At 68.5% G+C, this 56,721-nt stretch carries 49 protein-coding genes and 1 pseudogene (2 of these 50 running past the window's edge); 23 read left to right on the forward strand and 27 right to left on the reverse strand.

The genetic code is table 11. The annotated features are described in order from the left end of the window. The 4 genes in view from AC2DFQ_RS09140 to AC2DFQ_RS09155 are tightly spaced (at most 50 nt apart) and all read right to left on the reverse strand, a layout consistent with a single transcriptional unit that may run on beyond the window. On the reverse strand, nt 1-135 hold the 5' end (the start) of the coding sequence (locus tag AC2DFQ_RS09140; RefSeq protein ID WP_484510425.1) for a cell wall protein. 396 nt of this gene lie to the left of the window's left edge; 135 of the gene's 531 nt are visible here — the first part of the coding sequence; it begins with the start codon at nt 133-135; its stop codon lies off the left edge, out of view. A 50-nt stretch (nt 136-185) separates the two neighbouring features. Beyond that, nucleotides 186-1,967: a DUF4012 domain-containing protein gene (locus AC2DFQ_RS09145; RefSeq protein WP_484533661.1), complete on the reverse strand. Its 1,782-nt coding sequence runs from the start codon at nt 1,965-1,967 to the stop codon at nt 186-188. A 19-nt stretch (nt 1,968-1,986) separates the two neighbouring features. After that, nucleotides 1,987-3,114: a diguanylate cyclase domain-containing protein gene (locus AC2DFQ_RS09150; protein WP_484533662.1), complete on the reverse strand. Its 1,128-nt coding sequence runs from the start codon at nt 3,112-3,114 to the stop codon at nt 1,987-1,989. Further along, on the reverse strand, nt 3,111-4,775 hold the full coding sequence (locus AC2DFQ_RS09155) for a sensor histidine kinase (protein WP_484533663.1): 1,665 nt from the start codon (nt 4,773-4,775) through the stop codon (nt 3,111-3,113). The genes AC2DFQ_RS09150 and AC2DFQ_RS09155 overlap by 4 nt, the downstream gene beginning before the upstream one ends. Nucleotides 4,776-5,035: 260 nt before the next feature. Here AC2DFQ_RS09155 and AC2DFQ_RS09160 point away from each other — a divergent pair. Continuing rightward, nucleotides 5,036-5,734: pseudogene (locus AC2DFQ_RS09160) on the forward strand (glycosyltransferase); the annotation flags it as partial. Between the two features lie 328 nt (nt 5,735-6,062). Here the strand turns inward: AC2DFQ_RS09160 and AC2DFQ_RS09165 are convergent. Beyond that, nucleotides 6,063-6,974 (reverse strand): response regulator transcription factor, encoded by a 912-nt coding sequence (locus AC2DFQ_RS09165; protein ID WP_484510430.1) that lies wholly within the window; start codon nt 6,972-6,974, stop codon nt 6,063-6,065. A gap of 370 nt (nt 6,975-7,344) precedes the next feature. Here AC2DFQ_RS09165 and AC2DFQ_RS09170 point away from each other — a divergent pair, with 370 nt between their 5' ends. From AC2DFQ_RS09170 to AC2DFQ_RS09185, 4 genes are all read left to right on the forward strand, one after another. Next, a complete protein-coding gene (locus AC2DFQ_RS09170) occupies nt 7,345-7,710 on the forward strand; it encodes a DUF7882 family protein (protein ID WP_484533664.1) in 366 nt (121 codons plus the stop codon). 194 nt (nt 7,711-7,904) lie between these two features. Continuing rightward, a complete protein-coding gene (locus AC2DFQ_RS09175) occupies nt 7,905-8,054 on the forward strand; it encodes a hypothetical protein (protein WP_484533665.1) in 150 nt (49 codons plus the stop codon). 239 nt (nt 8,055-8,293) lie between these two features. Beyond that, complete coding sequence (locus tag AC2DFQ_RS09180) at nt 8,294-9,025, forward strand: SGNH/GDSL hydrolase family protein (protein WP_484533666.1); 732 nt, start codon at nt 8,294-8,296, stop codon at nt 9,023-9,025. Nucleotides 9,026-9,062: 37 nt separating this feature from the next. Beyond that, a complete protein-coding gene (locus AC2DFQ_RS09185; RefSeq protein WP_484510434.1) occupies nt 9,063-9,440 on the forward strand; it encodes a DoxX family protein in 378 nt (125 codons plus the stop codon). On the opposite strand, the gene AC2DFQ_RS09190 is transcribed toward AC2DFQ_RS09185, so the two are convergent. Both AC2DFQ_RS09190 and AC2DFQ_RS09195 read right to left on the reverse strand, forming a co-directional pair. Beyond that, on the reverse strand, nt 9,437-10,228 hold the full coding sequence (locus AC2DFQ_RS09190) for an endo alpha-1,4 polygalactosaminidase (RefSeq protein WP_484533667.1): 792 nt from the start codon (nt 10,226-10,228) through the stop codon (nt 9,437-9,439). The genes AC2DFQ_RS09185 and AC2DFQ_RS09190 overlap by 4 nt on opposite strands. A gap of 14 nt (nt 10,229-10,242) precedes the next feature. Then, nucleotides 10,243-11,241: a TerC/Alx family metal homeostasis membrane protein gene (locus AC2DFQ_RS09195; RefSeq protein ID WP_484533668.1), complete on the reverse strand. Its 999-nt coding sequence runs from the start codon at nt 11,239-11,241 to the stop codon at nt 10,243-10,245. 271 nt (nt 11,242-11,512) lie between these two features. Between AC2DFQ_RS09195 and AC2DFQ_RS09200 the strand changes: the two genes are divergently transcribed. After that, entirely contained in the window at nt 11,513-11,659 is a 147-nt protein-coding gene (locus AC2DFQ_RS09200; protein ID WP_484510437.1) for a hypothetical protein, read from the forward strand. 43 nt (nt 11,660-11,702) lie between these two features. Here the strand turns inward: AC2DFQ_RS09200 and AC2DFQ_RS09205 are convergent, their stop codons facing one another. Continuing rightward, on the reverse strand, nt 11,703-12,686 hold the full coding sequence (locus AC2DFQ_RS09205) for an LLM class F420-dependent oxidoreductase (protein ID WP_484533669.1): 984 nt from the start codon (nt 12,684-12,686) through the stop codon (nt 11,703-11,705). 72 nt (nt 12,687-12,758) lie between these two features. Here AC2DFQ_RS09205 and AC2DFQ_RS09210 point away from each other — a divergent pair, with 72 nt between their 5' ends. Further along, nucleotides 12,759-13,757 (forward strand): magnesium and cobalt transport protein CorA, encoded by a 999-nt coding sequence (locus AC2DFQ_RS09210; RefSeq protein ID WP_484533670.1) that lies wholly within the window; start codon nt 12,759-12,761, stop codon nt 13,755-13,757. A gap of 15 nt (nt 13,758-13,772) precedes the next feature. On the opposite strand, the gene AC2DFQ_RS09215 is transcribed toward AC2DFQ_RS09210, so the two are convergent. Continuing rightward, nucleotides 13,773-14,705, reverse strand: coding sequence for an aldo/keto reductase (locus AC2DFQ_RS09215; protein ID WP_484533671.1), 933 nt, complete (start codon nt 14,703-14,705; stop codon nt 13,773-13,775). A gap of 47 nt (nt 14,706-14,752) precedes the next feature. Here AC2DFQ_RS09215 and AC2DFQ_RS09220 point away from each other — a divergent pair, with 47 nt between their 5' ends. The 3 genes from AC2DFQ_RS09220 to AC2DFQ_RS09230 all read left to right on the forward strand — a co-directional run bounded on the left by AC2DFQ_RS09220 (nt 14,753) and on the right by AC2DFQ_RS09230 (nt 18,341). Next, on the forward strand, nt 14,753-15,292 hold the full coding sequence (locus AC2DFQ_RS09220; protein WP_484510441.1) for a YbhB/YbcL family Raf kinase inhibitor-like protein: 540 nt from the start codon (nt 14,753-14,755) through the stop codon (nt 15,290-15,292). Between the two features lie 14 nt (nt 15,293-15,306). Further along, complete coding sequence (locus AC2DFQ_RS09225) at nt 15,307-16,140, forward strand: TIGR03620 family F420-dependent LLM class oxidoreductase (protein ID WP_484533672.1); 834 nt, start codon at nt 15,307-15,309, stop codon at nt 16,138-16,140. Nucleotides 16,141-16,529: 389 nt separating this feature from the next. Further along, the gene (locus AC2DFQ_RS09230; RefSeq protein ID WP_484533673.1) at nt 16,530-18,341 is read left to right on the forward strand and encodes a sigma-70 family RNA polymerase sigma factor; all 1,812 of its coding nucleotides are present in this window, start codon (nt 16,530-16,532) and stop codon (nt 18,339-18,341) included. A gap of 398 nt (nt 18,342-18,739) precedes the next feature. On the opposite strand, the gene AC2DFQ_RS09235 is transcribed toward AC2DFQ_RS09230, so the two are convergent. Together AC2DFQ_RS09235 and AC2DFQ_RS09240 are read right to left on the reverse strand one after the other, a co-directional pair. After that, on the reverse strand, nt 18,740-20,182 hold the full coding sequence (locus AC2DFQ_RS09235; protein ID WP_484533674.1) for an HNH endonuclease: 1,443 nt from the start codon (nt 20,180-20,182) through the stop codon (nt 18,740-18,742). Between the two features lie 259 nt (nt 20,183-20,441). Then, nucleotides 20,442-21,752, reverse strand: coding sequence for a UDP-glucose dehydrogenase family protein (locus AC2DFQ_RS09240; RefSeq protein WP_484533675.1), 1,311 nt, complete (start codon nt 21,750-21,752; stop codon nt 20,442-20,444). A 318-nt stretch (nt 21,753-22,070) separates the two neighbouring features. On the opposite strand from AC2DFQ_RS09240, the gene AC2DFQ_RS09245 reads away from it, so the two are divergent. Next, a complete protein-coding gene (locus AC2DFQ_RS09245) occupies nt 22,071-23,231 on the forward strand; it encodes an acyltransferase family protein (RefSeq protein WP_484533676.1) in 1,161 nt (386 codons plus the stop codon). A 401-nt stretch (nt 23,232-23,632) separates the two neighbouring features. Continuing rightward, nucleotides 23,633-24,801, forward strand: a protein-coding gene (locus AC2DFQ_RS09250) for an IS3 family transposase (protein ID WP_484533677.1) whose coding sequence is annotated in 2 segments (ribosomal slippage) — nt 23,633-23,917 and nt 23,920-24,801 — 1,167 coding nt in all. Because the reading frame shifts where the segments join, the coding sequence is not laid out codon by codon here. 52 nt (nt 24,802-24,853) lie between these two features. On the opposite strand, the gene AC2DFQ_RS09255 is transcribed toward AC2DFQ_RS09250, so the two are convergent. The 10 genes from AC2DFQ_RS09255 to AC2DFQ_RS09300 all read right to left on the reverse strand — a co-directional run bounded on the left by AC2DFQ_RS09255 (nt 24,854) and on the right by AC2DFQ_RS09300 (nt 36,829). Continuing rightward, nucleotides 24,854-26,194 (reverse strand): O-antigen ligase family protein, encoded by a 1,341-nt coding sequence (locus tag AC2DFQ_RS09255; RefSeq protein WP_484533678.1) that lies wholly within the window; start codon nt 26,192-26,194, stop codon nt 24,854-24,856. Nucleotides 26,195-26,297: 103 nt separating this feature from the next. Beyond that, nucleotides 26,298-27,266, reverse strand: a complete 969-nt coding sequence (locus AC2DFQ_RS09260) for a glycosyltransferase (protein ID WP_484533679.1) — start codon at nt 27,264-27,266, stop codon at nt 26,298-26,300. Between the two features lie 69 nt (nt 27,267-27,335). Further along, the gene (locus AC2DFQ_RS09265; protein ID WP_484533680.1) at nt 27,336-28,301 is read right to left on the reverse strand and encodes an MATE family efflux transporter; all 966 of its coding nucleotides are present in this window, start codon (nt 28,299-28,301) and stop codon (nt 27,336-27,338) included. Between the two features lie 246 nt (nt 28,302-28,547). After that, nucleotides 28,548-29,831, reverse strand: coding sequence for a rhamnosyltransferase WsaF family glycosyltransferase (locus AC2DFQ_RS09270; protein WP_484533681.1), 1,284 nt, complete (start codon nt 29,829-29,831; stop codon nt 28,548-28,550). Beyond that, nucleotides 29,828-30,598 (reverse strand): glycosyltransferase, encoded by a 771-nt coding sequence (locus AC2DFQ_RS09275; protein WP_484533842.1) that lies wholly within the window; start codon nt 30,596-30,598, stop codon nt 29,828-29,830. Before AC2DFQ_RS09275 ends, AC2DFQ_RS09270 begins: the two co-directional genes overlap by 4 nt. A 379-nt stretch (nt 30,599-30,977) precedes the next feature. After that, the gene (locus AC2DFQ_RS09280; RefSeq protein ID WP_484533682.1) at nt 30,978-31,751 is read right to left on the reverse strand and encodes a glycosyltransferase domain-containing protein; all 774 of its coding nucleotides are present in this window, start codon (nt 31,749-31,751) and stop codon (nt 30,978-30,980) included. A gap of 220 nt (nt 31,752-31,971) precedes the next feature. Then, the gene (locus AC2DFQ_RS09285; protein ID WP_484533683.1) at nt 31,972-33,420 is read right to left on the reverse strand and encodes a sugar transferase; all 1,449 of its coding nucleotides are present in this window, start codon (nt 33,418-33,420) and stop codon (nt 31,972-31,974) included. Nucleotides 33,421-33,683: 263 nt separating this feature from the next. Continuing rightward, on the reverse strand, nt 33,684-34,601 hold the full coding sequence (locus tag AC2DFQ_RS09290; protein WP_484533684.1) for a hypothetical protein: 918 nt from the start codon (nt 34,599-34,601) through the stop codon (nt 33,684-33,686). A gap of 12 nt (nt 34,602-34,613) precedes the next feature. Then, on the reverse strand, nt 34,614-36,092 hold the full coding sequence (locus AC2DFQ_RS09295) for a tyrosine-protein kinase domain-containing protein (RefSeq protein ID WP_484533685.1): 1,479 nt from the start codon (nt 36,090-36,092) through the stop codon (nt 34,614-34,616). Nucleotides 36,093-36,175: 83 nt separating this feature from the next. After that, a complete protein-coding gene (locus tag AC2DFQ_RS09300; RefSeq protein WP_484533686.1) occupies nt 36,176-36,829 on the reverse strand; it encodes an arsenate reductase/protein-tyrosine-phosphatase family protein in 654 nt (217 codons plus the stop codon). A 115-nt stretch (nt 36,830-36,944) separates the two neighbouring features. Here AC2DFQ_RS09300 and AC2DFQ_RS09305 point away from each other — a divergent pair, with 115 nt between their 5' ends. After that, a complete protein-coding gene (locus AC2DFQ_RS09305; RefSeq protein WP_484533687.1) occupies nt 36,945-37,799 on the forward strand; it encodes a CPBP family intramembrane glutamic endopeptidase in 855 nt (284 codons plus the stop codon). A gap of 59 nt (nt 37,800-37,858) precedes the next feature. On the opposite strand, the gene AC2DFQ_RS09310 is transcribed toward AC2DFQ_RS09305, so the two are convergent. After that, on the reverse strand, nt 37,859-38,293 hold the full coding sequence (locus tag AC2DFQ_RS09310) for a VanZ family protein (protein WP_484533688.1): 435 nt from the start codon (nt 38,291-38,293) through the stop codon (nt 37,859-37,861). A gap of 331 nt (nt 38,294-38,624) precedes the next feature. Here AC2DFQ_RS09310 and rplM point away from each other — a divergent pair, with 331 nt between their 5' ends. The 5 genes from rplM (at nt 38,625) to AC2DFQ_RS09335 (ending at nt 42,226) form a co-directional block, all read left to right on the forward strand. Next, entirely contained in the window at nt 38,625-39,071 is a 447-nt protein-coding gene (rplM, locus tag AC2DFQ_RS09315) for a 50S ribosomal protein L13 (RefSeq protein WP_484510460.1), read from the forward strand. A gap of 20 nt (nt 39,072-39,091) precedes the next feature. Then, on the forward strand, nt 39,092-39,556 hold the full coding sequence (gene rpsI, locus AC2DFQ_RS09320) for a 30S ribosomal protein S9 (RefSeq protein WP_484510461.1): 465 nt from the start codon (nt 39,092-39,094) through the stop codon (nt 39,554-39,556). Nucleotides 39,557-39,570: 14 nt separating this feature from the next. Next, on the forward strand, nt 39,571-40,929 hold the full coding sequence (gene glmM / locus AC2DFQ_RS09325; protein WP_484510462.1) for a phosphoglucosamine mutase: 1,359 nt from the start codon (nt 39,571-39,573) through the stop codon (nt 40,927-40,929). A 245-nt stretch (nt 40,930-41,174) separates the two neighbouring features. Then, a complete protein-coding gene (locus AC2DFQ_RS09330) occupies nt 41,175-41,735 on the forward strand; it encodes an NADPH-dependent FMN reductase (RefSeq protein WP_484510463.1) in 561 nt (186 codons plus the stop codon). Further along, entirely contained in the window at nt 41,732-42,226 is a 495-nt protein-coding gene (locus AC2DFQ_RS09335) for a flavin reductase family protein (protein WP_484510464.1), read from the forward strand. Before AC2DFQ_RS09330 ends, AC2DFQ_RS09335 begins: the two co-directional genes overlap by 4 nt. A gap of 91 nt (nt 42,227-42,317) precedes the next feature. On the opposite strand, the gene AC2DFQ_RS09340 is transcribed toward AC2DFQ_RS09335, so the two are convergent. The 3 genes from AC2DFQ_RS09340 to AC2DFQ_RS09350 form a co-directional block, all read right to left on the reverse strand. Next, the gene (locus AC2DFQ_RS09340) at nt 42,318-43,247 is read right to left on the reverse strand and encodes a Ppx/GppA phosphatase family protein (protein ID WP_484533689.1); all 930 of its coding nucleotides are present in this window, start codon (nt 43,245-43,247) and stop codon (nt 42,318-42,320) included. Between the two features lie 304 nt (nt 43,248-43,551). Next, nucleotides 43,552-44,757, reverse strand: coding sequence for an MFS transporter (locus AC2DFQ_RS09345; RefSeq protein WP_484533690.1), 1,206 nt, complete (start codon nt 44,755-44,757; stop codon nt 43,552-43,554). Then, on the reverse strand, nt 44,757-45,638 hold the full coding sequence (locus AC2DFQ_RS09350; protein WP_484533691.1) for a TIGR03620 family F420-dependent LLM class oxidoreductase: 882 nt from the start codon (nt 45,636-45,638) through the stop codon (nt 44,757-44,759). The genes AC2DFQ_RS09345 and AC2DFQ_RS09350 overlap by 1 nt, the downstream gene beginning before the upstream one ends. 200 nt (nt 45,639-45,838) lie before the next feature. On the opposite strand from AC2DFQ_RS09350, the gene coaA reads away from it, so the two are divergent. Continuing rightward, a complete protein-coding gene (coaA, locus tag AC2DFQ_RS09355) occupies nt 45,839-46,792 on the forward strand; it encodes a type I pantothenate kinase (protein WP_484533692.1) in 954 nt (317 codons plus the stop codon). Nucleotides 46,793-46,812: 20 nt separating this feature from the next. Here coaA and AC2DFQ_RS09360 read toward each other — a convergent pair whose 3' ends face one another. Further along, entirely contained in the window at nt 46,813-47,394 is a 582-nt protein-coding gene (locus AC2DFQ_RS09360; RefSeq protein WP_484533693.1) for a TetR/AcrR family transcriptional regulator, read from the reverse strand. Between the two features lie 86 nt (nt 47,395-47,480). On the opposite strand from AC2DFQ_RS09360, the gene AC2DFQ_RS09365 reads away from it, so the two are divergent. Together AC2DFQ_RS09365 and AC2DFQ_RS09370 are read left to right on the forward strand one after the other, a co-directional pair. Further along, nucleotides 47,481-48,494 (forward strand): NADP-dependent oxidoreductase, encoded by a 1,014-nt coding sequence (locus tag AC2DFQ_RS09365; RefSeq protein WP_484533694.1) that lies wholly within the window; start codon nt 47,481-47,483, stop codon nt 48,492-48,494. Beyond that, nucleotides 48,491-48,961, forward strand: coding sequence for a nuclear transport factor 2 family protein (locus AC2DFQ_RS09370; RefSeq protein ID WP_484533695.1), 471 nt, complete (start codon nt 48,491-48,493; stop codon nt 48,959-48,961). The genes AC2DFQ_RS09365 and AC2DFQ_RS09370 overlap by 4 nt, the downstream gene beginning before the upstream one ends. A gap of 45 nt (nt 48,962-49,006) precedes the next feature. Here AC2DFQ_RS09370 and AC2DFQ_RS09375 read toward each other — a convergent pair whose 3' ends face one another. Next, a complete protein-coding gene (locus tag AC2DFQ_RS09375; RefSeq protein WP_484533696.1) occupies nt 49,007-49,612 on the reverse strand; it encodes an acyltransferase in 606 nt (201 codons plus the stop codon). A gap of 212 nt (nt 49,613-49,824) precedes the next feature. Between AC2DFQ_RS09375 and AC2DFQ_RS09380 the strand changes: the two genes are divergently transcribed. Both AC2DFQ_RS09380 and AC2DFQ_RS09385 read left to right on the forward strand, forming a co-directional pair. Next, nucleotides 49,825-55,644 carry a DUF4082 domain-containing protein gene (locus AC2DFQ_RS09380; protein WP_484533697.1) on the forward strand — a complete coding sequence of 1,940 codons (5,820 nt, stop codon included), beginning with the start codon at nt 49,825-49,827 and terminating at the stop codon, nt 55,642-55,644. Between the two features lie 49 nt (nt 55,645-55,693). Next, nucleotides 55,694-56,721: the 5' portion of a Gfo/Idh/MocA family protein gene (locus tag AC2DFQ_RS09385; protein ID WP_484533698.1), read on the forward strand. Its footprint extends 28 nt past the window's final position; the window shows 1,028 of its 1,056 coding nt (coding positions 1-1,028); its start codon is at nt 55,694-55,696; its stop codon lies off the right edge, out of view.

The following is a 56,721-nucleotide window of genomic DNA, read 5'->3' on the forward strand; positions in this document are numbered from 1 at the left end:
GCCGCCCGGCTCGACGACGGCACTGGAGATGCTCGCCGCATCCTGGGCGGGGTACGCGGCGGCGGCAGCCGGAACGGCGAACACGGCGCCGGCCGCGAGGGCAGCGATCACGGCGGCACGGGGGAGGGACTTCATCATCGAACCGCTTCCGGGAACTGGTGGACCTCTGCGGGGGCGAGCTCAGTCTAGCCGCGCGACGCGGGGCACGCCGCGGACATCTCGGCGGATTCGATGGGCCCGATCGTCGGTGTGACCAGGGCTTCCAGCGCCGGCGTCGTCGCCGGCATGCGGACCCGCACCGTGGCGGTGGCCTCCTCGCCCGGTTGGAGCCTCGTTCCCCACGACAGGACGCGGAGACCGTCATGGATGCCGCCCCCGAACCCGGGGTCGGGCTCCGCGGCGGTCGGGGTCGCCACGGCCGCGACGATCTCCGCCCCATCCGGCAGGTACAGGTACGCCACCGTGTCGGTGAGGCCCGGCGGCGTACCGAAGGCGCCGCCACCGGTGATGTAGGCCGGGAGCGCTGCGGCATCGGCCGGGGCGTCGCTGCGCAGCCGCACCGTCAACTCCGCCTCCGCGGTCCCTTCGGTGTCGGTGCACCAGCCGGTCGCGGCCGCCGCGGTCATGTAATAGTCCATCTTCGAGCCGGTGCCGTCGCTGAGGTAGACGCCGAAGCGGGTCGTCTCCGCGTCCGACACCGGCAGCCGGCCCTGCAGGCTCGTGCCGTCGAGCACGGCCTGATCGGCCGCATCCGCGCTCCACAGGTAGAGGCGCCGTTCCTCGCCCGCCCGCGCGAGCGCAGCGACCAGCTTGGCGGGATCGACCGCCCCCGACGACAGCGTTCCGAACACGGCCGCCGTCGCGGCGGCGAAGAACGCGTCCTGATCGGCGGGCCGCTCATACCTCTGGTACACCTCGTTGAGCAGCAGGGGAACGGCCGTCTCGGCGGAGAGCACGTCGCCGGTGGGAAGCGTGACCGGGCCCGTCGCCTCCAGGAGGTACGACAGTGTCACGGGGTCCACGGCGATCACCCCGTTCACCTCGGTGCCGAATTCGCGTTTCCACATCTCGCGGGCGAGCGGCGCGCCGACGGTGAAGTCGGGCACCTGCGTGACGTTCTGCACGAACACGGCCGGCCGCTCGTCGTAGACGGCTTCGACGTCGGGAGCAAGCGGAAGCACGGGCTCGGGGTACCGCTGGAAGTCGCGGGTGGAGCCCTGCGCGCTCAGCGACATGACGCCGTCCTCGGTGTGCATCACCGCCATCGCGCCGGCGATGCCGCCCAGTGGTCGCCACTCGGCGTTGTTCTGGAACAGCACCAGGTAGTCCCGTGGTCCGTTCGCGCCCAGCATCGCCGGCATCAGCGCCGTCGCCCGCCGCAGCGCGTCGGCCCCGGTCGTGACATCCGCGAACAGGGTCTGCACGTCACCCACCGCCGTACGCAGGGGCGGGAGGAGCGCCTCGGAGGGGATGGCGGCGACCTCGGCGGATGCTTCGGCGAGGCGGGCGGCGCTGCGGGTGGCCGGCTCGTTCAGCGCGGCCAGAGTGGCAACGTCGAATCGGCCGTTCTGCGGACGCAGCGAATCGACCGAGAACGACGTCGCGACCTCCGCCAGCGGCGCGATCGCGTCGGTGGCGACGTCGTCGGCGGCGTGCGTGATCGTGGAGATCGCGCTGAGCTGCGGGCCGATCCACGGCAGCCCCTCGGCCAGCGCCCAGATCGGGTCGCTCGTGAGGGCGCGTGCCGCGGAGGTGTCGTCGGAGAGGCGCTCGATCACCCCGGCGGCCTGGGCGGGGTCGGACAGGGCCGCCTGGGCATCGGCGGCCGAGGCGCGAGCATCGTCGAGGTGCCCGTAGGCGAGAGCTCCGCGCGCGCCGATCCACACCGCGCCGAGCACGAGAACCGCGAGGATCGCGGCCAGGGTCCACGCGACGACGCGGCCCGCGATGCGACGAGGCGTGCTCACGGGGTACTCAGTCACCCGATCACGCGCCGATCCGCTGCCACCGGTCGCCGCCGCGTTCGCCGGCCTCGTCGCACGCGCGCTGCGCCGCGGACAGGAGCGACGCGAAGTCGTAGCCGACGATATCGGCCGGCGCCCAGCCGACGCTCGCGGACAGTTGCACCGAGATCGGCTGCGCCGCATCCATCTCGGTGATCTCCCGCAGGAGCGTGCGGACATGCTCGCGCAGCACCGGCCCCGGCCGGGCGATGAGGACGACCATGTGCCCGCGCCCCTCGCGGCCGATGTCGGCTTCGGCGGGGAAACTGCGGCGGACCGTGCTCTCGAAGCGCTCGAGGATGCCGCTGAAGGAGGAGTCGCCCGCCGCCGCGCGGATCTCCTCGGGGTCGTCGAGGCGTACGGCCAGGAGAGCCCACGAGGTCTCGCCCGCCGCGTGCGCGCGCTCGAGACGGTCGGTGGCGGTGACGGTGAACTGCGGCCAGGATGCGGCGGTGTGCACCCCGGTCGCGGAGACCGAGGTGAAGAAGAGGAGCGTCACCGTGCCGCACACGAGGTAGATGAGCATGCCGAGCGAGTTGAGGGTGCGCAGGAAAGTGAGGTCGTCGCCGCCGCCGAAGAGGAACAGCCCCGCGAGGAGGACGAATGTGCCGAGGACGAGGAAGGCCGCCGATGCCAGCGCGAGGGGCAGCACCAAGCGGTCGTACCGGTCGGCGGATCGGCGGATCTCCAGCAGCGTCAGGCCGGCGAACACGGCTGCCCCGAAGAACAGGGCGCGGAAGATCAGGCTGTAGACGTCGGTGTACCCGCCCAGGACCAGCCCCACGCCCGAGACCATTGACTGCACGACCGCGATCCAGGGCAGCGCCCGCGCGCGGCGCCGCGCCCGGAACCCCGACCAGATGAGAGCGGGCGCACCGAGCATGAGCCCGAGGCCCAGTCGTCGCACCGGCTCGTTGCCCAGTGCCTCTCCTGCCACGCTCACCCAGGTGCTCACCATCGCCAGGATGAACGCGAGAGACCACAGCAGCGATGCGCGCGACGGACGCTGGATGAAGCCGAGTCCGATGATCATCACCGTGCCGAGAGCGGCGACGGTGGCCTGTGCGATTCCGAGGTCGGCGACGGAGATCGACCCCATGGGCCCGGTCATGCGTCGACACCGGCGGGCAGGCTGATGGTGACGGTGGTTCCCGTGCCCTGCTCGCTCTCGACGTGAACCGTGCCGCGGTGCTCCTGGATGATCGTCTGCACGATGCCCATGCCGAGCCCGGTGCCGGGGGTCGGGCTCTCCCGCGCGGCGCGCGCACGGAAGTAGGGGTCGAAGATGCGGGGGACGTCTTCGGGGGCGATGCCGATCCCGGTGTCGGCGAAGTCGACGACCACGTGACCGTCGCGCTGTGCGGCGGCGATGCGCACAGACCCGCCCCCGGGGGTGTACTTGATGGCGTTGCTGAGGACGTTGTCGATCGCCTGACGCAGGCGGAACGCATCCCCCCGCACGGGCAGCGAGCTGGGGGCGTCGATGGTCACCTGCACGCGCCGCCCGTCGGCGGCCGGCCGGAAGGATTCCAGCGACGCGTCGAGGATGCGGCGGGCGTCGGCGGAGGAATCCGCCTTGTTCTCGCGTGCGTCGGCGCGCGACCCCGCGAGGATCTCGGAGATCAGCGTCTGCATGCGAACCGCGGCGTTCTCGATGACCTGCAGCTGCTCGCGCGTCTTGGGCGGAAGCCCCACGCCGTCCAGGGCGAGTTCGGCGTGACCCATGATCGCCGTCAGCGGGTTGCGCAGCTCATGGGAGACGACCGCGGCCAGCCGCTCGCGGGCGCGCTCGGCCTCGATGAGGGCGGTGATGTCGTGCACGATGAGGAGAATGCTGTCGGGCTCGTCGGTGGACGGCGTGAGACGCCGCGTCGAGGCGGACAGCGCGTGCCATTCGCCCTCGGTGTCGAACAGCCAGACCCGCTCGTCCTCGAAGAGCTCGCCGCGCGCCGCACGCGCGAAGGGGCGTTCGGACTCAGGGAGGGGGTCGCCGCGGAGCGCGGCGTACTCCACCGATCCGCCCGGCCGTTTCGGGTCGTCGCGATCGACGGCGTACAGCGACAAGTAGGTCTCGTTCAGCGCGAGCACCTCCCCGCCGCGGGAGAGGCGCGCGATGCCGGTGTCGAGCCCGTTGAGCATCTGGGAGACCCGCCGCTCCTGCCCGCTCACCCGTGACAGGGTGCCCTGCAGCCGGGCCGCCTGGCGCCGGAGCAGGTGCTTGAACGCGCGACTCTGCCGGGCGGCGAGATACGTGGTGAGGCCGATGAAGGTGAGGGCCAGGAGCACCACCATGAGCCGCACGATGGTGTCCGAACCCGGGCCGGTGAGGGCCGCGTCCAGGATGATGACGATGGCCACGATGACCAGCGCCGTGACCAGGGCCGCCAGGGTGAAGTGCGTGGCGATCCACGTGATGGGGAACACCCAGAAGAACCCGAACCGCAGTTCGCTGTCGAAGGCGAGGAAGCTCACACCGACCAGGTCGCCGAAGGGCACGAGGAGAACGAGACTGCGTGGCACCCGCGCCCACGGGACGATGAGCGCCGTTGCCGTCAGCGCGATGATGACGGCAACGCCCGTGGAGAAGGTCCATACCGCGAACAGCCCGGGCTCCATCGCCTGGACGACGAGGACGGTGACCACGACGCTCGCCGCGAGGACGAGCTGCAGCAGCCAGATCGACCGGGTGCGGCTCTCGGGCGAGTCGCTTTCGTCTTCGAGGACGAGGTCTTCGGCAGGCGACGTCGCCGGGAGGGCGTTCGCGGCTGCCATAGGTGAAGTCTAGTGACCGGAATGCGCCGATCTATCCGAACGGGACCGCGAATCGACGCGTCGCGCGGGGAACCGGTTCGGGGCGCTGGCGGAGGAACCATGACGGAAACCGACGCGGTCCCGGCCCGACATTCGATTCGGACTTTCTTGCGGAAACGTTGCGGCGGCACTGGTTGGACGTGGGGCGTTCCTCGCGGCGGGTCGACGAATGTGGTCAGTGCCGGCCCCGCAGCCGGCGCCGCCACACAGGAAGCAGAACCGTGAACGAACCGCGCAACGCACTCGCCCCCGCGGCGGATGCACGTCGTTCCGCGCAGGTCGACCGGTCGACCATCGGCTGCATCATCCCCGCGTACAACGAGGAGGAGTCCATCGCCGCGGTGCTCCTGGCGATGCTGAGCCAGAGCCGGGTGCCCGACGTCATCCACGTGGTGGTCAACAACACCTCCGACGAGACGGTCACCGTCGCCTCGCCGTACAGCGGCCCGCACCTGATGCTGACCGACGCGGGCGAGCAGTTCACCGAGGTCTTCATCCACGACATCGGGACGAACCCCGACAAGCGGGTCGGTGCTCTCAACTACGGCTACTCGCTCGTCGAGGGCTATGACTATCTGCTCGGCGTCGACGGCGACACCATCGCCGACCCGAAGGCCGTCGAGTACCTCGAGTGCGAGGCCGTCTCCGACTCCCGCATCGGCGGCATCTCGGCCATCTCGGTCGAGCGCGGGCCGGTCACGGGCGCCATGGCGTGGTTCGCCACTCTGCTGCACGGCCGCACCATGGCGGTTCTGGGCGGCCCGTTCTCCATCCTCGCGATGAACGCCCTGCGCGACGTCATGAAGCAGAACCGCCGGCGCTCGCCGTGGGTGCGTGGTCGCGAGGACGCGGACTCGCTGCTGTCGCTGCAGGTCAACCGGGCCGGCTACCACACCAAGATCAGCCCGTCTGCCCGCGCGAGGCGCTTCCTGTCACGCACGAACACCGGCACGCGCCGGGTCGCGCTGCAGAGCCTCCTCGGGAGTGGAAAGTTCATCCGTCGCTCACACGGATACAGGATCTGATGCGACCCGAACGCATCAGAAACAGGGATGCTCCGATCCTGGGGAGGGTCGGAGCATCCGGAAGAAACCTCTGCTGTTTGGGGCAGGAGAGGCTGGGGAAGGCCATGGGGGTGGCCTAGGGGGAACGTCGGGGAGGGAGAGTGCACGGGGAGGCCGGAAGTCGTCCTCCGGAGTGCACCTCCCTCCCGACGCGCATCCCGTGGGGGAGGGGTGCGCGACGCGGTTACGGCGCGAGGTGCTCGGAGGTGAGGCGATAGCCCACGCCGCGCACGGTTTCGATGTACCGGGGGGTCGTGGGGTTGTCGCCGAGCTTGCGGCGGAGGTTGGTCATGTGCGCCTCGATCGCCCGCTTGTCGGCGTCGCCGACGAAGTAGCTGGTGACGTAGGACTCGCCGCGCAGGACCAGGGTGAGGTCGGCCTTGCTGCGCACGCGTCGCTTCGATTCCAGCAGCGTTGCCAGCAGGTCGAACTCGGTGCGGGTGAGGTCCAGCTCTTCCCCGCCGAGCAGCACGATGCGGCTGTCGGGGTCGAGCTGCAGGTCGCGGTGGATGAGCCAGCTGGCATCGACCGGCACGAGTTCGCCGGTCATGGTCACAGCCAGCTCCACGCCCAGCGCCGCCGTCTCCGGCTGGGCGTCGGGCGGGACGGGGAAGATCATCGGCTGCGTCGCCGGCGGGCGGTCCTCCTGGACGGCCGGCGCGGACAGCGGGGTGGGGGCGGGCTCTCCCGGCCCGGCGACCGCCGGGGCGCCGCCGCGGGGCCGGCGCAGGAGCGCCTCGATGCGCGCACGCAGTTCGCGGGGGCGGAAGGGCTTCACGACGTATTCGTCGGCACCTGCACCGAGGCCGAGGACGACGTCGGCTTCATCCTCGAGTCCGGTCAGCATGATGATGTAGGTATCGGACTGGGCGCGGATGCGGCGGGCCGCTTCGAAGCCGTCGATACCCGGCATGTTGACGTCGAGCGTGGTGACGAGGGGCTGATATGCGATGACGGCGCGCACGCCGTCGATGCCGTTGCCGACGGACACCGTGGAGAAACCGGCGGACTCGAGAACTTCAACGAGAAGATGCCGGATATCCGGATCGTCCTCGACGATCACGGCGGTCTTCTGCGCGTCCGCGGAGTCGCTCATCCTTGTGTCCGCCTCATTCGATCCACCCCTGGGTCGTGCGCAATCCTCGCATACTTCGGCGCGCCGACGATACGCGTGAATACAGGCGCGCCGGAGCGGATGTCAACGCGCCTGTCGAATGGACTGGACGGCCACCTCAGGCCGCTCCGACACGTAAGAAAAGCCCCCGGCGGCGGACCGAAGTCGACGCCGTCAGGGGCCTCAGCGGCCGGTGCCGGGCCGCCTGTTGAAGTGTACGCGCTCTGTCCCCCATATGGGGGACAGAATTCCGGGGCTTGCGCGCGCCTTCATTCACTTGCTGAATAGCTAGTCTGCCTAGTAACGTGTCGAGCGACAGACCAATCGCTTTGCAGCGAGAGAGGACGACGCCATGGGGTACCTGTTCTACGGCAACGCCGCCCAGCCCATTGAGATCCCCGACCGACTGCTGGCGCACATCAAGGTGGTGACGGCGACGAAGCTGCGCCGGAGCGAGAGTTTCACCTTGTCATGGCGCCACCCCGACGACATCCCGGGAGGTCGGTCGACGATCTGGCTCCAGCCGTCGATCCCGCTGCGCTTCGTGTTCACCTCGGCCGAGCCGGAGACACTCAACCCCGCCTTCCTGAAGGACCTCGCCAACGCGGCGAATTCGTCGGGCGGGCTCACGGTCGACTTCGCGACCCCGGTTCCGGCTAACGACGAGGCCCCCGCTCAGGCCACTCGCGTTCCGGTCGGCGCACGCGCCGCCGCCTGATCTCCGCCCGGCGCTGACGCGCCGGTTACGTCGAAGGGCTCTTCGGAGTTCCCACGGGAACCCGAAGAGCCCTTTGCCGTGTCGCTGGACGAGGCGGCTAGCTTCGACCCCCCTGCGTGTCAACCCCGTCGCGTGCGTCGGCGCCGGTGCCGATGGTGGGGTGCTGGGGGGAGAACCAGAAAACGGAGCACCTCATGTATTACTCGAAAGAGCCGTGGCGCCGGCCGATCGAGATCCCGCATTTACCGCCGTTGGCGTGCGGGGGACGAGCGACCGTCGCGCAGTCGACCGTCAAGGAGGAGGACAAGACCCCGCCGCCGCCGAACCGTTCGGTCCTCGCCTGACCAGAGGCGGGCGGCGGTCGCCGAGCGGGGGGGATGCCGGTCGACGACCACGCGCCCTTCCCGTCGGAGCGTGGCACCTGCTCCACGACGGGAACCTGGGGGCCCATCGTTGTCGCTGAAGCAACGATGTGACGATTGTGTCCGTCTCCGATGTGTCTGTCGGGGGGTTGACGAGACGGGCGTCGCGAGTTTCAATACCGCGCGCCACTTGCCCACGAGACCGGGGTAGGGTCGCCGGAGTGACGACGCCCGAGGATTCTCCACGCAGGATGCGGCTCGTGTGGCCGTTGCTCGGCGTGGTCGTCGCCGCCGTGGCCGTCGTCGTCGTGCTGATGCTGGCTCTTGCTCAGGGGGGCGTCCAGTCTGCGGGCGTATCGACGCCACCGGCCACCGGGAACTCTGCGGGCCCGGCCACGCCGACCACGCCAGCGCCGGACCCGGCCGTACGGATGGCCGTCGTGGGTGACTCGATCAGCCACGGCGACAGCGCGGATTTCCCCGGCGGTGCGCTCGGAGACTTCTCGTGGGTGCGCTGGGCGGTGGACGAGCGGCTCGCCTTCGCCGGCGGGTGGGCGGTGCCCGGCGCCGTGACCGAGACGATGGCCGAGAACGTGCGGCCGTATGAGGCGGACGTCCTGGTGATCCTCGCCGGTACGAACGACCTCGCCTTCGGCATTCCGCCCCGCGAGACCGCGGAGAACCTTGCACGCATAGCCGCGACGGCCGGAGTGCCCCGAGTGGTGCTCGTCGGCATTCCGCCCAACGACGTCGTTGCCGAGGCGGTGACCGGGTACAACGCCGCGCTGCGGCGCCTCGCCGATGAACGCGGGTGGGAGTTCGCCGATGCGACGTCGCCTCTGCGCACCGAGCGCAACACGTACCGCGAGGGCATGTCGTGGGACGGTGTACACCCGACCGTCGACGGCGCGCGCCTCCTCGGGGAGGGGATCCGCGCGCATGTACTGGGCTGACCGCGACCGTTCCGGGCAGAGTGACGAAGGAGACGAGATGCGCACATTCGCTCGATGGCTGCTGGGCGGCACCATGCTGCTCGCCGGACTCAGCCACCTGTTCTGGGCTCGCCGCGACTTCCAGGCGCAGGTGCCGGACTGGGCGGTGGAGGCAGGTCCCCTCGACAAGGACGCCGTGGTGGTGGCCTCGGGCGTCGTGGAGATGGCGTTCGGGGCGGCACTGATCGCCCTGCCGCGCGAGCGTCGGCGGGTCGGCGCGGCGCTCGCCGCCTTCTTCGTCGCGGTCTTCCCCGGGAACATCGACCAGTGGCGCAAGGGCCGGTCGGCGTTCGGCCTCGACACCGACCGCAAGCGTCTGGTGCGGCTCTTCTTCCAGCCCGCGCTCGTCGCGTGGGCGTGGTGGTCCACGCGCTAACAGCGTTCGAAGACGTACCCCGCCTCGGAGGGGGCGGACAGGGCGCGATCGCGCAGGACGAGGGAGTCCGGCACCGCCGGATCGGCGCACACCTCGGCGAACGGGAGGGGGAGGGCGTCGGTGTACTCGATGTCGAGCACGTGCGGCCCGTACGCGTCGGTGTAGGCCCCGCACTCGTCGAACACCGCGCACTCCTCGGTGATGGCGAAGTCGAAGCCCGCCTGCCGCGAGAACCTTCCCGCGAACTCGGCGGCGTTCTTCTGCGCGGCGGCGAGGCCCACGCGATGGGCGACGTCGACGAGCTCGGTGGCGAGGGCGACGTTGTCGTCGGCCGTCAACGCGCCGCCGGACCGGGTGAAGGTGTCGAGGTTGTCGAATTCGACCGCGTCGAACCCGGCGTCGGCGCATCCTCGGATCCATCCGGTCACGGTGGCGGCGATCGCGGATCGGCGCTCCGCCGTGGAGGTGTCGAGGAGGATCTCATCCGGCCAGTCGGGGTCGATGACCGGTTCGCCGTCGCGGACGAGCAGGGTGTCGCGCGGCCACGCGTCCTCCTCACCGGGCTGGGTCTGGAAGCCGTTGACGTAACAGATCGAATAGGCCTCCTCGACCGGCGGCGCAGACCGATCCCGCACGACCACCTCGACGCCGTCGGGCGGGGGATAGGCGCCGCCCAGCTGGTAGTCGAATGCGGCGCCGGCGGGAGGGAGGACGGGCCGCTCCTCGTCGGATGCGGCGCATCCGGCCAGCAGCGCCGCTGCGCACCCGAAAAGCACGAGGAGCGGCAAGCGGCGCCCCCCGGTCACCGTGTCGTCGACGAGCTGGAGTCTTCCCGCTCCTTGAGCGTCCGGGTGCGCAGCAGGCTCGCCACCGTCGCCACGGTGACCGTCACCGCGATGAACGTCAGCGAGAACCAGATCGGGATCTCCGGCGCCCACGCGACGGCCTCGCCCCCGTTGACGAACGGGAGTTCGTTCTCGTGCAGAGCGTGGAAGACGAGTCTCACGCCGATGAAGGCGAGGATCACCGCGAGGCCCTGAGCGAGGTACACGAGCCGCTGGAGCAGCCCGCCGATGAGGAAGAAGAGCTGGCGGAGCCCCATGAGCGCGAACGCGTTGGCGACGAAGACGATGTACGCCTGCTCGGTGAGGCCGTACACGGCGGGGATGGAGTCGACCGCGAAGATCAGGTCGACGAAGCCGATCGCGATGATGGTCAGCAGCAGTGGGGTGGCGTACCGGCGGCCGTCTCTCTTCAGTGTCAGGCGCGCGCCGTCGTACTCCTCGGTGACCGGGAGATGGCGGCGGACGAACCGCATGCCGCGGCCATCGGTGGGATTGCTGTCATGGTGCACGAACGCCTGACGGTAGGCCAGAACCAGCAGCAGCGCCCCGAAGAGGTAGAAGATCCACGAGAAATTCTCGATGAGGGTCGCCCCGATCGCGATGAAGGCGCCGCGCAGGATGAGCGCGATCACGATGCCGACCATCAGCACTTTCTGCTGGTAGATCCTCGGCACCGCGAACCCGGTCATCACGATGAGGAACACGAAGAGGTTGTCGATCGACAGCGCCTTCTCGGTGAGGTAACCGGCGTAGTACTCCCCGCCGTACTGCCAGCCCCACACCGTGCCGACGACGATGCCGAACAGCAGCGCGAGTCCGATGTAGAACGCCGACCACCGCGCGGATTCGCCGATGCTGGGCGCATGGGCCCTGCGGACGTGAGCGAAGAACTCGTAGATGAAGAACGCGATCGTGACGGCGATCGTGATCACCCAGACGAGGAAAGAAACATGCATCGGGACTCCAAGGAGTGGTCGGCGTTAATGACGCCAAGGTCTCCTCCACCCGGAAAACCGGGCCGACGGGCCGGGACGCTACGTAGAGTCCGTATTGACGATTCCGCCGCGACGGGAGTACTCCCCTTGCTGCAACGACCATAGCCCATTCCCCGACGGCGAGGGCGGTGGATGTGGAAGCCCCTGCCGCGAAAGGATCAGCGGCCGTCGGTCTTCGAACTGGCGGCAACATGTAACCACCGCGACACCGCCGTGGAGTACCGTCTGACCCATGGCTAGCCGCAAGGGAAAATCGCGCTCGCGAGTGCACATCCGTTCGCCCTATCGCCAGCCCATCTGGCTCATCGTCGGGGTGTGCATCATCGCGCTCGGCACGATCGTGCTGGTCGTCGCCGCGTTCCTCACCTTCGGCCGCTGACTGCCCGGCCTTCGGGCCGAACGGTCAGTGGCGCGGGTGGAGATCACAGGGCGCGGAGCTTCTCCAGAAGCGGCTCGGCGACCTCGGAGACGAAGCGGTCCTGCTCCTCGTCGCCCACCTGGATGATCGCGATGTCGGTGAACCCGGCGTCGACGTAGGGGCGGACGCTCTCGGCGAGTTCGTCGAGGTCGGGCCCGGTCGCGATGGATTCGGCGACGTCTTCCGGCCGCACGAACTGGGAGGCGGCGGCAAAGCCCGCCGGGGTCGGCAGGTCGGCGTTGACGGCCCAGCCTCCGCCGAACCACCGGAACTGCTCGTGCGCGCGCTCGATGGCCTTCTCCCGGTCGGGGTCCCAGCTGATCGGGATCTGCCCGATCTTGCGCGACTCGCCCGACTCGGAGCCTCCCAGCGGAGACACCGCGTTCCACTTCTCGACCAGTTCGGCGTCGGGTTCGACGGCGATCATGTGCTCGGCGAGGTCGACGAAGCTGTCGATCGACTTGTCGCCGGAGACGGCCACCCCGATCGGCACGCCCCCGTCGGGGCAGTCCCAAATGCGTGCGGAGTCGACGCGGAAGTAGTTGCCGTCGTAGGTCACGAGGTCTCCGCTGTGCAGCTCGCGGATGATCTCGAGGGCTTCCACCAGCATGTCCTGGCGCACCGAGACCGCGGGCCAGCCTTCGCCCACGACGTGCTCGTTGAGGTTCTCGCCCGAGCCGACCCCGAGGGTGAACCGGCCCTCCGACAACAGCTGCAGGGTCGCGGCCTTCTGCGCCACGACGGCGGGGTGGTACCGGATGGTGGGGCAGGTCACGTAGGTCATGAGGCCGATGTCGCTGGTGGCGTAGGCGACCGCGCCCAGGACGCTCCAGGCGTAGGCCGAGTGACCCTGCGACGTGAGCCACGGCGAGTAGTGGTCGCTGGACACCAGGAAGTCGAAGCCGGCCTCCTCGGCCTTCACGGCGTAGTCCACGAGCTGACGGGGGCCGCTCTGCTCGGTCATGAGGGTGTATCCGAATCGCGTCATGAGTGCACGTTACGAAGAACCGCCCGCCGTCTGCAGGGGCTTGACGGCGTCGCGAGGGGCCAGACTTGTGGGATGCCCATCATTGACAACGCCGTGTACGTCGACGGCCGTCGCATCGAGAACCCGGTGAGCCTCGAGCAGACCTTCGAGCACATGCGCGCGAACCACGGGATGGCCTGGATCGGTCTGTTCCGCCCCACCCGCGAGGAGATCGAGAAGGTCGCCGCCGAGTTCTCGCTGCATCCGCTCGCCGTCGAAGACGCGCTCTCGGGGCATCAGCGGGCGAAGCTCGAGCGCTACGGCGAGATCCTCTTCACCGTGCTGCGCCCGGCCCGCTACATCGACGAGACCGAGACGATCGAGTTCGGTGAACTGCACGTGTTCGTGGGGCCCGACTTCGTCGTGACCGTGCGCCACGCCGAAGTGCCCGACCTCGCGCGGGTGCGGCGCCGCCTGGAGAGCCAGCACGAGCTGCTGAAAGCGGGGCCGGAGGCGGTGCTCTACGCGATCCTGGACGAGGTGGTCGACGAGTACGCGCCGGTGACCGCAGGCCTCCTCAACGACGTCGACGAGATCGAAGACCAGCTCTTCTCCAACAGCAGTTCTGCCCTCTCGCGCCGCATCTACGAGCTCTCCCGCGAGGTCATCCTCTTCCAGCGCGCCACCGAGCCCCTCAAGGAGATGCTCGAGTCGCTCCTGCGCGGTGCGGAGAAGTACGGCGTCGACCTGGAACTGCAGCGGTCGTTGCGCGACGTGCTGGACCACGCGCTGCGGACCACCGACAAGCTCGGGTCGCTGCGGGCGATCCTGCAGAACGCCCTGACGGTGAACGCGACGCTCGAGTCGCAGCGCCAGACAGAGACGGCGCTCACCCAGAACGAGCAGGTGAAGAAGATCTCGGGGTGGGCGGCGATCCTCTTCGGACCGACCCTGGTGGGCACCGTCTACGGCATGAACTTCACCCACATGCCCGAACTGGACTGGGTGTGGGGGTATCCCATGGCCCTTGGACTCATGGCGGCGACCTCCGTGACGCTGTGGAAAGTGTTCCGCAAGCGCCACTGGCTCTGAGCCGGCGCTCGCCGCCTACGGGATGCGGTAGCCCGCGGCGCGGGTGAGGGCGTACCACTCCGGCCGGGTGAGCGGCAGATCCGATCCGAGCGCGGCTCCCGCCACGCGCTCGGGCGTGGTGGTGCCGAGGACGACCTGGATGCCGGCGGGGTGGCGCGTGATCCAGGCCGTGGCGATCGCGATCGGCGGGACGTCGTACTTCGCGGCGAGTTCGTCGATCACGGCGTTCAGGTCGACGTAGTCGGGGGATCCCAGAAAGACGCCCTCGAAGAATCCGGCCTGGAACGGCGACCACGCCTGGACGGTGATGCGGTTGAGGCGGCAGTAGTCGAGGATGCCGCCGGCGTCGCGCGTGACCGACTGGTCGATGTCCATGTTCGCGGCCAGCCCCTGCGTTACGGTCGGCGCGTGCGCGATCGACAGCTGCAGCTGGTTCGCGACGATCGGCTGCTGCACCGCCGAGCGCAGCAGGTCGATCTGCCGCGGCGTGTGGTTGGAGACGCCGAAGGCGCGCACCTTGCCGGCGGCCTCGAGCTCGTCGAACGCGCGCGCGACCTCCTCCGGCTCCACCAGGGCGTCGGGCCGGTGCAGCAGCAGGATGTCGATGTAGTCGGTGCGCAGCGCCTGCAGCGACCCTTCCACCGAGCGCACGAGGTGCTCGTAGGAGAAGTCGAAGTACGGCCCGTCCTTGACGATGCCGGCCTTGGTCTGGATGGTGATCTCGCCGCGCTCGGCCGGCGACAGCTGCAGCGCCTCGGCGAAGCGCCGCTCGCACTGGTGGGTGTCGGTGCCGTAGATGTCGGCGTGGTCGAAGAAGTCGATGCCGGCGTCGCGGGCCGTGGACACGAGCGTCCGGATCTCGTCGTCGGTCTTGTCGGCGATGCGCATCATGCCGGCCACGACGTTGGGTGCGCGCAGGTCGCCTGGGCCGAGGGGAACGGTTCTCATTGCCCCACGCTATCGCCGCCGCGCCCGCGGGTCACTAGGTTCGGGGTATGACCGATCTGACGCGTCCGCAGACTCCCGATCCGTATCCGCTCCTTCCCGCGGTGCCGTCGTTCTCGCTGACGAGCGACGACGTCGTGGACGGTCAGCCGCTGGATCTCGCGCAGGTCGCGGGCTCTTCCACAGGCTCAGGGACCGGTGTCTCGCCGCACCTGCGGTGGTCGGGAGCGCCGGAGGGCACGAAGTCGTTCGTCGTGACGTGCTTCGATCCGGACGCGCCGACTCCGAGCGGCTTCTGGCACTGGGTGCTCGTCGACCTCCCCGCATCCGTCACCGAGCTGCCCGCCGGCGCTGCCTCCGCGCCGCTTCCCGGTGGCGCCTTCCACGTGCGCAACGACGGGGGCGACGCCGGGTTCGCCGGTGCCGCGCCGCCGGAGGGCGACCAGGTGCACCGCTACTTCTTCGTCGTGCACGCCGTCGGGTCGGAGACGCTCGGCGTCACCCCCGACGTCACCCCGGCGGTCGTGTCGTTCACCCTCGTCTTCCAGACGCTCGGGCGCGCGATCATCCACGGCACCTACCAGCACTGAAGAAACGAGCGGACATGACCTGGACCGAACGACTCGGCGCCCTGGGCGTCTGGATGCGGGGGAGCGACCTCGAGCCGTCGCTGGCCCTCGACCTGGAACGCCGCGGCTACGGCACGCTCTGGCTGGGCAGCTCGCCTCCCGCCGACCTGCGGCACGCAGAGGAGCTGCTGGATGCCACGGAGTCGGTGGTCGTTGCCACCGGCATCGTGAACATCTGGAAGTCGGATGCGGGAGACCTCGCCGACGCATACCACCGCATCGTGGCGAAGCATCCCGGCCGTCTGCTGTTGGGGGTCGGGACGGGGCACCCCGAGGCGACGCCGCATCGGGCCCGCCCGTTGCAGGCGATGTCGGACTACCTCGACGTGCTCGATGAGCGCGGCGTGCCGATCGATGATCGCGTGATCTCGGCGCTGGGCCCCCGGATGCTGCAGATTGCTGCCGCCCGGAGCGGGGGGACGCACCCCTACCTGACGGTGCCGAGTCAGTCGCGCGACGCACGGGAGGCGCTCGGCGACGGCAAGCTCGTGGCGCCGGAGCAGACGGTGGTGCTCGACACCGACGTCGAGGGCGCGCGGCGTTCGGCACGCGCGTTCCTGCGGAACTATCTGCGGCTGGTGAACTACACCGGCAACATGCTCCGCGCCGGTTTCACCGAGGCCGACATCGCCGGCGAGGGAAGCGACGAGCTCGTCGACCGCATCGTCGTCCACGGAGCCGCCGATGACCTGGTGGCCGCGGTGCGGGCGCACCTGGATGCCGGCGCCGACCACGTGTGCGTGCAGGTGCAGCCTGCCTCGGATGCGCCGCGGGCCCTGCCGGAGATCGCTGCCGCGTTCGCGTCGTAGCCGCGCCGGTTCCACGCTGCCGAAGGGCGCGGAACATGCCGGGGCCTGGACTCCCTCCGGCAGGGAGTCCAGGCCCCGTCATCGACGTTCCGTCACTTGCGTGACCCCCAGATTTGGAACGTCGCAGTTCCCCAGCTCCCACCCCCAGGCGGGAGCCCCGCATTCCGCCCCAGACGGAGGCGCAGGTGTCCCGTGTGATGAGACGGAGACGGCGCCCTTCTATTACGCGATTCGAAGGAAATCCTCCGGGGAATGCGACCCACCTGTCGGTGCGGCACAATTGGGAGCGCTGCGTGCCGGCGACCGGGGGTCGCTGTGCGGGCGCCGCGACATCTCGCATGTTCGGGGGAGCATGCTCAGGGGGAGAAATGACGCAGGATCATGCCGCCATGGGGGCTGCTCGCGATGCGCCGTCGGACGCGGATCTCATCGACCGTTCCCGGACCGGGGACACCGGTGCGTTCGCGGAGCTGTGGAGCCGGCACTACGTCTCCGGCCTGGCCGTCGCCCGGTCGATCACGTCGACCTTCGACGCCGACGATCTCGTGCAGGAGGCGTTCTCCCGCATCTTCCAGTCGGTGCAGCGCGGAGGCGGACCGACCGGGTCGTTTCGCGCGTACCTGTTCACCAGCATCCGCAACACCGCTGTCGACTGGGGGCGTTCGCGCCTGGACACGGCGACGGATGACGTCGAGGAGGTGGCCGACCCGGACGCGGCGAGCCACGTCACCGATGAGGCGCTCGATCGCGCCCTCACGCACGAGGCGTTCCGGAGCCTGCCCCCGCGCTGGCAGGAGGTGCTCTGGTACACCGAGATCGAGGGGATGAAGCCGGGCGAAGTGGCGCCCCTTCTCGGGATGAAGGCGTCGGCCGTGGCGCAGCTGGCCTTCCGCGCGCGGGAGGGTCTGCGCGAGGCGTGGATCCAGGCGCACCTGCAGGACGTGCGCGACGACGCCGAGTGCCAGTGGGCCGGCGAGCGCCTCGGTGCCTACACGCGTGGAAACCTCGGCGCGCGTGACCTCGGCCGCATGAAGAAGCACCTGGCTGGATGCGACCGCTGCTCGGGGGCTGCCTCCGAGGCCACGGAGGTCTCCCGGCGTCTGGCGCTCGTGCTGCTGCCGCTCATCGTGGGGTCGGGCGCCACCGTCGCCACGCTCGCCGCGCTCCGCGCGGGAGCCGGCTCGGCGGTCGCGGCTGCGGCGATGCCCTCGATGGTGGTGGGTGCGTCCGCGGCATCCGCCTCTGTCGGTGCGAGCGGTGCGCCGGTGGTCGTCAGCGGCGCCGCATCCGCCGCGGCAAGTGGCGCGGCCGCGACTGCCGGCGCGACGGGCGGCGCGCTCGCCGGTGTCGGGACGTCGGTGGCCCTGCTGGCGGCGGGGGTCGCTGTGGTCGCCGGGGTGTCGCTGACGGTGGCGCAGAGCATGTCACGGCCGCCGGCGGATCCGCTCGTCGCCGTCTCCGAGGCGGAGTCGGCGCGGGATGCGGCCGCATCGCCGTCGCCTCGCCCCGTTCCGGCGTCGTCGACGCCCCCTCCCGGGTCGCTGTTCGCTCAGCCCTCACCGACCGGTGGGCCGACTCCCGCCTCTTCTGCGCGACCCACGCCGGCGGACACGCTGCCGCGGAACGGTCCGCCGCCGGCCGCGGACCCCGTGCCGAGCGGTGAGCCTGCGCCGAGCCAACCCCCGGCTCCCGAACCTGCGCCGGTACCTGCGCCTGTGCCCGCACCTGCGCCGGCGGCGGAACCTGAGCCGAGCCCCGAGCCGGCGCCCGTGCCGGACCCGAGCCCCGAGGCGGCGCCAGAACCTCAGCCGAGTCCTGAGCCGCTGCCGCTGCCGGAGCCGGCTCCCGATCCGGCGCCCGAGCCCACGCCGGCTCCCGACCCCGCTCCGGCGCCGGAGCCGGGGCCGGTTCTGCCGGAGGGTGCTCCGTCGATCTCGAGCACCGACACCACGTTCGTCGATGGCGTGCGCGTGGAGGTGCGGATCTCGGTCTCCGGCCAGCCGGGCGCGACGGTGCAGGTCCTGTTCGATGACGTGGTGCAGCGGAGCACGACGCTGGATGAATCCGGCGTCGGGTGGGTGGCGGTGCGTCCGAGCCTGGAGGAGATCGCCCGCGATGTGTCGGTCGGGCTCCGCTACGTCGTGGATGCGCAGACGGGCGAGCTGGCGAGCACCCGCCTGAGCCACCTCGTCGGGCTGTAAGTCCGCGCCCGCGGGTGGGCGGGGGTGTTGCGAGGCGGCCGGGAACTCGCGGAGCGTCAGAACGGTGGTGGCTCTCCCCTCCGTGACCCACACCGCGTCGACGCGGTCGCGTCACCCTCCGGGCGAGCGCCTTCGAGATTTCGCCGATGTCGTCATCGACGACGGCGTCCCGCGGGAGGTGCCGCCGTTGACCTCGGAGATGGCGTCGTCGGGGGAGGGGTCTCGAACCTGGCCGGTATCTGCGCCGTGCAGATGCTCACCGAGGGCATCGCGCGGACGCTGATGGAGGCGGGGGAGGCGCCTCCGGTCTACCGCTCGGTCAAAGTTTGCGACGGGGATGGCGCAACGCGCGGGGCATCGCCGCGTTCGGGGAAGCGGGTGTGGTGGGCCGGTGGTGCTTAGAACGGTGGCGGATCGCCGTCGGGGACGAACATCACCCGGGGCGGGGGCTCGTCGGTGTAGAGGTTTCCGAGTGGGCTGGTGAACTCGAGCGTGCCGTTGTCGAGTTGCCGGACGGTCCAGTCGGTTTCGCTCTTGAGCGTGTGATGTCGCGTGCAGAGGTGCGCGAGGTTGCCGACCGCCGTGGGACCGCCCTCGTGGTGCTCGTGGTTGTGGTCGAGTTGGCAGCGGTGCGCGGGCTGGCGGCATCCGAAGCCCCGGCAGTGCTGGTCGCGGGCGCGGAGAAACCGTTGCTGGTCGGCACCCGCGGTGTAGCGATCAACTTCGAGGACCGTGCCGGTGATCGGGTCGCACATGACCCGATCCCACCCGGGAGCGTCTCCGGCGAGGCGCCGGGCCGTGTCGGGGTCGATGGGGATCTGGCCGTGGAGGCTCGCTCCCGCGTCGGTCTTGCCGGCGAGGGTGAGGACCGGCACGACCACCTGCACGTGCGCGCGGATCGCGCCGAGGCCGCCCGGGCTCCGATCGCCGATCGGGTCGATGGCTGGGGCGCCGGTGAGCAGCATGTCTGCCACCAGGTCGGCTGAGATCTGCGGGCTGGTGCGTCGGTCGTCGACCTGCGGCTCCGCAGCATCCCCCGCGGAACTCGTGTCGGCGATGTCCGGCTCCGCAGCATCCATGGCGGTGCGCGTGTCGGCCTCCGGCTCCGCAGCATCCACGACGGCGTCCGTCTCGGCGGCGTCGCCCTTCTCCGCTGCCCGGCGTGCCCGCTCGGCGTTCGCCGCGTTGCGGATGATGCGCGCCTGCTGGCGGATGCGGTCTCGGATGCCGTAGGCGAGGGCGGCGGGGAGCCGCACCTGCAGGAGCGCCATCCCGTCGTCCAGGTCGACGATGCTCACACCCCGTGTCTCGCTCGCCTTCGCATGGCGTTCGGACATTCCGATGGGGTTGACCGCCTCGGCGAGTTCGCGGGCGAAGGCGCGAGTGCGCCCGGGGGTCTCGCGGGCCGCGCGGTCCAAGACGGTGTGCTCCCACGCCTCCCGCACGTCGTCGTTGTCGATGGATGCTCCGACCTCGAGGATCACGTCGGCGTGCCGCTTGGAGATCACGGCATCCTCGAGCGCGGTCACTGTCGCCGGAAACCGGGTGACGAGTTCGTGGGCGTCGTTGAGTTCCTTCTGCGCGGTCAGATCGTGCACGTGGGTGGCGAACGCGATCTCCGCCGAGACCGAGCGCATGGGCATCTCGCGCTCACGCGAGGCCCGTGAGGTCATCCGCGCGATCTGCTCCAGCGCGACCGCGGCGAGCTCCGCCTGATGGCGGATGAGAGCCGCCTGCGCCCTCGCCAGCGCCGCCTTCTGCTCCAGCACACCGTGGAGACCCGCGCGCATCCGCGTGGCGTCATCCGGCGAGGTTTCCCCAGGCCCGGGGCTGGTTTCCATACTTCGAAACTACTCGGGGCCACCGACATTCCTTGGCTGGCTGACGGGCCCTGGGCGACCCTGTGGATAAGTGGTGGTTTCCACGATTGAGGGGCTCCCCATGCCGTTGCCGACACCGATGGCGGCGAGGTGTGACGGCGACCCCGCCCGACGGAGGGCCACCACTCCTCGGCTGGCTGCGGACGCTCGTCGTGGGACGGTGGGGCCCGAGCAGAGCGTGTGCAGCCCGGCACGCCGCGGTGTACCGCCCCCGGCTAGATCAGGGGCGCCCCATGCCGTAGTACGTCCACCCAGCCGCACGCCAGGCGGCTGAGTCGAGGCAGTTGCGTCCATCCACGACGACCTTGCCGTTTACGAGCGATCCGGCATGCTCGGGGGAGAGTTCCCGTCGGTATTCGTCCCACTCCGTGACGACGATCACGGCGTCCGCTCCGCGCAGCGCCTCGTCGCGGTCTTCGACGTAGTTGAGTTGGGGGTGGATGCGGCGCGCGTTCTCGATCGCCGCGGGGTCGGTGATCGTGACCCACGCCCCGAGCCCATGGAGACGTACGGCGACGTCAAGGGCGGGCGAGTCGCGGATGTCGTCGCTGTGCGGCTTAAAAGCGGCACCGAGGACAGTGACGTTCTTCTTGAAGGCTGAGCCGCCTAGGGCATTCACGACGAGGTCGACGGCGCGGTCGCGGCGGCGGAGGTTGATCGCGTCCACCTCACGGAGGAAGGCCACCGATTCTCCGCGGCCGAGCTCTTCGGCGCGAGCCGAGAACGCGCGGATATCTTTCGGCAGGCAACCGCCGCCGAACCCGATCCCGGCGCCGAGGAAGCGCCGACCGATACGCGCGTCGTGGCCGATCGCGTCGGCGAGGGTGGTGACGTCGGCGCCGGTGACCTCGGCGATCTCGGCCATCGCGTTGATGAAGGAGATCTTGGTGGCGAGGAACGCGTTGGCCGCCACTTTCACCAGTTCAGCCGTGGCGTAGTCGGTGACGATGAAGGGCGTGTTCTTCGCGATAGAGGGGTGGTAGACCGCTCGGAGGATCTCAGCCGCCCGTTCGCCCTCTTCCCCGGCCGGGACGCCCGCCACGAGACGATCAGGGTCGATGGTATCTTGAACGGCCCATCCCTCGCGCAGGAACTCTGGGTTCCACACCAGCGTCGCGCCCGTCGGGGTGACGCGTTCCGCGAGAGCGGCCGCCGTGCCCACAGGTACGGTGGACTTACCAGCGACGAGGTCGCCCGGGGAGAGATAGGGCAGCAGTCCATCGACCGCCGCGTTGACGTACGTCATGTCGGCGGCGTAACCGTTCCTGACTTGCGGCGTTCCCACTCCGACGAAGTGGACGCTGGCTCCCCGCGCCTCGGACATATCGGTCGTGAAACGCAGCCGCCCGGACTGGATCCCCTCTCCCAGAATCTCCTGCAGTCCCGGCTCGAAGAAGGGTGCCTCGCCCTTAGACAGCGCCGCGATCTTACCGGCATCGATGTCGATACCGATCACTTCGTGCCCGACCGAGGCCATGGACGCGGCGTGCACCGCGCCTAAATAGCCGCACCCGATGACTGATAGACGCATGGGACTCCCTCTTTATGGCGTGATCGCCTTCCGGGCTCTCCGTCGAGCATGTCTATTCATATCAACCCGGTGTGACCGGCGAGTGTTGACGGCGTGGGATGACGGCTGAAGCAGCTAGTTGATGCCGATGAATGTCGTGGGCAACCGTGCCCCGCCGGAACACGGCGGCCGCGGTCGATCTCTGTGTGCCGTTGCTTCCGGCAACCTGTTCGCTCCCCGCATCGCCCATCTCTTCCCACACGGGAATCGTCTCACCTTGGTAACACGGCGTTCGTTGGGCAGCGCTACTATCTTGGGGGAGACGGGCGGGGGCATGGTTTGAGTCGTGCGGCGCATAGAGGTCACATCGCTGGGCTCGATGGGGTGCGTGCGCTTGCGGTACTCCTCGTCATCGCGGCGCATGCTCACCTACCCTTTTTTCATGGCGGCGGCATTGGCGTTGATATTTTCTTCGGCTTAAGTGGGTTTCTTATCACCTACCTGCTGCTACAGGAGCACCGTCGGTTCGGCCGCATTGATATCAGTCGGTTTTGGCTTCGACGTGTGCTCCGGTTATTGCCCGCGCTGATCCTGGTGGTTGCTGCAGTAGACCTATTGGCCGTCGCGTCTCTCTTGCTGTCGCAGAGCGACACGCTCGTACAGTCCCTTGTCGCAACCCCGGGCGTATTGCTCTACTTCGGCAACTGGATGATCGTTCTCACGAATAGCCCCGCGCTGGGCTGGTTCGGTCCGATGTGGTCCCTGGCTGTGGAGGAGCAGTTCTATCTCGTGTGGCCCATCATCGTGATCTCGACGCTCCGCGCGCGCCGAGGACTTTACTGGCTGGCAGCGATCGCCTTGGTCACGGCTATTGCATCCGCGGCAACTCGCTTCCTCGTGTTCGACGGCACAAATATGTATCGGACGTTCGGGACCGACTTTCGCGTCGACATGCTTGTGTTCGGTGCCCTGCTCGCCATGGTCGTCTTCGCGGGTTACGAGAACCTGGTTGAGCGCGCGAGCCGGATGCTGATTATCCCCGCGGTATTGGGGGTGGTATCGGTCGTGATCGCGATGCCTGACTTCAACGCCAGTGAGGGGGCGATGTTTCAGAAATGGTATTACTGGGTCGGGCTGCCGCTCGTCGGTCTGTCAACGGCCACAGTTATCGGTTATCTGTTCACACGCCAGCAAAGCGGCTTGGCCCGCTTGCTCAGTTGGCGACCCATCGCATATACGGGTGAGATCTCGTACGGGCTGTACCTGTGGCATTATCCCGTGCTGATGGCGATCGCTACGGTGATCAAGGGCATAGACCCGTTGCTTTGGTTCGTGCTCGGCCTCGCCGGCACATACGCAGCCGCGGCTTTGAGCTTTAAGTTCGTCGAACGTCCGCTTACCGCGCGGTTCGCCTCGCGTCTGCGACCGGGACTAGGCGACACCGCAGCTGAGCCTGGCCGCACCCTGGCAGTCGAGTCACCGCACACCCCCCAGGCGTAGAGTCATCCACCACGACGTGAACCGCGGCTCCTCGCGCCGCTGTCGACCAGCGCGATATTCCCTAAACGCGCGGCGGTAAGGTGCGGGTTGCGCCCTCAGGCCGCCCGATACCGTGGCGCCATCGGCGTGATATCGCAACTGGTGCCGCCGCGATTGTCGAAGACACGTTGCGGTACCGGCTGAGCTGTCATCGAAGTCGATCGCTCACCGTCACTAGCCCTTCTATGCGTAGAAGGCTTCGACGTCGTCTATAGCCGTGCGCACCACGCCTCGTTCCGACCGTACCAATCGATCGTCGCGGCAAGGCCCGCCTCACAGTCACGGTGTCGGGGGGGAGGGCTGCACGGATAGGTGACATCTGATCTGGCTTGCCCGGGAGGGCGGCTTGGAAGGATGTTGCTGTGCCTAGTCCCTACCCGAGCGAGTTCCGTGACGACGTCGTGCGCGTCGCGAGGAACCGCGAGCCCGGAGTGACGATCGAGCAGATCGCGAAAGACTTCGGTATCCACCCGATGACGTTGCAGAAGTGGCTCCACCGCGCCAAGGTCGACGAAGGGACCGCGCCGGGCCCGTCCCGGGCGGAGTCCGCGGAAAACCGTGAGTTGCGTCAGCGGGTCCGGCTGCTGGAGCAGGAGAACGAGGTCCTGCGCCGGGCGGCGGCGTATCTGTCGCAGGCGAACCTGCCGGGAAAAGGCTCTACCCGCTCGTGAAGGAGCTCGCCGGCTCGGGGATTCCCGTGACGGTGACGTGCCGGGTGCTCAAGCTCTCTCGTCAGCCCTACTACCGGTGGCTTGCGGCTCCCGTCACGCCCAGCGAGGTGGTGGAGGCGTATCGCGCGAACGCGCTGTTCGACGCTCACAAGGACGACCCCGAGTTCGGCCATCGGCTGCTCGCTGACGAGGCGCGCGACGCCGGCGAGGCGATGGCGGATCGGACTGCGTGGCGGATCGCCGCGTCGAATGGGTGGTGGTCCGCGTTCGGGAAGAAGAAGGGCCGCGGGAGCGGGAAGAAGGCCGGTCCGCCCGTCCACGACGATCTCGTCGGCCGCAACTTCACGGCAGACGAGCCGAACCAGCTCTGGCTGACCGACATCACCGAGCACCGAACCGGAGAGGGCAAGCTCTACCTCTGCGCGGTCAAGGACGTCTTCTCAAACAAGATCGTGGGGTACTCGATCGACTCCCGGATGAAGTCGGTACTGGCCGTCCGGGCACTCGAGAACGCCGCTCTGATGCGCGGCAACGTCACCGGCTGCGTGGTTCACAGCGATCGAGGATCGCAATTTCGTAGCAGGAAGTTCCTCCGCGCGCTCAGCCGCCACCGAATGGTCGGATCGATGGGCCGGGTCGGCGCCGCCGGCGACAACGCCGCCATGGAGAGCTTCTTCGCACCGCTTCAGAAGAACGTCCTCAACCGCCGCACCTGGACCACCCGCGACGAACTGCGCATCGCGATCGTGACCTGGATCGAGCGGACCTACCACCGACGCAGACGCCAGCTCCGCCTCGGCCGTTTGACGCCCGTCGAGTTCGAAGTCATCATGAACACGCCAGCCGCACTGGCTGCGTGACAAACCGACCGTCACCTACTCGTGCAGCACTCCCTCTGGTACCAGCGCGAGGTTACGACCTGGTGCCGTGTCGGGACCGTGTCGTGGATCGTGCGCGGGTCACTTGCCCTTGGCGCGCGGAGGCTTTGCTATGGAGTCCGCGATCGTCCTCGATCGGGAGTGCGTCGTCCATCCGGCTGGCCGCGACGCCGAAGTAGAAGAGCAATGCCGGCGTCAAGTACTGCAAAAAGTCGAACCCGAATCCCATCACCGCAAATGATGCGAGCACGCCCCTCGAAAAAGTGCCACCCCTCCACGCAACCAGGACAAAAATTGAGAGGAAGAGCAGCAGGCCGAGGAGCCCGAACATGGCGGCCATAGCAACAAACTGATTGTCAAAGAACACCACGCCATACTCGGCCCCCGCGACGAGCCGCTGGGCGAAGATCTCCTCGCGATTGCCGCCCCACCCAAAAAAGAGAGGGAGCGGTGCCTGCTGCAATATCTGCCCTGCGCTCGCAAGGACCGAGGTTCGATACAGGAACGAGTTGGACTCCTCGAACCCCGCACCGAGCCCGAGTGCACTTAGAAAACTCCCGAGATTCGCGACTGCTACCGCGCCCCCCAGGAGTAGGAAGAGGCTGAGTGTCACCTTAAGCGCACTACTAACCCGTTGGCTCGTGACCAGGGCCACGCCAATTCCTGCGATGAAGGCGATCACGGCGCTACGCGTGCCGCTGAGGAGTATGAGCGCAAACGCGGCGATGGCGCCGACCCAATAGATGTTGCGATGGCGAAGGGCGATGTGCAGATTGAGGATTCCCACCGCCAAGCCATAGGTCGCCATCGGGATCGGATGCGCAAAGGATGTCATCGCGCGTCCGGGCAGGTTGGTCAGCAAGAAATTAGGGCGGTGAGATAGGTCGGTGAGCCCGTTGCCCATGGGCCATATCGGCGGGACGCCCCCGAACAGCTCGCCCGCCGAGTAAGCGAGATGAAAAAGGAGAAAGCAGTTGAGTAGGCGGGCGACCGGGACAATGTCAGCACGGCGAAGGCGCGCGGCGAGTGGAACGGCCGCAGCCACGGCGAGGGTGAGCGCCCACTCGGTGAAGTACGCTTGCTCCCCAAAAATCCGCGCGACCTGCATATAAATGAGGAGGGACAGCGGAAGCCAGACGAAGACGCCCCCCGCCATCCCAGAGCCACGGAGTCTCCATAAGACCGCAGCCGATATGCTGGCCGAAGACAGAGCAAGAATGCCGATGATCACCTCGGTTGCAGACACCATCGGCACGAGAGTGCTCAGCCCGATGACGAAACCGGTGGCATACCCGGCCGGCGTTGCTGATCGCGACACAATGGTCAGGGCGACAACAGTCGCTAATACCAGAACCGCTCCAACCACTACGTCCACGCCTGCGCCCCTTCGCCTGAACGCGCGCGCGTGTGGCGCCAACGCGTCGCCTCAATACGCGCTGTATTCGTATGGTGTGATGCGGTCACGCGACCCCCCGCGCTCATCCGGGGCCGCCTTCAGGTTTCTTGCGAGGGCTATACCTCAACCCATCGCGGAAGCCGCGCGCGTACGCCATCAACTTCTCCCGTCGCGAGTCTTCAAACAACAACGTGAGAAGCACCTGCTGGGGTATTTGCCAGATCCCTTCGTTGGCTGGTCCGAGCTTAAAGCCGTACTTCTTTGTGAAAATAACGCGGTTGCGCGCCTTGTAGTAGCAGCGGAGCGGGCTGTGACCGAAGGAATAGAACCGCTCTAGGCGCCACGATCCGTCGACATCTCGACGAGGAGTGCGCAGCCAGGTGGCGCGCGCCCTTCCGACTTCATGTAGAAGGGTCACAGCGTTGGCCCGCACGATCTTGTATCCCGCCATCATGAGGCGAGCGTTTAGGTCGTAGTCCACATAGTCGATGAAAAGGTCGTCATCGAAGCCCCCGACGCTGACAGCCACATCGACGGAAACGAGGGCTCCGGAAGTGATGGCGCCTCGCCGCGCAGGGCGTCGATACTCCTGCACTTCTATTGCTTGAGTCCGACGCGTCATCGGGTGCAACTTGTTCCTGTCGACGATAAGCGGCGTTGCTATCCCTACCTCCGGAGTCATAGCGCCCCGAAGCGTTCGCGCCATGTCAGGGGACGACACACTGTCTTGGTCAAGAGTGAGCAGATAGCGGAAACCCAGATCAGTAGCGTTCGCGAGCAAGGTATTGAGAGCGTACGCAATGCCATGGTTTCGTTGTCCCCGGATCAACGTCATGTTCGGAACCTCGCGGGCGATCGCCTCGAGGGCCATGGTGTCAGAGGACCCGTTATCGAAGACGATGAGGGCGCGAACCTGAGGCGATATTGCCCGGATGTTCTCATTCAACCGGTCGATCTCGGGGTTGAAGGTCACGATGCCGGCTATCACGTCGTCGAGAGTGGTGGATGGGTTCACGGCTGGTCCAATCTTGCGATGGGTCGTGATGAGCATGGCGGAGGGACGGCTGAAGCGGGCGCTGCGGGGTGGCCGCGGCGAACTCGCCAAGATGCGAGCACGGAGTCAAGTGTGTCGATGGTTTCCTCCGATCGCATTCGAGAGGGCAATTCCCTGGGTCACGATAGCGGCCATCTCCGCTGCCCCGACCGCGATCAGGGCGCCGTCAGCGCCCAGCGGCGCGATCAGCAGGAGAGCGGCCAAGCCGCCAGCCATGGCCGCAATAAAGTTACCTGTCGCGATGGCATTAGGACGGCCCACCGCGACCAGCGCCAATCCGAGGCCTCGGGACGCGCAGACGGCAAATACGATGAGAGAGCCCCACGCGGCCGTGACCGATGGGATGTTGATGGCGCCCGTGAAGAGAACGTGCGCCGCCGGCGCGGCGACAATGAAAAAGACAGTGCCCGCAAACCCGCCGAGGATGACATTCGCGATCAGCGACTGCCGGATCCTCCGATGCAACTCGTCTGGGGTGGATCCGCCGAGCCAGCTCTGTAGCCGCGCCGGGAACCCAGCAAGAACAGCGAGGCCCATCCGGAGAATCCTGTCGGTCGCGCCATAGAGCGCGACGGAGGCGGGGGAGATGGCGCCCACGACGGCGGTTACCAGCGTCGTGTAGAGCACGCTCAGCGATCTCCCGGCAGTCAGAGGTATCTGCTGACGGATCAGGCTCACGCCCTCCCGGTAGTTGCTCGCAGTCGGGAATAGTCGATAACCACCGGCGCGCGCTGCCAATGGGGGTGTTAGCAGCGCACCCGCCGCTGTTACAACTGCGAACGCGATCAAGGGGCCGCCGAGAGATATGACGACCGCCGCCAGTATGTTCAGGATCAGCCGCGGCAGCATGTCGACCAAGAGGATGATCCCCGGTCGGTTCATCCCGGTGAGCAACCAGACCGGGCTTAGGGCGGCAAGACTGGTCGCCGCCGCGACAGCGCTAGCCACGATCTCGTAGTCAGTCGCGATCAGGAAAGCGACTGCGGCCCCGAGCGGCACGCCGACGCTTAGCGAAATCGTCTTCGTCGCCACGGACTGGCCATGGAGTGTCGAACTATCTTGACCCCGGGCAATAGCCTGGGGCCCAATCACGCTCCATCCCAACTCGCAGACAACGGCGACGGTCGCGCCGATAGATTGCCCGATGGCGACCGACGCGAAGCCAGCAGCTCCGAATTGGGCGGTGATGGCAGGGTAGACGAGGAGTGGCGCGAGGGCGCTTATACCCGGGACGATAAAGAACAGGCCTAAGGAACGCCACCCACCGAAGCCGCGCATCTAGGGTGCGATCTCTGCCACAAGTTGGTCCAATACGGCGTCGAGAGGCTCCCCTAAGGCGTCTAGCGTCCCCGGGTCAAAGGATCCGACCCGATCTCCGTCTCGGGAACTTGCCAGCGCGAGCCTGAGCGCGTCACTCAAGCGGTCAGGATCGGGCGCCACCGCCAGCAGGCGAGCATGAATGCCCCCCCGCGTCCCGCCTAGTTCGTTCGTAACTGCCCGCCCACCTGAGACAACTGCGTCCAGCGGCGGGTGTGACGGGTGTGGGCTGTGCTGGAGCGACAGGACCACATCGGATCTACTGAGAGTTTCGAAGTAGCTGTCCCAGGGCAGCTTACCCAGCACGCGCGCGCCTGTGAGGGGACCCCTGGAAGGGACCGCGTGCCGTCCTCCAGCGGTGTGGACGTCGACCGTGCGACCGCTAGTTGTTTCGCGCAATACGGTCAGGGCTAGCGCTGACATCCCGATGTTAAAGAGGTTCCGAGGCTTGTCCGGCCGTGCGTAGAAGAGGATCGACAAGCCGTTATCCCCTCGCGTACCGCGCTCGTGCCACGTGCGCTCGAGACGACGAAGGTCGAGTTGTGGCCGGAAAACAAGTCGTTCATCGATTCGCATCCCTTCGACATTGCAGAGGTATTCGCTCAACGGCCGTGAGTTCACCACCGCCCGGAATCCTGCGTGGTACGTGGCCTGGGCAATGGCGAACTCAGTAGACCAGGGCGTGAACCCGGGCTCATAGTCCTGAATCAAGTAAATGACGCGTGCGGGGTCCACGATCTGCAGCCGGCACGCGACGTCCAGCGAGTGCGCTGTCGTCCAGTGAGTGGCGATCCATAAATCGTCGTTCCCGACTGGCACCCCCGGCATGTCGCGGGCACCGAGTATGGCTCCCACCAGGTGTGCGCTGTCGGGAAATTCTCTCGCCAGGTAGGCAGTGAGAGCGTGACGGCGCTTGGTAGATAGCCGGCCGGTCAAGGCGACCAGTCGGACCGGAAGGTCGAGGCGTTCCGCTAGCTGCATGCCGAAACCCAGGGCAGTGCGTGAACCAGCGAACATCGATTCCAGGGAGAGCTGTGGAAGCACCAAGTTGACGTGAGGTCGCAAGACCGTTGGGCGCACAGCCGCAATCGCGAGACTTCGGCTATGGAGACCGTCAAATGCGGCAGCCGCGGGCAGGTGGGACGTGGTGCTACGAATCCGCGCAGAAAGGGCGGCCTCACTCCTCGCGCGGGCTTGGCGCAGAAGCGGCTGAGTCGGGGCGGCGAGCAGGGTGAGCGGTCTCATTTCAATCGACCGGCCCTGTAGCCTTCTACGGCCTGTTCGCACGCATCCTGGAAGCGTGGCGCCAGGGCCTCTACACGGAACTCCGACATGGCACGCGCGCGCGCAGCTTGCCCTAGCTTTCGTCTGAGAGCAGGGTCGCTCAGTCGTTGGAGCGCATTAGCCAGCGCCCCGGTCGAGCCGGGGGGCACAACTAGCCCCGCCTGGCCTACGGCCCAAGGCATAGGTGCAACATCAGACACCACGACCGGTCGGCCAAAAAGCATGGCGTCCATCAGCTTGGCGGGGAGTTGTCCCTCAGACTGCCGTGTCCTGAGGCTTGGGATGGCGACGATATCGGCGTCACGCACGAGTGCCATGCCCTCCTGAATTGTCGTGCGGCCGACCCACAACTCCCAGGGTTTAGCGTCCGGCGGCGGCTCGTCCGTGATGGTGAGGCTGAATCCGGCCCCCGCCAATCGCGAGACGGCGCCGCGCAGCACATCGACGCCCTTGTGGCGGCGATTCGTCCCCACGAAAGCGAGGCGGGGTCGAGTGCTAGTGGAGTAGCGGCCGGCTCCTGTATCCAAACGCGCGTGAGGTATCAGAGTCCCCCCATATCGGTCCCCCAGCCAAGGGTTGCTGATGATCGATGGCAGGCGCGCGGCTTCGCTCCGGAATCGGAGGTCGCGCACAGTCCGGCCGGGGCGGCGGATCGACCTGGCGATGCGCTCCAAAGGGCGACCAATCCGAAGCATCGACTCCAGATCGGGATCGTCTACGTCGACCATCAGTGGCACCTCCCGGTCAGCGCTGACCCTCAGAGCGACACCCAGGGACTGCGTCAGAGGCTTGCAAGCGATGATCAGATCGGTGTGGTCGGGAAGCTTGCTGGCAGCGTCTGACGGTGCTTCTATGCTGCAGGCTTCAGCGAAGCGTGTGTTTGCGACGGGCCCCCAGATACCGACACCGCGAGGGGCTACCACCCGGGATTTCCACCCGAGGTGATCGGCTAGCAGCCAGAGGCTGTAAGTGCGCCCTAGGGAGTTGCTGTCCAGCGACTCGGTATAAAAGGTGAGGTTCACTCAGTCCGCCTTGCACACAGCAGTCCGGCGTGTGGTCGCCCCAACAGGACGCCGGCCGCGCGAGATGTTAGTTGGAGGCACATCGTTACTGCTTCCGACACGGCGTCTCGTCCAGTGTAGGAAGCGGGTGTCCCATGCGTTCCAAGAGACGCGCCCCCCGCCGGGTCAACTCCCGGGAGCGAATGACATCCGCGACCCTCAAACCCAACGACCTGCGCGATGGTCGCCAGGCCTGCACCGCCGTATTGCGAGACATGGCTCCGTTAGGGATCCACCTGTGGTACAGCGATTCTTGGTTGTCAAGGTTGATTACCTGGGTATCGAGCGGTGTGAGCGCGAGCGCCGCGTGAATAGACAACTGGTCCCTCCGGGACCCAAGCAGGATGAAATCCATCCAGGTACGCATGGCGCGCGCGACAGACGCGTCTCGCCTTCGAAGCAGGAGGCCCGTCCAAAGAGGAGCGGTTTTCATGTCGACGCCGGCAGCGCAAGCGGCCCGGAACGTATGACGAACCCGATCGGGATCGTCATACCCAGCGGCGATCACCTGGCGGTACTCATCGAGGAGCGACGCTCGGTAGGAGTGGCTTGAAACCACTAACTCATGGGACTGAAGCTGGTCGAGAAGTCGCAGCGCGTCCGTCTTCAGCACCACGCGGTTGTCGAGCCAAATGGTCGAATCATACTCATCTAGGGCTGGGTGACCGACGACTTTAAGGTATCGGGCGCTTCTTACGCTATCCGTCGGAAAACGTGGCTCCACGCCAATGACGTTCCAACCGGACCCGCTGAACCGTTCCGGCTGGTCCGTGAACATCACCATCTCTACCCCGAGGCTGGCCCGGTTGGGCTGCGCCATGGGAGTCTCGTAGCCGCCAATGAGGGCTGAGTAAATTACTGCAGGCAAGTCAGCCGCTCTCTCCGTGAGTCGTGCGCGATGGATGCCTGGAAGGGTCAGCAGCGCGCTCGAGCGGTGTGTAGCGCGCCCGCGAACTCGCGAAGCAGCCTGGGGCTGTCGTGCGAACCCGGTAAAGGTCTGTCAGCGACGCTTTTCTCGTTGAACCTGGACCGCGATTCATTTAGTGGGCACTCTCTCCAGGCATGATGACCGCGCGCGCAGTCTTCAGGAGGATCGCAAGATCCCCGACCAAGGACCAGTTCTCCACGTAGTAGAGATCCAGTCGAACCGAGTCTTCCCAGTCCAGGGATGACCTCCCGCTAACCTGCCAAAGACCCGTCAGGCCCGGACGCGCGAGTAGACGACGTCGGGCTGCGCTACTGTACAGCGCCACCTCCGCTGCAATCTGCGGCCGCGGCCCAACCAAGCTCATAGAACCACCGAGGACGTTTAAGAGTTGGGGCAGCTCATCTAACGAATACCTCCGGATGAAGCGACCTACTGATGTGACTCTCGGGTCGTTGTGAATTTTAAACAGTGGCCTGTCGCCGGTCCCTTGGGCTTCCAGTAGAGCCTGCAACTCTGTTTCAGCGCCAACCCGCATCGAGCGGAACTTGAGCATCTTGAACGGGCGACCGTTCCGGCCGATTCGTTCCTGCTGATAGAGGACCGGGCCTCGGCTCGTCGCGAGGACCGCAACCGTCACAGCAAGAAGCACTGGTGATAGGGCGACCAGGAGGACCCCGGCACATGTTAGGTCGAAGGCGCGCTTCATAAAACGCTGCCCTAGGGAGAACCGTGGTGTCTCGACGTGGATGAGCGGCAGGCCGGCTACCGGCCTCGTATGTAAACGTGGCCCGGCAATGTCGACGATGCTCGGGGCCAGCACCAGGTGCTCCCGTCCAGCTTCAAGACCCCACGAAATTTCCTTCACCTTGTCCGGCGGCAACTCATCCGTGCTAGTCACCGCCACGGTGTCCGCCCCGGTTGCGGCGATCGCTGGGGTCACGGCTTCGACCGAACCCATCACAGGGATATCAGTGCCTGGGACCCGGTCGCCGACTTTCCCGGAAGGTATGCAGGCCCCAACGACACGGTAGCCCGCTGCCACATTCCGACTCAGCTCGCGGGCGATCTGAGTGACCGAGTCCGTGGACCCGACGAGGAGCACCCGGGCGGAGAACTCCCCTTGGCCCCGCTTCATGATCAACCATTGGCGCCACACCCACCGACCCACGACCAGCGTCAGCAGACCGAGCGGGAGGCTGATGAGAAGATACCCCCGTGCGATGTCTGTCTTGGTGAGGAAGGCAATGATCGCGATAAACCCGAAGAGGCGGAAGCTTGCGTCCACGACGCGTATGTACTCTTGGGGCCCCGTCCCAGTGACGCGGTCACTGCGGGAGTCGATGAACGACAGCGCCCACATCCAAGCCGCGATGAGAGCCGCCGAGAAGAACCAATATGACACGTCGTCGAAGCGGCTGTCGGCTGCAAGGGCGAGGCTTACTTCGCCGGCGCCGAACCAGGCGATCTGGGCACCGTACACAACCCACACGAGCACGACGAGGTCCGTGATCATGAGTCGTCGCGCGTAGGCGCGTCGCCATCGGGACGCCTTATCCGGCATCTTCGTCAGGCTAGTCCATGGTGTGAGGGCGCTGCCGGTTACGGATCGCTCTCCGAGGTTCTCGGTACTCTGCGACGGCGGTGTCGCGTCGACCCGTAGGTCTGACGTCACAGTAGTTTCCTTCCGTCGTCCGGTGCCCCAACGGATTGTTCCAGGCGTCACGCTAGCACCGGTTTGTGTCGCCGAAATGACGTAATGGGGGACACGTGGGGGACAAAGGTTCACGGCACGGCGGCCCACGCCGCGATAGGGATTGGGCCGAATCACGGGAGTCGGATCAGCGAGTCCCCTGACCAGAGGAGGGCGTCATCGCCGGCCGCTGCGAGCGTGACCGGGTTCGCCGGGTCGACGGCAGCGCAGCCGAGAGGGGCAGACTCGGAAAAGGTCCTGCCCGAGAGGGCGGAGACCTCGAGGCCCTGGCACGCCGCTGACCGTGCGGCGACCAAGAGTTGGTTGCCGGAGATGGCGACGGCCGCCGCATCCGGGGTCGGGAGCGGCAGCCATTCGCGGTCGGCGCCCAGCACGTACGCAGTGCCCTCGCACACCAGGGCCACGGTGGCGCCTGCGGCGCGCACGCTGCGGGGGTCGGCGCACGGCGCATCGACCGGGCCGCCCGGGGTGATGAGACTGTTCGGCGCGGTCGGGTCGAGGTAGCGGGATGCGGCGAGCACCTCGGGGTACGGCTCCCAGAACTCGCCCTGCGTGAAGGTGCGGAGCGCCTGCGTCTCGCACTCGTCGCCCATGCCCGCGACCATCTCGGCCTCCGTGCCGGCGAAGGCGTCGAGGGCGAGGAGTTGCCCGATTCCCCGGTAGACCGGGGTGACGTCTTCCCAGGTGTCGCCGCCGTCGGTCGAGCGCTCGATCAGCGGGGATGCTGCGCCGCATTCACCGGCGATTCCGCGCCACATCCCGCCCGACCCGACGGAGAGGAACCGCTCCTCCGCGCGCGGGTACGCCGCACCGGCGACGGGCGCAGGCGGCGACGATGGCGTCGGCACGGTCGTCGCCCCACCCCCGAACGTGAACGTCGGGGCGGGAGCGGCCTCCCCCGCGGTCTGCGGTGCGCGCACCCGATCGACGGCGACGACGGCGAGCACGATCGTGCCGATGGCCAGCACGGCGACCAGCACGCCGGCGAGCCATCGCGCGGAAGTGCTGACGCCGGGCGGACGTCGGGCCATCACACTCCTGAGTCAGGGAAGCAGGCTGGAAGCGCCGGTTTCGGTGGCGGGCTGAGCTCCTGCGCGCCCGGATCGGCGGCGGGCTGCACGGCGAGGCTTGTCGGGCTTCGACGGGGTCTGCGACTCCACGTAGTTGCCGTAGCCGCCGTAGCCGTAGCCATACCCGTAGCCGTAGGCATCGGGTCCACGCGTCGGCACCATCGTCATGACGACGCCGGCGACCTTGCCGCCCACCGTCTCCAGAGCCTCGAAGGCACCGCTGAGCTGGTGAGTGGTGGTCCGGCCCGCCGCGACGATGACGATCGCCCCGGCGGTGGAGCGGGAGAGGATCGCCGCATCCGTCACGGGAAGAAGCGGGGGAGCGTCGCACAGGACGACGTCGAACTCTTTCGAAAGCGCCTCGAGCAGCTGGCCCATCTGCTTCGAGCCGAGCAGCTCGCTGGGGTTCGGCGGGATCTTCCCGGCCGGAAGGATGTAGAGCGGGCGCTTGCCCCAGGGGAACATGACGTCGGCGACGCGGGCGCGGCCGATGAGGACGTCGGTGAGGCCCGCGCCGCCCTCGATGTTCAGGTACTCCGACACCTTCGGCTTGCGCAGATCGCAGTCGATGAGCGCGACGCGCTTACCGGCGTCGGCGAGGGCGACGGCCAGGTTGATCGTCGTCGTCGACTTGCCCTCGCTCGGCAGGCTCGACGTGACGACGAAGCTGTGCCCGCCGTCCATCTCGAGGAACTGGAGGTTGGTGCGGAGTGACCGGAACGCCTCGGAGCGGGTGTTGTGGGGGTCGGCCTCGAGGATGAGGGGCCGCTCGCTCGCCTTCGGGTCGAACGGGATGGCTCCGATGAGGGGCCGGTCGGTGAGGGCTTCGACGTCGCGGGCGTTGCGCACCCGGTTGTCGAGCACCGAGCGGAGCACCGAGATGCCGAGCCCGGCGGCGAGGCCGATCAGCCCGCCCAGGGCGAGGTTCAGGGGCACGTTGGGGCTGACGGGCTTGAGCGGGGGCAGCGCGTCTTTCACCCGGCTGAGCTGCACCGGGCTGGTGGGCTGGCCTTCGCGCGTCTCGATCGTCTCGACCGCCGCGGTCAGGCTTGCCGAAATCGCGTTGGCGAGATCGGCCGCCATGACGGGATCGGCGTCTTCGACAGAGATGTCGATGAGGAAGGAGTTGAGGGGGGTCGACGACGTCACCTGCTCGGCGAGGGCATCGGCGGTGCCCTCCAGGCCGAGCTCGGCGATGACGGGATTGAGGACGAGCGGGCTCTCGGCGAGCTGGACGTACGTGCCCACGCGCTGGAGGGCGAAGCTACCGCCCTGCTGCAGCTCGGCAACGCTCCCACCGGCCTCCGTCGAGACGAAGACGCGGGTGGATGCCTCATAGAGAGGTGTGCGCGTGAGGGAGTACCCGGCAGCCACCGCGATCCCGAGGAGAGTCGTGGCGAGGATCACGAGCCAACTCTTGCGGAGGATGCGGATGTAGTCGCTGAGCTCCATGACGCCTCTCGGGTGTGCGCGGGTACGCGATCATCCTGCCATACAGAGTGTTTCCAATCCGTGACGGCGGCACGCCGTTCCGATCAGGTCAGAACCGCCCGCAGAACCCGCGTGATTTCCCCCAGTCCGGGGAGCAGTTGAGCGGTCGAACGCTGGTACGTCTCCCACGACCGGCGGTAGGGATCGATCACGTCATCGGCGGCCGGATCGGAGGGCGCGTCGACCCCGCCGCGGCGCGCGTTCAGCACCTCCAGCGCTGCACGGACGCGGACGTGCGGGTCGGTGCCGGCAGCATCCGCGGCCCCGATCAGTTCCGAGTCGGGGACGCCGGATGCGAGACGCTCGAACTCGCGCACGGTGAAGGTCGACCGCATCCGCGCGGGGGAGAGCTCCACGACGCCCTTCCGGTGCTCGCGCGTCATGGCCATCACGAGGTCGGGCGTCACCAGTTCGCGCTCGCTCAGCCAGCGGCCGCGGTGGGCGGCGCTGTCGTCGGCCGCGACGCCGAGGGATGCGGCCATCCGCGCCGCTTCGGGTGTCATCGGCGAATCGATCATCGCGCTGGTGCCGGCGCTGGCGACCCGGACGTCGAGGGGACTCAGGCGCGCGCGCAGCACCTGCTCGGCCAGCGGCGAGCGGCAGATGTTGCCGGTGCAGACGGTGAGGATCTCGATGGTCGGCGACGACGACGTGTCGCCCTGCGGGGCGAACAGGCCGCTCAGGTCCAGGTCGAGCATCCCGTCCCTTATCTGTCGGCGTGGGGGCGCTTCGTCTCGCTCCGCCCGCCGGGCGACCGGGGGAGGCCGAGGTCACTCCTCGGCGACCGGCGGCGGGCCGGTAACGTGGGCGTCGATGTCCGAGTCTACCGACGCCGCGCGCCGTGACCTCCCTGTGTCGGAGGTCGATGTCGAGACGGCGGAAACGGTCGAGGAGGCACCTGGTGAGCGGTCGAGCCGCCGCCGGTCGCCGCGCCGGCACCGCACCTGGATCGAGGGCGGCACCTCGGTGCAGCGCTGGGGCTGGGAGATGCTCGGCTGGGCGGTGCTCAGCCTCGGCGCCGGCATCGTCGCCGCCGCGGCGCTCAACGAATTCGCTCCCCAGCCGCTCGGGTCGACCCTGTCGCTCGTGGTGCTGTGGATCGCCTTCGCCGCACCCGTCGTCTTCGCGTCCGTCCGGTCGCGCCCGCGGGCGCTGCTGCGCTTCCGCCTACTCGACCTTCTCTATGGCATCAGCCTCGGCATCCTGTTGCGCTTCGCGCAGGGAGGGCTGGAGATGCTCGCCGGCGGCAGTGGAGCCTGGCCGTCGTACCCCTCCGTCGGTGGCGGCCTGCCGGCGGGATGGTTCTTCAACGAGCTGCTCGGTGCCACTCTTATCGCGCCGGTGCTCGAGGAGTTCTTCTTCCGCGGGCTCGTGCTGGTCGCCGTGTACACGGCGGTGCGCCGGATCGCCGGGCGCGGCGTCGCCGGATTCGCCGCGGCGCTCGTCTCCACCGGCCTCTTCGTGGTGGCGCACGCCGTTCTCGCGCCGATTCCGTGGGATGCCGCGGTGTCGCTGACGCTCGTCGGGCTCGTCAACAGCCTCCTCGTGCTGCAGACGGGACGCATCTGGGCCGCCGTGCTCGTGCACATCGTCTACAACGGCCTCTGGGTGGCGCTCTCCACCGCCGGCACGCTGCTCGGCGGATCGAGCGGGCCCAGCCTCAGCTGAGCCGCCGGCATCCGATGACGCGGGGGTGGGTCAGCGGGCGCGGGTGACGCGGGGGTGGGTCAGCGGGCGCCGGCGGGTGCGGGCGCCGGGCGTGTCAGCCGGGCGATGAGGAGCGCGAGGACGACGCCGGCGGCCGTGCCGAGGGAGTTGGCGGCGACATCCCACGCGCTCGCCGTCCGTCCGGGGAGCGCCAGGTCTTGCACGACCTCGATCGCCAGCGACGCCGCGATACCCAGGGCGAGGGTGACCGGTGCCGAGCGCACGAGCGGTGTCAGCAGCAGCCCGAACGGCAGGAAGAGCGCGATGTTCGCCGTGAACTCCAGGCGCCGATGCGTCGCCCACGGCAGGAGACGCTCGATCGCCGCGAGCAGCGGTCCAGCGTCGCGGTCGACGTGCGTCGGCCAGAACGCGATCAGCGCCAGAACCAGCACGTATACGCCCAGAGCGACCACGAGCAGGCCCCGCACGCGCGGATCGACGGGTGCTCGGAGCATCCCGTCACGATAGACGCTCGCGGTTACCCCCGCGTTTCGGGCCGGACGCTTCGACAGGCTCAGCGACCGGCCCTGGCTTGGCGCGCGGCGCTGGGCTGGGCGGCCGGGCTTGGGCTTGGCGACCGGGGCATGCGGATGCTGTTTGGCTGCAGCATCCGCATGCCGTAAGCTATTCGTTTGGTGCTCGCCGACTGCTGGCGGCACTGCGAACGTGAGCCCTCCACTGGTGTCTTCGCTCTTCGGCCCCTCGACAAGCTCGGGGACCGACAGAGAAAAGCCCCCGGAGCGGGATTCACGAACACCTCCGTTCGAATCAGAAAGCAGCATTACTGTGACGCGCACTTACACCCCCAAAGCTGGCGAAGCCCAGCGCGACTGGCTCGTGATCGACGCCACCGACGTGGTTCTCGGCCGCCTCGCCTCCCACGCCGCGGTGCTCCTCCGCGGCAAGCACAAGCCGACCTTCGCCAACCACATGGACGCCGGCGACTTCGTCATCATCATCAACGCCGACAAGGTCGCGCTGACGGGCCAGAAGCTCCAGAAGAAGAAGGCGTACCGCCACTCGGGTTACCCGGGCGGTCTCAAGTCGGTCACCTACGAGGAGCTTCTCGCGAAGAACCCCGAGCGCGCCGTCGAGAAGGCCGTTCGCGGCATGCTCCCGAAGAACAGCCTGGGCGCTCAGCAGCTCTCCAAGCTCAAGGTCTACCGCGGCGCAGAGCACCCCCACGGTGCGCAGCAGCCCAAGACGTACACCTTCGACCAGGTCGCCCAGTAAGCGCCGATTAAGGATCACTCGTGTCGAACATCGAGAACTACTCAACCGAGACGCCGGCTGACCAGACCGTCGTCGCCGCCGAGCGCCCCGTTCTGAGCGTGCCGGGTGCCGCAGTGGGCCGCCGCAAGCAGGCCATCGCCCGCGTGCGCATCGTCCCCGGCACCGGCGTCATCACCGTCAACGGCCGCACGTTCGAGGACTACTTCCCGAACAAGCTGCACCAGCAGCTCGTGAAGGACCCCTTCACCGTGCTCAACCTCACCGACGCGTACGACGTCATCGCACGCATCTCCGGCGGTGGCCCCTCGGGTCAGGCCGGCGCGCTGCGCCTGGGCATCGCCCGCTCGCTCAACGGGATCGACGTGGAGAACAACCGCGCCGCCCTGAAGAAGGCCGGCTTCCTCTCCCGTGACGCTCGCGTCAAGGAGCGCAAGAAGGCCGGTCTCAAGAAGGCCCGCAAGGCGCCTCAGTACTCCAAGCGCTGAGTTCGGCTCGTTCCATGCCGCTGTTCGGCACGGACGGGGTGCGGGGGCTGGCCAACGGCCCCCTCACCGCCGACCTCGCACTTCACCTGGCCCAGGCGACCGCCGTCGTCCTGGGCCAGGGCCGTACGGCTGCGGCGCGGCGCGCCGAGGGACGGCGGCTTACCGCCGTCGTCGCCCGTGATCCGCGCGTGTCGGGCGAGTTCATCTCCGCCGCCGTCGCAGCCGGGCTCGCCTCATCCGGTGTCGACGTGCTCGATGCGGGCGTCATCCCGACCCCGGCTGCGGCGTACCTGATCGGCGACATCGACGCCGACTTCGGCGTAATGGTGTCGGCCTCGCACAACCCGGCTCCCGACAACGGCATCAAGATCTTCGCCCGCGGCGGCGTGAAGCTCCCCGACATCGTCGAGCAGCGCATCGAAGCCGCCCTCGAGTGGGACAAGCTGCAGCCCACCGGCGCCGGTGTCGGCCGCATCCGCCGCTTCGCCGACGCCGAAGACCGTTACGTCGTGCACCTGCTCGCCTCCCTGCCGCACCGGCTCGACGGCATCCACGTCGTGCTCGACTGCGCGCACGGCGCCGCCGCCGGCGTGTCGCCCGAGACGTTCCGCGACGCCGGAGCCCAGGTCACCGTCATCGGCGCCGACCCCGACGGCCTCAACATCAACGACGGCGTCGGCTCGACGCACCTCGACCAGCTCGCGACGAAGGTGCTCGAAGTGGGCGCCGACGTCGGAATCGCCCACGACGGCGACGCGGACCGGTGCCTCGCCGTGGATGCGGCGGGCCGCATCGTCGACGGCGACCAGATCATGGCGATCCTCGCGGTGGCGATGAAAGACCGCGGGCGCCTCGTGGACGACACCCTGGTGGCGACCGTGATGAGCAACCTGGGCCTTCACCGCGCCATGAAGGAACACGGCATCGACGTCGTGCAGACCGGCGTGGGCGACCGCTACGTGCTCGAGGCGATGAACAAGAACGGCTACTCCCTCGGCGGCGAGCAGTCGGGTCACGTCATCATGAGCGATTTCGCCACCACCGGCGACGGACTGCTCACGGGCCTGCACCTCGTGGCCGAGATGGCGCGGCAGGGGAAGACCCTCGCCGAGCTCGCCTCGGTCATGACCGTGTTCCCCCAGGTGCTCGTGAACGTGCGCGACGTCGACCGCACCCGCGTCGCGACCGACGAGGTGCTGCAGGCCGAGGTGAAGGCCGTCACCGGCGAACTCGGCGACACCGGACGCGTGCTGCTGCGCGCATCCGGAACCGAAGCCCTCGTGCGCGTCATGGTCGAGGCCGCGGACGCCGAGTCGGCCCAGGCCTACGCCGACCGCATCGCGACGGTCGTGCGCGAGCGCCTCGCCGCGTAGAGCGCTGCTGCGCGCGTGCGTCGTGCGTGGGTCGTGCGTGCATGCCGGGGATGACGCGGGTTACCTGTGCGAAACATCCACGGCGTATCCTGGTGAGGCAACGTAAGCCGTTGCGGGCCACCGGGACAAAAAACCTCGGTGGAACAAGAGAGACGTCGGTGTCGCTCGAACCCCGCCTGCTTTCGGGTGCGTTCGGCGACCGCGCGTCTCACCTTCCTGCCAACCGGTGAAAGTGTGAGTAAGACATGACAGTGAAAGTCTCGGTCGTCGTCGGCAATCCCAAGCCGCAATCGCGAACCCTGAAGGTGGCCACGACCCTGGTCGAGAGCCTGCTCGGCCCCGGCACCTACGACCTGACGGTGATCGACCTCGCCGACTACGAAGCCGACATCTTCGCGTGGCCGTCGGAGACGATGGCGGCGCTGAACGCCGCCGTCGCCGGAAGCGACCTCGCGGTCTTCGCCTCGCCGACCTACAAGGCGACGTTCACGGGCCTCCTGAAGGCCTTCCTCGATCGGTACCCTGCGAACGGGCTGTCGGGCGTCGTCGCGATCCCGGTTCTCACCGGGGCCGATCAGACCCACTCGATGGGTCCGACGCACACCCTGGCGCCGCTCCTCGCGGAGCTCGGCGCCATCGTCCCTGGCCGCGGTTTCTACTTCATCTCGAGCCAGATGGACCGCCTCGACGACCTCGTGGATGCGGCGGCCGCCGAGTACCGCGGAAACCTCGCGCGACTGGCATCCCTCGCCGGCGCCACGCGGGTGGAAGCGCCGGCAGGCGTGGACGCGGAGGTGGCGCGATGAGCACCGTCGACCCCCGAGCCTTCCGCGACACCCTCGGGCACTTCGCATCCGGGATCACCATCGTCAGCGGCGTCGACGACGACGGCCCCATCGGCTTCACGTGCCAGTCGTTCTACAGCGTGTCGATGGATCCGCCGCTCATCTCCTTCAGCGTCATGACGACGTCGACGACGTACCCCCGCATCCGCGACACCGGCCGGTTCGCCGTGAACGTGCTCTCGCACCATCAGCACGACGTGTCGAGCCAGTTCGCCCGCAAGGGATCGGACAAGTGGGCGGGGGTCGCGTGGACGCCGACCGAGGCGGGGAACCCCGTCATCAACGACACCCTCATGTGGCTGGATTGCGAGATCTGGGCCGAGCACGAGGCGGGCGATCACCTCATCGTGATCGGCAAGGTTGTCGAGCTGAGCCCGCCGGAGTGGCACCGCCACGAGCCGCTGCTGTTCTTCAAGGGCGCCTACCGGCACCTCCGCGACCTCGTGAGCTGACGCGAGGTCGGTCCGTTCCCGGACGCTTCGACAAGCTCAGCGACCGGGAGCGGGCTCCGTGTCGCTTGCGCTTCGACGGGCTCAGCGGGGGTTACATCGCGAGGGACTCGATGTAGCGCAGCAGCACGCCCTCGCGAAGCGCCCACGGCGCCACCTCGAGTTCCTCGACGCGCATCGCCTTCATCGCCTGGTGGAGCACGACCGCGGCCGCGACGATCTGGGTCGCGCGGTCGGCGGTGATGCCGGGAAGCTCCTGGCGCGCCTCCGCCGGGATGCGGGCCAGCCGCGGGATCCACGCCTTCAGCTCGCGGCGGGGGAGCACCATCCGGTCGATGCCCGACCAGCCGGGCACCGGGTATCCGGCCAGCGTCGCGAGCGATCGGATCGCCTTGGACGACCCCACGACATGATCGGGACGCGGGAGGGTTGCGAAGCGCTCCGCGACCGGCGAGAGGACGGATGCGGCGTGCCGGCGCAGCGCCTCGAGCTGGAAGTCGTTCGGAGGATCGTCGGGGAGGAAATCGATGGTCATCCGTCCGGCGCCCAGCGCCACGGAGTCGGCCAGATCGGGCAGCTCGTCTGCGCCACCGGCGAGCTCGAGCGATCCGCCGCCGATGTCGAACAGCAGGATCTGTCCCGCCGACCAGCCGAACCACCGGCGGACCGCGAGGAACGTGAACCGTGCCTCGGTGTCACCGCCGAGCACCTGCAGCGCCTGGCCGAGCGCCTCCTCGATGCGGGCGATCACGGCGGGGCCGTTCGTCGCCTCGCGCACCGCCGAGGTCGCGGTGGCGAGCAGTTCGTCCACCCCCTCGGCCGCGGCCTTCGCACGGGCCTCGGTGACCGCATCCACGAGCGCCGCGACGCCGGCGGCATCGATCGCACCGTCGGGCGTGAGGTGGCGCATGAGCCGCAGCACGGTGCGGTGGCTCGTGGTCGCGGTCGGACGTCCGCCGGGGCGGGCATTGGCGACCAGGAGATGGACCGTGTTCGAACCGATGTCAAGAACCCCGAGGCGCACCCGTTGAGCGTAGCGGTCGCGGGGCTTCGTCTCGCTCCGCTCGCTCAGCGACCGGGGACGGCGCCCTCGCTCAGCAGCCGGGCGCGGGCGGCAAAGGAAGGGGGCTGCGGACGGCGAAGGAACGGCAGTGCGGATCAGCGGTGGCGCGGGAATCGAGGAATTCTCGCGGATCGAGGATGGATGCTGGCCGGAGGGTCCTCGATTCGCGAGATGTCCTCGATCCGCGCGGGCCCGGAGGGGCGCAACCGGGAGGGGGTGCGCGGCGCGCGCTTGCGTACCCCCCTGTTGCGCCAGCCCGCGCGGATTAGTGGGGCGTCACGCGACGGACGAGCGGGTACAGTCCCGCGGCGAGGGCGAGTACGCCGGCGATGACGAAGTCGATCCGCAGTCCGGCGATGTCCACGAGCACACCGCCCAGGAGGGATCCGAGCGCGATGGACCCCTGCATGGTGGAGACCAGCACAGCGGATGCTGCTTCCGGCGCGCCCGGTTGGGAGGCCATCATCCAGGTCTGCAGGGAGAGCGGGACGATGCCCCACAGGAGCCCCCACACGGTGAAGAGTGCGCCGACGACGATGCCCCACCCGGCGATGAGCGGCAGCAGCACCAGGAGTGCCCCAAGAACGAGTGACACACCTGCAAGCGTCGCCAACCGGTTCTTCGCAATGAGGTAGCCGCCGAGCAGAGTGCCGAACACGCCCGCGACACCGTACGCGACGAACAGGGCCGTGACGACCCCGGCTGCCAGGTGTGCTTCGTCCACCAGGAAGGGGGTGATGAACGTCGACGCTGCGAACTGACCGGTGGCCACCAGAACAGAGGCGATCAGCGCGACTCGGGCCGGTGGCGACTGGAACACCCGGCTCAATTGACGCCACTTCATGCCGACGGTGGGGCCGATCCGGGGCAGCAGCACAAGCTGCGCGATAAGCACGATCGCCGACAGTGCCGCAGCGCTCAGAAACACCGCGCGCCAGCCCGCGAGCTGGCCGATGAACTGTCCCGCGGGCAGACCGATCACGGTCCCTGCGGAGATGCCCGCCAAGATGATCGACGTCGCTTTCGTACCGTTCTTCTCACCTGCGAGGCGGAACCCCAGTGAGGGCACGACCGCCCAGAAACCGCCCAGCGCGACCCCGACCAGCACGCGACCCAGAAGCAGGATCGCGAAGGTGGGAGCGAACGCTCCGATGATGTTCGCCAGGAGCAGCAGCAGGCCGAGAAGAAGCACGAGCCGGTTTCGGGGGATACGTGCCAGGCCCACCACGACCAGCGGTGCGGAAATCGCCGCAACCAGCCCGGGAACCAGAATCATCAACCCCGCGGTTCCGGTCGTGACCTCCAACTCCTCGGCGATCTGCGGCAGTACGCCGATGGGGAGGAACTCGGTGGCGACGAGGATGAACGCGCCGAGGGCGAGGGAGGCGACCGCCCACCACATCCGCATCCCCGGGAGGGGCGGTGTGTGTGCTCGCGTCGAACCGGTGTTGCGTGTGGTGGTGCTGTCCATTAGCTCTCCGATGGCAGTAGTGCGCGAGAAAGTTCGGCCCACTCGTGGCGGGGGAAACCGCGGTTGTCCGTCAGGACCTGGATGGCGACGTGGTCGGCGCCCGCAGCGTGCTGCTCCGAAACCCGCCGGGCGATGGCATCCATGTCTCCCCAGGCGACGGTGGCGTCGATGAGCCGGTCGCTGCCGCCCTGAAGGAAGTCGTCATCGCCGAAGCCGGCTCGGCGCAGGTTCGCCTGATAACTGGGGAAGCCGAAATACATGCCAATTCCGGCGCGGGCGGTGGCTCGTGCTCGAGCCGGGTCGGTCTCCAGAACGACCGCTTGGTGGGGCGCGATGAGAGGTTCAGGTCCCAGCAGCGCACGGTAGTTAGACGTCAGAACGGGGGTGACCAGGAAAGGGTGGATGCCTGCGGTGCGGTCGCCGGCGAGGGACACCATGTGCGGTCCGAGCGCCCCGACGAGCCGCTCTTGCCGTGGCGGTTCGCCGGCATCCGCGTCCAGCTCGTCGAGGAAACGTCGCATCTCGGAAAGAGGGCTCGCGAACGTGTGTCCGCTGGCGGCTGCCGCCTGCGGGTTGCTCACCCCGAAACCGGTGAGAAGACGCGTGCCGTACTGGTCTCGCAGCCTGGCGTGCTCCGAGGATGCGCGGCGTCCGTCCTCAGACCAGATACTCACAACTCCGAGGGCCACACTCGTGCGCGAACCGGCCGCGAGGAGCCGTTCGGCGCTGGCCCAGATCCCGGGGCCGCCGGCGCCGGCAATCCACATCGCACCCCACCCCTGATCGTTGAGTTCCGCGGCTACCTGGTCGACCTCCGGGTTGCGGCTACGGAGCTCCAAGCTCCAGACGCCTACCGGCCCGATCGGTACGGAACTGTTCATGGCTGCTGCCTCTCTCAGAGTGCATCGGGGAGCGCAGTCCATAATTTGATACTGCGCAGTACACAAACGCGAGGGCAACGTCCCTATTCCGAACAAGCCGTATTTGTATTCCTGACAGTACAGAAGAGGCGGGCGGTATGCCGCACATCGCCTCCCCCCGCGCCGCCCGGGCGCTGATCGCGCGGGAGTAGCATGGGCGCGTGCCCGCCGCTGAGACCGCCGTGCCCGCTCCGTCGTTGAGTCCGTACCGCGAGATCGATCGAGCCGAGTGGGCGCGGCTGGCCGCCGGGATGCCGCAGCCCCTCACCGAGACCGAGGTCGTGCAGCTGCGGGGCCTGGGTGACCGGCTGGATGTCCGCGAGGTGCACGAGGTCTACCTCCCGCTCAGCCGCCTCCTGAGCCTGTACGCCAACGCCACCAAGCGGCTCGGAGCGGACACCGCATCCTTCCTCGGCGAGCAGGATGTCACGACGCCGTTCGTCATCGGTGTCGCCGGGTCGGTCGCGGTGGGCAAGTCGACGATCGCCCGCCTGCTGCGCGAGCTCATGAGCCGCTGGGCCGACACCCCGCGGGTGGAGCTCGTCACCACCGACGGGTTCCTCTACCCGAACGCCGAGCTGGAGCGGCGCGGGTTGATGGACCGCAAGGGCTTCCCGGAGTCGTACGACCGCCGCGCGCTGGTGAACTTCCTCCGCCAAGTGAAGAGCGGCGCCGAAGAGGCGCGTGCGCCGTTCTACTCGCACATGCGGTACGACATCATGCCCGACGCGCACGTGACGGTCCGCCGGCCCGATGTCGTGATCGTCGAGGGACTCAACGTGCTGCAGCCCCCGCCGGCGCCGAACGATGTGGCCGTCAGCGATCTGTTCGACTTCTCGATCTACGTCCACGCCGATCCCGCGCACGTGGAGCAGTGGTACGTCGACCGGTTCCTGGCCCTCCGGAAGGCCTCGTTCAGCAACCCGAACTCGTACTTCCGGGTGTTCGCAGACATCAGCGACGAGGAGGCGGTGGAGCGCGCGCTCGGGTACTGGCGCGACATCAACCTGCCGAACCTCCTGGAGAACGTGCTGCCCACGCGCCACAGGGCGAGCCTCATCCTGCAGAAGGCCGCCGACCACACGGTCGAGCGGGTCCAGCTCCGCAAGCTCTAGCCGGGCCCTCCCGGCGCGGCCTAGGCCGACTCATGTCGGAGGACGCCGCTGCGGATGACCTTGAAGAGGCGCTCGGAGCGCCCGTCGAACCCGGGCTGGTCGCTGAGCCAGGCCAGGGACGATGCCAGAGCGAACAGGTCCGCCCCCTCGATGTCACCTCGAGCGCTGCCGTCGGCCTGAGCGCGATCCAAGAGCCGGGCACCGGATCCGCGCATCGCAACGCACGACGTGTGCAGCGCGGACTCGGGGTTCTCGATCGCGCGCACCATCAGCGTCACAACACCTCGGTAGGTCGTCGTCATCGCGATGAAGTCCTGCACCCAGAGCATGAGTGCATCAGCTGGCGAGTGGGCGCTCTCCATCTCCACGGCGCGTGCCGTGAGTTCATCGAACCGAGTGCGAAGGAGCGCCTCGAGCAGGTCTTCCCGTGTGGGGAAGTGTCGGAGCAGAGTCGCCAGTCCGACATCCGCATGCCGAGCGAGGTCTCGCATCGAGGTATCGACACCCTGTTCCGCGATGAGCCGCGCTGCGACAGCGAGCAGGCGATCGTGGATGGTTTGCGCGTCCGCTCGCATGCGTGCCTCCTCGCTGGAATGGATCAATGAACCATTTTATGTGGTTCACTGATCCAGGTAAGTGAATCACTGGATCACTTACTGTACCCCGTTCCAGAGTTCAGGAGAGAACCATGCCCACAGGGCTGATGAAAGCCATCCGACTGCACCACTTCGGGGGCCCCGACGTACTGCGCATCGAGGACGTCCCGATCCCCGTACCTGAGCCAGGCGAGGTGCTCGTGCGTGTACATGCGGTCGGCGTGAACCCCCCGGACTGGTACGCGCGTGAGGGCATGCCCGACGTCCCGCCGGAACTGAAGCCCCCGTTCCATCTGCCGATGATCCCGGGTACTGACGTGTCTGGTGTCGTGGCTGGCATCGGAGAGCGAGTGGACGCCTTCGCGGTCCGGGACGAGGTCGCCGGACTGGTTCGGTTCCCTCATGTGATGCAGGCCGGCGCCTACGCCGAGTACGTCACGGTGCCGGCGAGCGATTTGGCGATCAAGCCTGCCGGCGTCGACCATGTGCAGGCGGCAGGGCTTGCGATGTCCGGGCTCACCGCGTGGCAGTTCCTCATCGACGTCGGGCACGATCACCCCTCGCCGTTCCAGGATGCTCAGCACGTGCCGATGCCGCTCAGTGCCGACAGCACGGTCCTCATCAACGGTGCCGCGGGCGGTGTCGGGCACCTCGCACTGCAGTTGGCGAAGTGGAAGGGTGCCCGAGTCATTGCCGTCGCCTCGGGCTCGCACGAGGAATTCCTCCGTGACCTCGGTGCCGACGAGTTCATCGATTACACCAAGCAGCAGCCGGAAGAAGTCGCCTCGGACGTTGATCTCGTGCTGGACGCCGTCGGCGGTCCGAGTAGTCGCCGGTTCCTCCGGATCATCAACCGTGGTGGTTCGCTCTACCCGGTCTACTTCGGTGAGTTCGACGAGGAGGAGAACGCCGAGCTCGGCGTCACTGTCACCGCCATCCAGGTCCGCGCGAGCGGGGCACAGCTCTCGGAGATGTTGCAGCTCGTCGACGAGGGCGCCCTCCATGTCGCCATCGACAGCACGTTCCCGCTCGCCGAGGCCGCGGCCGCACACGAGCGCGCAGGCCAAGGGCACATCCGGGGCAAGATCGTGCTGGTCGTCGCATGAGCGGGGCCGTCGAACCCGGCTGGGGCAGCGCGCACCTCGCCACGGTCCACCCCGGAGCCGTGATGATCGACGCGAGCGAGCAGCTCGCCGTGCACCAGGCGCTCATCCGTTACGCATTCGCCCTGGACCAGCACGACCGGGAAGCCCTGGAAGCCGTCCACACCGTCGACGCCGCCTGGACCTTCCGGTTCGCCGACCACACCGACGTCGGCCCCATACGAGGTCGTGATGCCATCCTCGAGCTCGTCGGGAGCGCGTGGCCGACCGAGACTGAACAGCGACGCCACAACCTGCTCAACGTCGTCCTGCACAGTGCCGGCCCGGACACCGCCCATGCTCAGGCGTACCTGCTCCTGGTCTCACGCAGTGGCGTCGTCGGCACCGGTTTCTACCGCTTCGAGCTCCGACGCCAGGAAGGCAGCTGGCGCATCGCCGATCTGTTCCTCGGCACGGACAACGCATGGTGATCGGACCGCAGATGAGGGAGGAAATTGGGACGGGCGGGGGGCGGGTCAGGGGAGGGGATGCAGCGTGCCGGCGGATTCGCGGTAGCGCTCGCCGGTCGTGGGGCAGACCCAGTCCTCGCCCTCCTGCGCGAGCGGGCGGCCCGCCCGGCCGACCCAGCCGATCCGCCGCGCGGGAACCCCCACGACGAGCGCGTAGTCGGGGACGTCCTTCGTGACGACGGCGCCGGCGGCCACCAGCGCCCAGGACCCGATTCGCACCGGTGCGATGCAGACGGCACGGGCGCCGATCGAGGCGCCGTCGCCGATCTCGACGCCGACGGCCTCCCAGTCATCCGCCGACTTCAGCTGCAGGTCGGGGGTCACGGCGCGGGGGAACTCGTCGTTGGTGAGCACGGCGGCCGGTCCGATGAAAACGCCCCGCCCGAGCCGGGCCGGCTCGTAGACGAGGGCGTAGTTCTGGAGTTTGCAGCCGTCGCCGATCTCGACGCCGGGGCCCACATACGCCCCGCGCCCCACGATGCAGTCGGCACCCACGACGGCGTCCTCCCGCACCTGGGCAAGGTGCCAGATCTTGGTGCGGTCGCCGATGCGCGCGGCCTCCGCGACGTCGGCGGTGGCGGCGATGAACGGCTGATCTTTCTGCGAAACCATGGGTGCTCCCTCTCCGTGCCGGCGGATTCTTGAAATTGCTCGTGCACGCCTCCCGACAAACGCTATACTCGCGGCGGGGAGACGCACGACTTCTGCACCGCTCGCCGGCGCAGACGGTCTGTCGTCATCGTTATCCGCCTTCGGGCGGACTGGGGTCCGCCGGGGGGCGGGAAGCCCGCAAGCGCTCTGCGCAGCGGGTGGTATGGGGAAAAATGGGGAACTCGACGCTCGTCGTCCACGCTCGACGTTCAGTGCGCGCGCGCGTCGTCGCGCTCGCCGCACTGGCCGCGCTCGTCATGTCGCTCCTCGTCGCGCTTCCGCCGGCGGCCCGGGCCGAAGCATCCAGCCCCTGCGGCGCCGACGTCAATGCGATCGAGTGCGAGAACCGCAAGCCGGGCACGTCTCCCGAGGTGTGGGACATCACCGGCGCCGGCGACCCCAGCATCCAGGGCTTCGCCACCGACATCAGCGTCAACGTCGGTCAGCGCATCGACTTCAAGATCGACACGGATGCGGCCGGCTACGGCATCGACATCTACCGCACCGGCTGGTACCAGGGCCTGGGAGCGCGCCTGGTCGACAGCGTGAAGCCATCCGTAACGCTGCCGCAGATCCAGGACGAGTGCCTGTCCGACCTCAGCACCGAGCTGTACGACTGCGGTACGTGGGACGTGTCGGCCTCGTGGAACGTGCCGACCACCGCCGTCTCCGGCGTCTACGTCGCGCGGCTCGAGCGCGCCGACACCGGCGGCGCCAGCCACATCACCTTCATCGTCCGCAAGGACGGCAACACCTCGGACGTGGTGTTCCAGACCTCTGACCCGACCTGGCACGCCTACAACAAGTACGGCGGATCAGACTTCTACCAGGGCGCAGCGAAGGGCCGGGCGTACAAGATCAGCTACAACCGTCCGTTCGCCACGCGGGGCGGCGTGGAGGCGCGCGACTTCTACTTCGCCTCCGAGTACGCCACCGTCCGCTTCCTCGAGCGCAACGGCTACGACATGAGCTACATCGCCGGCGTCGACACCGACCGGCGGGGCGGGGAGCTGCTCAATCACAAGGTCTTCCTCTCCGTCGGACACGACGAGTACTGGTCCGGCGCACAGCGGGCCAACATCGAAGCCGCCCGCGACGCGGGAGTGAACCTGCAGTTCCTCACGGGCAACGAGGGATACTGGCGCACGCGCTACGAGCCCTCGACGGTCGGCGAACAGGGCGACAAGCGCACGCTCGTGTCGTACAAGGAGACGTGGGGCGACGCGGCCCGTCCGAGCGGCGGCAAGATCGACCCCAGTGCGGAATGGACGGGCACGTGGCGCGACCCGCGCTTCGCGGGAGCCGCGCAGGGCGGGCATCTTCCGGAGAACGCCCTCACCGGAACGATGTACCTGGTCAACAACGTCTACTTGCCGGTGACGGTCACGGCGAACGAGGGACGCACGCGGCTGTGGCGGAACACCGACCTCACCCGGCTGCCGGCCGGCACCTCGGTCGCCCTCGCCGACCGCACCGTCGGGTACGAGTCGAACGAAGACGTCGACAACGGCTTCCGTCCGGAGGGCCTCATCCGTCTGTCCACCACGGTCGGACCGACCCCCGAATACCTCCGCGACTACGGCAACGTCGTGACCGCGGGCACGACCAAGCACCACGTGACTCTGTATCGTGCCGCCAGCGGCGCGCTCGTCTTCTCCTCCGCCAGCGTGCAGTGGGGCTGGGGTCTGGACGCGACCCACGACGGCAACGGCGCACCCGCCGACCGCCGGATGCAGCAGGCCCAGGTCAACCTCCTCGCCGACATGGGAGCCCAGCCGGGTTCCCTCATGAGCGGACTGGCTGCGGCGACCGCCAGCTCCGACCGGACGGCGCCGACGACCGTCATCCTCACCCCCGCGCCCGGTAAGACCATCGCGCACGGGTCGGCGGTGACGGTGACCGGCTCCGCCTCCGACACCGGCGGTGTCGTGGCCGGCGTGGAGGTCTCTACCGACGGCGGCGACACGTGGCACCCGGCCGAGGGCACCACGACGTGGAGCTACAGCTACGTGCAGCAGGGCAGCACGCAGGCGACCATCCTCGCTCGTGCGATCGACGACAGCGCCAACTTCTCCCGTGCAGGAACCAGCCGCACCGTCGCGGTGACCGGGCCCTACTCGGTGCTCGGAGCCGAGACACCGATTCTCGCCTCGGCGGCCGACGCCGCCCCGGTCGAGGCGGGCCTGCGGTTCACGCCCGATTCCGACGGATTCGTCACGGGCGTCCGCTTCTACAAGGGAACCGCCAACTCCGGCACGCACGTCGGAAGCCTGTGGGATGCCGCTGGCGCGCGCCTCGCGCAGGTCACCTTCCGCGACGAGACGGCCGAGGGCTGGCAGACCGCCGCGTTCGACAGCGCGATCCCGGTGATCGCCGGCCAGACCTATACCGTCTCGTACACGGCGCCCCAGGGCGGCTACGCCATGGACCAGCGCTACTGGCCGTATCAGTCCGCGGGCACCTCGCCGTTGACGGTGTCATCCGCCGTCGGGGCGGGCGCTGCGGGCGTGTACGGAGTCGCTGGAACGCGACCGACGTCCACCTGGGCCGAATCGAACTACTTCGTCGACGTCGTCTTCAGCCGCGCCGACACGTCGCCGCTGCGCGTCCTCGCACCGAGCCCGGCCCCCGGCGTCTCCAGCGTCGCGCCCGACGCCGCCGTCACCGCGACCTTCTCGCGCGCCGTCGACCCGGCAACGGTGTCGCTCACGCTGACCGACGTCGACGGCGGAAGCGCCCCGGGCCTGGTCTCGTACGACGAGGCCACCCGCACCGTGCGATTCGCGCCGTCCGCGCCGCTGGCAGCCGCCACGACCTACACCGTCACGCCCGCCGCCACAGACGCCGCCGGCGTCGGTCTGGCCGAGGGCAGCTCTTGGACGTTCACGACCCGCGCCGCCGACCGGCCCGAGGGCGAGTGCCCCTGCAGCCTGTTCCCGGAGAGCCGCGTCCCGACGATCGCGTCCGACGCCGACTCGGCGCTGGTGACCCTCGGCGTCGCTTTCAGCCCTTCGGTGAACGGAGCCGTCACGGCCATCAAGTTCTACAAGGGTGCGAGCAACACCGGCACGCACACGGGCGCCCTGTGGGATGCGTCGGGCCGCCGCCTCGCGACCGCGTCGTTCACCGACGAGTCGACGGCCGGGTGGCAGACGGCGCTGCTGGACGCTCCCGTCACGGTGGCTGCCGGTCAGCGATACGTCGCGTCGTACCTGGCCCCGCGCGGTGGCTATGCGGCCTCTCCCGGCGCCTTCGCCTCCGCCTACACGCGCGGGCCACTCAGCGTTGCTGCCTCCGGTGCCGTGTACACCTATTCCGACGGGTTCCCGACCGGGACGTCCACGACCGATTACGGCGTGGACGTGGTCTTCGCTCCTACTCCCTCGGCAGCCGCCCTCGCCGTCGTGTCACGGACGCCCACGGCAGGTGCCACCGTCGACGCCGGCACCTCCATCTCGCTCACGTTCGACGGCGCGGTCGCCTCAGGGTTCACCGGGACGGTCACCGCGGATGCCGCGGCCGTCGCGGGATCGTGGGCGCGGTCGGCCGACGGGAAGACGCTCACCTTCAGGCCCGCCGCCGTCCTTCCCGACGGGGCGCACGTGATCGTGTCGCTCACCGGCCTGACGACCCCCGGCGGCGCACCCGTCCCCGACCAGACCTGGTCGTTCGGGGTCGAGACCGAGGAGCCGCCCCTCACGCTGCTCGGCGACGCGCGGCCGACCACTCTGCAGACCTCCCAGTCTGAATCGGTCGAGCTGGGCATGGCGTTCACCTCCGCCGTCGACGGCGACATCACCGGCCTCCGCTTCTTCCAGGTCGCCGGCGACACCGCCGCGCACTCCGGATCGCTGTGGGGCCCCGACGGCCGGCGCGTTGCAGAGGTCACGTTCGCGGCGACCACCGGTTCCGGCTGGCAGCGGGCGGTCTTCGATGCACCGGTGTCCATCGTCGCGGGCCGGACCTACACGGTGTCCTACCTCAGCCCGCAGGGGAAGTACGCCTACACCAGCGGCGGCTTCGCGAACGCGGTCACCAGCGGTCCGCTCACCGCCGTCAATTCCGAGAACGGCCGCTACCGCTACGGCTCGGGCGGGGCGGTACCGACGCAGGTCTGGCAGTCGACGAACTACTTCGTCGACGTCGAGTTCCGGCCCGGCGCCGAGCGGCCCGCGGTGGCGTCGACCTCACCCGCGGCGAACGCGACCCGCGTGGCGCACAACTCCGCGGTGAGCGCGGCCTTCGACCGCGACCCGAGCGCTCTGGCCGCAACCCTCGTCGTCACCGGCCCCGCCGGTGCGGTGACGGGGTCGACGGCGGTGGATGCGGCATCCCGCACCCTCACCTTCACTCCCGCGGCCGCGCTCTCCGCCGCGACGACGTACACCGCCACGGTTCGCCTCGACGGCGCGGCGCTGCATTCCTGGACCTTCACGACCATCGAGCCGGTGATCTCCGGTGAGCGGCAGACGCTCTTCGGCGCGGCCGCACCGGCGGTCGAGTCGGCCGCCGATGGCGACGCCGTCGAGGTCGGCACCGCCTTCACCGTCGCCCGGGCAGGCCAGGTCACCGCCCTCCGCTTCTACCGAGGCGCGGGCAACGCCGGCACTCACCGCGGCATCCTGTGGTCGCCCGAGGGTGAAGAACTCGCCCGCGTCTCGTTCGCAGCCGGGACGGCACCCGGCTGGCAGCGCGCCGCGCTGAGCACGCCGGTGGCCGTCACGCCCGGGGTGGAGTACGTCGTGTCGTACCTGGCGCCGTTCGGCGGGTACGCCGCCAGCGAGGGATACTTCGCCACCGCACGTACCTCGGGAGACCTCACGGGACCGCGCGGCGACAACGGACGCTACCGCTACGGTGCTGACGGCGGCTTCCCGCAGGGGTCGTGGCAGTCCACCGCCTACTTCGTGGATGCCGAGATCGTCTTCGGCGCGACGCCGACGCCGAGCCCGACGCCGAGCCCGACTCCGACGCCGAGCCCGACGCCCACGCCGACGCCGACGCCGAGCCCGACTCCGACTCCGACGCCGAGCCCGACTACGCCGACGCCGACGCCGACGCCGACGCCGACGCCGACGCCGACGCCGACGCCGACTCCGACTCCGACGCCGAGCCCGACTACGCCGACTCCGACGCCGAGCCCGACTCCGACGCCGAGCCCGACGCCGACGCCGAGCCCGACGCCGACGCCGAGCCCGACGCCGACGCCGACTCCGACGCCGCCTGCGGGGCCGATCGCGACCGCGACCGCCGCCGCGCCCGCGGCCGGGGCGATCGAGGTCGCCCCGACGACGACCGTGTCGGCGACGCTGACGCCCGCGCCGGCCACGGCCGCGCTCACGCTGACCGGACCGGCAGGCGCCGTTGCCGGCGCGACCGCGTACGACGTCGCCACGGGAGAACTCCGGTTCACCCCGACCGAGCCGCTCGCCTGGTCGCGCACCTATACCGCCACGGTGAGTTCGCCCGCCGGTACCGTCACCGCGGCCACGTGGAGCTTCACGACCAGTGCCGAACCCGCCGTTCTGGCGGCCGAGACCATTTTCGGCGACGCTCTGCCGCAGCATCCGTGGTGGGACGATTCCGGCGAGGTGCAGGTCGCCACGCGTTTCACCGTCGACGAGGCCGGCGAGGCCACCGGTGTGCGGTTCTACAAGGGCGCGGCCAACACCGGTCAGCACACCGGCTTCCTCTGGCGAGCCGATGGCTCGCGTCTGGCGGCGGTCGACTTCGTCGACGAGACCGCCGACGGATGGCAGACCGCGACCTTCGCCGAGCCGGTCGCTCTCGAGCCCGGAGTGGAGTACCGCGTGGGGCTCTTCAGCACGGCCGGCCGCTACGCGGTGGATCTGGGCACTCTGGCGACCGAGACGAAACTCGGGCAGTTCACCATCCCGGCCAACGGTGGCGCGTACGCGCAGACCACCGACTATCCGGCAAATCTTTCGACCCACAACTACTGGGTCGACATCACGTTCGACGGCGCCGGCTAAACGGCTCGTCGTTCATCTGGGGAAATCACACACGTGGATTGGGGAATCCGTGACTGACAGGAAGAACATCGCCGTCATCGGCGCTGGCTATTGGGGACCGAACCTCGCGCGGAACTTCCGCTCGAGCGCCGACTGGAACCTCGCGGCGATCTGCGACCTGGACCGCGACCGCGCGGTCCGCGTCGCCGAGTCCGTCGGGGGAGCACCGGTCACCACCGATCTCGCCGAGGTGCTTAGCGATCCGCTCATCGACGCGATCGCGATCGCGACGCCGGCGGCCACGCACGCGCGCATCGCTCTGGCCGCGCTGGATGCGGGCAAGCACGTGATCGTGGAGAAGCCGCTCGCCGACCGTGGCGAGGCCGGGGCCGACATGGTCCGTCGTGCCCGCGAGCGCGGGCTCGTGCTGATGGCCGATCACACCTACTGCTACACGCCGGCGGTGCTGAAGATCCGCGAGCTGTTGGCCGAGGGATTCCTCGGCGACGTGCTTTTCATCGACAGCGTCCGCATCAACCTCGGCCTCATCCAGCCCGACGTCGACGTGTTCTGGGACCTCGCGCCCCACGACCTGTCGATCATGGACTTCGTGCTGCCGGGCGGCCTTGACGCCACCACGGTCTCGGCGCACGGATCCGACCCGCTCGGCACCGGCAAGGCCTGCGTCGGGTACGTCGCGATGCCGCTGGCGCGCGGAGCCATGGCCCACGTCCACGTCAACTGGCTGAGCCCGACGAAGATCCGTCAGATGGTCATCGGCGGAACCAAGCGGACGCTCGTGTGGGACGACCTCAATCCGCAGCAGCGGGTGAGCGTGTACGACCGGGGCGTCGACATCGCGAGCGTGTCGGAGAGCGACCGCGCCGCGCGCGTGTCCTACCGGCTCGGCGACACGTGGGCGCCCGCCCTTGCCGAGACCGAGGCCCTCGCCGGTGTCGTGGCGGAGTTCGCCGCGGCCATCCGCGAGGACCGCCCCGCCCGCACCAGCGGCGAATCGGGCCTCCGCGTGCTGTCGCTCCTCGAGGCAGCCACGGTCAGCGCCGCCGCCGGTGGCGTCCCGCAGACACTGAACACCCT

This window comes from Microbacterium sp. Z11_20 (assembly GCF_057197605.1).

What these genes read in the sequence shown, in the direction of transcription:
- AC2DFQ_RS09330 (WP_484510463.1), top strand. Translation starts at nt 41,175, where the DNA reads ATGACAGTGAAAGTCTCGGTCGTCGTCGGCAATCCCAAGCCGCAATCG.
- AC2DFQ_RS09225 (WP_484533672.1), top strand. Translation starts at nt 15,307, where the DNA reads ATGACCTGGACCGAACGACTCGGCGCCCTGGGCGTCTGGATGCGGGGG.
- glmM (WP_484510462.1), top strand. Translation starts at nt 39,571, where the DNA reads ATGCCGCTGTTCGGCACGGACGGGGTGCGGGGGCTGGCCAACGGCCCC.
- AC2DFQ_RS09300 (WP_484533686.1), bottom strand. Translation starts at nt 36,829, where the DNA reads ATGCTCGACCTGGACCTGAGCGGCCTGTTCGCCCCGCAGGGCGACACG.
- AC2DFQ_RS09240 (WP_484533675.1), bottom strand. Translation starts at nt 21,752, where the DNA reads ATGCGTCTATCAGTCATCGGGTGCGGCTATTTAGGCGCGGTGCACGCC.
- AC2DFQ_RS09220 (WP_484510441.1), top strand. Translation starts at nt 14,753, where the DNA reads ATGACCGATCTGACGCGTCCGCAGACTCCCGATCCGTATCCGCTCCTT.
- AC2DFQ_RS09305 (WP_484533687.1), top strand. Translation starts at nt 36,945, where the DNA reads ATGTCCGAGTCTACCGACGCCGCGCGCCGTGACCTCCCTGTGTCGGAG.
- AC2DFQ_RS09370 (WP_484533695.1), top strand. Translation starts at nt 48,491, where the DNA reads ATGAGCGGGGCCGTCGAACCCGGCTGGGGCAGCGCGCACCTCGCCACG.
- AC2DFQ_RS09270 (WP_484533681.1), bottom strand. Translation starts at nt 29,831, where the DNA reads ATGAGACCGCTCACCCTGCTCGCCGCCCCGACTCAGCCGCTTCTGCGC.
- AC2DFQ_RS09150 (WP_484533662.1), bottom strand. Translation starts at nt 3,114, where the DNA reads ATGACCGGGCCCATGGGGTCGATCTCCGTCGCCGACCTCGGAATCGCA.
- AC2DFQ_RS09170 (WP_484533664.1), top strand. Translation starts at nt 7,345, where the DNA reads ATGGGGTACCTGTTCTACGGCAACGCCGCCCAGCCCATTGAGATCCCC.
- AC2DFQ_RS09200 (WP_484510437.1), top strand. Translation starts at nt 11,513, where the DNA reads ATGGCTAGCCGCAAGGGAAAATCGCGCTCGCGAGTGCACATCCGTTCG.
- AC2DFQ_RS09275 (WP_484533842.1), bottom strand. Translation starts at nt 30,598, where the DNA reads ATGGTCGACGTAGACGATCCCGATCTGGAGTCGATGCTTCGGATTGGT.
- AC2DFQ_RS09210 (WP_484533670.1), top strand. Translation starts at nt 12,759, where the DNA reads ATGCCCATCATTGACAACGCCGTGTACGTCGACGGCCGTCGCATCGAG.
- AC2DFQ_RS09290 (WP_484533684.1), bottom strand. Translation starts at nt 34,601, where the DNA reads ATGGCCCGACGTCCGCCCGGCGTCAGCACTTCCGCGCGATGGCTCGCC.
- AC2DFQ_RS09380 (WP_484533697.1), top strand. Translation starts at nt 49,825, where the DNA reads ATGGGGAACTCGACGCTCGTCGTCCACGCTCGACGTTCAGTGCGCGCG.
- AC2DFQ_RS09205 (WP_484533669.1), bottom strand. Translation starts at nt 12,686, where the DNA reads ATGACGCGATTCGGATACACCCTCATGACCGAGCAGAGCGGCCCCCGT.
- AC2DFQ_RS09235 (WP_484533674.1), bottom strand. Translation starts at nt 20,182, where the DNA reads ATGGAAACCAGCCCCGGGCCTGGGGAAACCTCGCCGGATGACGCCACG.
- AC2DFQ_RS09195 (WP_484533668.1), bottom strand. Translation starts at nt 11,241, where the DNA reads ATGCATGTTTCTTTCCTCGTCTGGGTGATCACGATCGCCGTCACGATC.
- AC2DFQ_RS09350 (WP_484533691.1), bottom strand. Translation starts at nt 45,638, where the DNA reads ATGAACAGTTCCGTACCGATCGGGCCGGTAGGCGTCTGGAGCTTGGAG.
- AC2DFQ_RS09335 (WP_484510464.1), top strand. Translation starts at nt 41,732, where the DNA reads ATGAGCACCGTCGACCCCCGAGCCTTCCGCGACACCCTCGGGCACTTC.
- AC2DFQ_RS09310 (WP_484533688.1), bottom strand. Translation starts at nt 38,293, where the DNA reads ATGCTCCGAGCACCCGTCGATCCGCGCGTGCGGGGCCTGCTCGTGGTC.
- AC2DFQ_RS09155 (WP_484533663.1), bottom strand. Translation starts at nt 4,775, where the DNA reads ATGGCAGCCGCGAACGCCCTCCCGGCGACGTCGCCTGCCGAAGACCTC.
- AC2DFQ_RS09260 (WP_484533679.1), bottom strand. Translation starts at nt 27,266, where the DNA reads ATGCTCATCACGACCCATCGCAAGATTGGACCAGCCGTGAACCCATCC.
- AC2DFQ_RS09375 (WP_484533696.1), bottom strand. Translation starts at nt 49,612, where the DNA reads ATGGTTTCGCAGAAAGATCAGCCGTTCATCGCCGCCACCGCCGACGTC.
- AC2DFQ_RS09230 (WP_484533673.1), top strand. Translation starts at nt 16,530, where the DNA reads ATGGGGGCTGCTCGCGATGCGCCGTCGGACGCGGATCTCATCGACCGT.
- AC2DFQ_RS09175 (WP_484533665.1), top strand. Translation starts at nt 7,905, where the DNA reads ATGTATTACTCGAAAGAGCCGTGGCGCCGGCCGATCGAGATCCCGCAT.
- AC2DFQ_RS09345 (WP_484533690.1), bottom strand. Translation starts at nt 44,757, where the DNA reads ATGGACAGCACCACCACACGCAACACCGGTTCGACGCGAGCACACACA.
- AC2DFQ_RS09280 (WP_484533682.1), bottom strand. Translation starts at nt 31,751, where the DNA reads ATGGCGCAGCCCAACCGGGCCAGCCTCGGGGTAGAGATGGTGATGTTC.
- AC2DFQ_RS09295 (WP_484533685.1), bottom strand. Translation starts at nt 36,092, where the DNA reads ATGGAGCTCAGCGACTACATCCGCATCCTCCGCAAGAGTTGGCTCGTG.
- AC2DFQ_RS09185 (WP_484510434.1), top strand. Translation starts at nt 9,063, where the DNA reads ATGCGCACATTCGCTCGATGGCTGCTGGGCGGCACCATGCTGCTCGCC.
- AC2DFQ_RS09165 (WP_484510430.1), bottom strand. Translation starts at nt 6,974, where the DNA reads ATGAGCGACTCCGCGGACGCGCAGAAGACCGCCGTGATCGTCGAGGAC.
- AC2DFQ_RS09215 (WP_484533671.1), bottom strand. Translation starts at nt 14,705, where the DNA reads ATGAGAACCGTTCCCCTCGGCCCAGGCGACCTGCGCGCACCCAACGTC.
- AC2DFQ_RS09365 (WP_484533694.1), top strand. Translation starts at nt 47,481, where the DNA reads ATGCCCACAGGGCTGATGAAAGCCATCCGACTGCACCACTTCGGGGGC.
- AC2DFQ_RS09285 (WP_484533683.1), bottom strand. Translation starts at nt 33,420, where the DNA reads ATGCCGGATAAGGCGTCCCGATGGCGACGCGCCTACGCGCGACGACTC.